General features: G+C 69.9%; 35 protein-coding genes. 11 read left to right on the forward strand and 24 right to left on the reverse strand.

Going from position 1 to position 43,089, the window contains the following annotated elements; translation table 11 throughout:
* The 9 genes from QMO76_RS34160 to QMO76_RS34200 all read right to left on the reverse strand — a co-directional run.
* Nucleotides 1-197, reverse strand: a 197-nt coding sequence (locus QMO76_RS34160; RefSeq protein ID WP_306365509.1) for an acetyl-coenzyme A synthetase N-terminal domain-containing protein, incomplete at its 3' end; no start/stop codon positions are given.
* A 29-nt stretch (nt 198-226) separates the two neighbouring features.
* Nucleotides 227-1,855: a cation acetate symporter gene (locus QMO76_RS34165; protein WP_306365510.1), complete on the reverse strand. Its 1,629-nt coding sequence runs from the start codon at nt 1,853-1,855 to the stop codon at nt 227-229.
* The gene (locus QMO76_RS34170; RefSeq protein WP_306365511.1) at nt 1,852-2,211 is read right to left on the reverse strand and encodes a DUF485 domain-containing protein; all 360 of its coding nucleotides are present in this window, start codon (nt 2,209-2,211) and stop codon (nt 1,852-1,854) included. Before QMO76_RS34170 ends, QMO76_RS34165 begins: the two co-directional genes overlap by 4 nt.
* A 173-nt stretch (nt 2,212-2,384) precedes the next feature.
* Entirely contained in the window at nt 2,385-4,145 is a 1,761-nt protein-coding gene (locus QMO76_RS34175; protein ID WP_306365512.1) for a cation acetate symporter, read from the reverse strand.
* Between the two features lie 2 nt (nt 4,146-4,147).
* Complete coding sequence (locus QMO76_RS34180; RefSeq protein ID WP_306365513.1) at nt 4,148-4,510, reverse strand: hypothetical protein; 363 nt, start codon at nt 4,508-4,510, stop codon at nt 4,148-4,150.
* Nucleotides 4,507-5,280 (reverse strand): LytTR family DNA-binding domain-containing protein, encoded by a 774-nt coding sequence (locus QMO76_RS34185; protein WP_306365514.1) that lies wholly within the window; start codon nt 5,278-5,280, stop codon nt 4,507-4,509. Before QMO76_RS34185 ends, QMO76_RS34180 begins: the two co-directional genes overlap by 4 nt.
* A 98-nt stretch (nt 5,281-5,378) precedes the next feature.
* Entirely contained in the window at nt 5,379-6,923 is a 1,545-nt protein-coding gene (locus QMO76_RS34190; protein ID WP_306365515.1) for an NAD(P)/FAD-dependent oxidoreductase, read from the reverse strand.
* A gap of 64 nt (nt 6,924-6,987) precedes the next feature.
* Entirely contained in the window at nt 6,988-8,184 is a 1,197-nt protein-coding gene (locus QMO76_RS34195; RefSeq protein WP_306365516.1) for a sensor histidine kinase, read from the reverse strand.
* Nucleotides 8,185-8,227: 43 nt separating this feature from the next.
* Nucleotides 8,228-11,494: a DUF4132 domain-containing protein gene (locus tag QMO76_RS34200; protein ID WP_306365517.1), complete on the reverse strand. Its 3,267-nt coding sequence runs from the start codon at nt 11,492-11,494 to the stop codon at nt 8,228-8,230.
* 321 nt (nt 11,495-11,815) lie between these two features.
* Between QMO76_RS34200 and QMO76_RS34205 the strand changes: the two genes are divergently transcribed.
* Both QMO76_RS34205 and QMO76_RS34210 read left to right on the forward strand, forming a co-directional pair.
* Nucleotides 11,816-12,250, forward strand: a complete 435-nt coding sequence (locus QMO76_RS34205; RefSeq protein ID WP_306365518.1) for a GH-E family nuclease — start codon at nt 11,816-11,818, stop codon at nt 12,248-12,250.
* Nucleotides 12,251-12,325: 75 nt separating this feature from the next.
* Complete coding sequence (locus QMO76_RS34210; protein WP_306365519.1) at nt 12,326-12,712, forward strand: hypothetical protein; 387 nt, start codon at nt 12,326-12,328, stop codon at nt 12,710-12,712.
* Between the two features lie 150 nt (nt 12,713-12,862).
* On the opposite strand, the gene QMO76_RS34215 is transcribed toward QMO76_RS34210, so the two are convergent.
* Complete coding sequence (locus QMO76_RS34215; protein WP_306365520.1) at nt 12,863-13,873, reverse strand: PHP domain-containing protein; 1,011 nt, start codon at nt 13,871-13,873, stop codon at nt 12,863-12,865.
* 22 nt (nt 13,874-13,895) lie between these two features.
* Entirely contained in the window at nt 13,896-14,567 is a 672-nt protein-coding gene (locus tag QMO76_RS34220; RefSeq protein WP_306365521.1) for a GntR family transcriptional regulator, read from the reverse strand.
* Nucleotides 14,568-14,623: 56 nt separating this feature from the next.
* Here QMO76_RS34220 and QMO76_RS34225 point away from each other — a divergent pair, with 56 nt between their 5' ends.
* Together QMO76_RS34225 and QMO76_RS34230 are read left to right on the forward strand one after the other, a co-directional pair.
* Complete coding sequence (locus QMO76_RS34225) at nt 14,624-15,142, forward strand: polyketide cyclase (RefSeq protein WP_306365522.1); 519 nt, start codon at nt 14,624-14,626, stop codon at nt 15,140-15,142.
* Between the two features lie 369 nt (nt 15,143-15,511).
* Complete coding sequence (locus QMO76_RS34230) at nt 15,512-15,958, forward strand: hypothetical protein (protein ID WP_306365523.1); 447 nt, start codon at nt 15,512-15,514, stop codon at nt 15,956-15,958.
* A gap of 20 nt (nt 15,959-15,978) precedes the next feature.
* Here the strand turns inward: QMO76_RS34230 and QMO76_RS34235 are convergent, their stop codons facing one another.
* The 5 genes from QMO76_RS34235 to QMO76_RS34255 form a co-directional block, all read right to left on the reverse strand.
* Nucleotides 15,979-19,359: a DUF4132 domain-containing protein gene (locus QMO76_RS34235; protein WP_306365524.1), complete on the reverse strand. Its 3,381-nt coding sequence runs from the start codon at nt 19,357-19,359 to the stop codon at nt 15,979-15,981.
* 148 nt (nt 19,360-19,507) lie between these two features.
* Nucleotides 19,508-20,725, reverse strand: coding sequence for an adenosylmethionine decarboxylase (gene speD / locus QMO76_RS34240; protein ID WP_306365525.1), 1,218 nt, complete (start codon nt 20,723-20,725; stop codon nt 19,508-19,510).
* Between the two features lie 8 nt (nt 20,726-20,733).
* Nucleotides 20,734-21,834 (reverse strand): type III PLP-dependent enzyme, encoded by a 1,101-nt coding sequence (locus QMO76_RS34245; RefSeq protein WP_306365541.1) that lies wholly within the window; start codon nt 21,832-21,834, stop codon nt 20,734-20,736.
* A 220-nt stretch (nt 21,835-22,054) separates the two neighbouring features.
* Nucleotides 22,055-24,562 (reverse strand): RNA helicase, encoded by a 2,508-nt coding sequence (locus QMO76_RS34250; RefSeq protein ID WP_306365526.1) that lies wholly within the window; start codon nt 24,560-24,562, stop codon nt 22,055-22,057.
* 71 nt (nt 24,563-24,633) lie between these two features.
* Nucleotides 24,634-25,575, reverse strand: coding sequence for a PAC2 family protein (locus QMO76_RS34255; protein WP_306365527.1), 942 nt, complete (start codon nt 25,573-25,575; stop codon nt 24,634-24,636).
* A 311-nt stretch (nt 25,576-25,886) separates the two neighbouring features.
* Here QMO76_RS34255 and QMO76_RS34260 point away from each other — a divergent pair, with 311 nt between their 5' ends.
* Nucleotides 25,887-26,594, forward strand: coding sequence for a DUF5642 family protein (locus QMO76_RS34260; RefSeq protein WP_306365528.1), 708 nt, complete (start codon nt 25,887-25,889; stop codon nt 26,592-26,594).
* 4 nt (nt 26,595-26,598) lie between these two features.
* Here the strand turns inward: QMO76_RS34260 and QMO76_RS34265 are convergent, their stop codons facing one another.
* Both QMO76_RS34265 and QMO76_RS34270 read right to left on the reverse strand, forming a co-directional pair.
* Nucleotides 26,599-27,105, reverse strand: a complete 507-nt coding sequence (locus tag QMO76_RS34265) for a hypothetical protein (protein ID WP_306365529.1) — start codon at nt 27,103-27,105, stop codon at nt 26,599-26,601.
* A 14-nt stretch (nt 27,106-27,119) separates the two neighbouring features.
* Nucleotides 27,120-27,539: a hypothetical protein gene (locus QMO76_RS34270; protein WP_306365530.1), complete on the reverse strand. Its 420-nt coding sequence runs from the start codon at nt 27,537-27,539 to the stop codon at nt 27,120-27,122.
* A gap of 301 nt (nt 27,540-27,840) precedes the next feature.
* Between QMO76_RS34270 and QMO76_RS34275 the strand changes: the two genes are divergently transcribed.
* Nucleotides 27,841-29,280: a DUF4192 domain-containing protein gene (locus QMO76_RS34275; protein WP_306365531.1), complete on the forward strand. Its 1,440-nt coding sequence runs from the start codon at nt 27,841-27,843 to the stop codon at nt 29,278-29,280.
* A 77-nt stretch (nt 29,281-29,357) separates the two neighbouring features.
* Here the strand turns inward: QMO76_RS34275 and galE are convergent, their stop codons facing one another.
* Both galE and QMO76_RS34285 read right to left on the reverse strand, forming a co-directional pair.
* Nucleotides 29,358-30,341 (reverse strand): UDP-glucose 4-epimerase GalE, encoded by a 984-nt coding sequence (gene galE / locus QMO76_RS34280; protein WP_306365532.1) that lies wholly within the window; start codon nt 30,339-30,341, stop codon nt 29,358-29,360.
* Between the two features lie 3 nt (nt 30,342-30,344).
* Nucleotides 30,345-31,031, reverse strand: coding sequence for a metal-dependent transcriptional regulator (locus tag QMO76_RS34285; RefSeq protein WP_306365533.1), 687 nt, complete (start codon nt 31,029-31,031; stop codon nt 30,345-30,347).
* A 176-nt stretch (nt 31,032-31,207) separates the two neighbouring features.
* Here QMO76_RS34285 and QMO76_RS34290 point away from each other — a divergent pair, with 176 nt between their 5' ends.
* The 4 genes from QMO76_RS34290 (at nt 31,208) to ppc (ending at nt 38,447) form a co-directional block, all read left to right on the forward strand.
* Nucleotides 31,208-32,443 (forward strand): acetoin utilization protein AcuC, encoded by a 1,236-nt coding sequence (locus tag QMO76_RS34290; protein WP_306365534.1) that lies wholly within the window; start codon nt 31,208-31,210, stop codon nt 32,441-32,443.
* On the forward strand, nt 32,436-35,237 hold the full coding sequence (locus tag QMO76_RS34295; protein WP_372342136.1) for a GNAT family N-acetyltransferase: 2,802 nt from the start codon (nt 32,436-32,438) through the stop codon (nt 35,235-35,237). Before QMO76_RS34290 ends, QMO76_RS34295 begins: the two co-directional genes overlap by 8 nt.
* 32 nt (nt 35,238-35,269) lie before the next feature.
* On the forward strand, nt 35,270-35,611 hold the full coding sequence (locus QMO76_RS34300; protein WP_306365535.1) for a DUF4333 domain-containing protein: 342 nt from the start codon (nt 35,270-35,272) through the stop codon (nt 35,609-35,611).
* 73 nt (nt 35,612-35,684) lie between these two features.
* On the forward strand, nt 35,685-38,447 hold the full coding sequence (gene ppc, locus QMO76_RS34305; protein ID WP_306365536.1) for a phosphoenolpyruvate carboxylase: 2,763 nt from the start codon (nt 35,685-35,687) through the stop codon (nt 38,445-38,447).
* Nucleotides 38,448-38,655: 208 nt separating this feature from the next.
* Here the strand turns inward: ppc and QMO76_RS34310 are convergent, their stop codons facing one another.
* The 4 genes from QMO76_RS34310 to QMO76_RS34325 all read right to left on the reverse strand — a co-directional run bounded on the left by QMO76_RS34310 (nt 38,656) and on the right by QMO76_RS34325 (nt 42,691).
* Complete coding sequence (locus tag QMO76_RS34310) at nt 38,656-39,624, reverse strand: sigma-70 family RNA polymerase sigma factor (protein ID WP_306365537.1); 969 nt, start codon at nt 39,622-39,624, stop codon at nt 38,656-38,658.
* A gap of 379 nt (nt 39,625-40,003) precedes the next feature.
* Nucleotides 40,004-41,524 (reverse strand): methyltransferase, encoded by a 1,521-nt coding sequence (locus QMO76_RS34315; RefSeq protein ID WP_306365538.1) that lies wholly within the window; start codon nt 41,522-41,524, stop codon nt 40,004-40,006.
* Between the two features lie 53 nt (nt 41,525-41,577).
* Nucleotides 41,578-42,309 (reverse strand): VOC family protein, encoded by a 732-nt coding sequence (locus QMO76_RS34320; protein WP_306365539.1) that lies wholly within the window; start codon nt 42,307-42,309, stop codon nt 41,578-41,580.
* Between the two features lie 31 nt (nt 42,310-42,340).
* On the reverse strand, nt 42,341-42,691 hold the full coding sequence (locus tag QMO76_RS34325) for a DUF3099 domain-containing protein (RefSeq protein ID WP_306365543.1): 351 nt from the start codon (nt 42,689-42,691) through the stop codon (nt 42,341-42,343).
* 159 nt (nt 42,692-42,850) lie between these two features.
* Between QMO76_RS34325 and QMO76_RS34330 the strand changes: the two genes are divergently transcribed.
* Nucleotides 42,851-43,089 (forward strand): DUF3039 domain-containing protein (locus QMO76_RS34330; RefSeq protein WP_372342137.1); only part of this gene is annotated, 239 nt, incomplete at its 3' end.

Raw genomic sequence — 43,089 nt, forward strand, 5'->3', positions numbered from 1 at the left:
TCATCCCAATCCAGTACGCGGCCGAACGGTTGATCCCAGTGCAGGCGCCGCGCCTGCTCGGCCCAGAAGCCGAGCCGGTCGGCCGCGGCCCGCTGGTAGAGCGAGGCGTCGGCATTGGCCGCGCCGGCGAACTCCGCGCTGGGCGGGTAGACCTCGGAATGGGTGACACTGCTGGACAATTCGATACTCCTTGACATGACGAGCGAGCGAGCCCGGGGACGGGCGATCAGTGCACGACGGCCTTCTCGGCGCCGACACCGGTGAGCGAGCGCACCTCCATCTCGGCGGCCTTGACCGGATCCTCCTTGTCGCGGCCCGCGAAGGTGCCGACGATGCCGAGTGCGAAGGCCAGCGGAATGGACACGATGCCCGGGTTGGACAGCGGGAACCAGTCGAAGTTCATCGACGGCAGCATGGCCGACTTGGAACCGGAGACGGCGGGGGAGAACACGATCAGCACGATGGTGGAGATCAGGCCGCCGTACATGCTCCACAGCGCGCCGGTGGTGTTGAAGCGCTTCCAGAACAGCGAGTACACGATGGTCGGCAGGTTCGCCGAGGCCGCCACCGCGAAGGCCAGCGCCACCAGGAAGGCGATGTTCTGACCGTTGGCGAGGATGCCGAGGCCGATGGCGAGCAGGCCGATGATCACGGCCGTGATCCGCGATACCCGAACCTGTTTCTTCTCGTCGACATTGCCGCGCTTGATGACACCGGCGTAGATGTCGTGGGCGAAGGACGCCGACGCGGTGATCGTCAGGCCCGCGACCACCGCGAGAATGGTGGCGAAGGCGACCGCGGAGATGATGCCCAGCAGCAGCACGCCGCCGAGTTCGAAGGCGAGCAGCGGAGCCGCCGAGTTCTGGCCGCCGGCCGCGCCGAGGATCTTGTCCGGGCCGACGATCGCCGCCGCGCCGTAGCCGAGCACCAGGGTGAACAGGTAGAACGCGCCGATCAGGGCGATGGCCCACACCACCGAGCGCCGCGCCTCCTTGGCGGTCGGCACCGTGTAGAAGCGCATGAGCACATGCGGCAGGCCGGCGGTGCCCAGCACCAGGGCCAGACCCAGCGACAGGAAGTTCAGCTTGGACAGCTCACTGCCGCCGTACTGCGCGCCGGGGGCGAGCACATCGCGCGCCGCCACACCCGCATTGGTGGATTCGGAGACGGTGCGCTGCGCGGAACCCAGGATGTCGGAGAGGTTGAATCCGAACTTCGCGAACACCAGCACGGTCATGAACGCCGCGCCGCTGATCAGCAGCATCGCCTTGATGATCTGCACCCAGGTGGTGCCCTTCATGCCGCCGACCAGCACGTACACGATCATGAGAATGCCGACCACGGCGATCACCACGGCCTGGCCCGCTTCGGAGGTGATATCCAGCAGCAGTGCGACCAGGCCACCCGCCCCGGCCATCTGCGCCAGCAGGTAGAACAGCGACACGGTCAGGGTGGACAGCGCCGCCGCGGTGCGCACCGGCCCCTGCGCGAGCCGGAAGCTCAGCACGTCGGCCATGGTGAATTTGCCGGTGTTCCTGAGCATTTCGGCCACCAGCAGCAGGGCGACCAGCCAGGCCACCAGGAAGCCGATGGAGTAGAGGAAGCCGTCGTAGCCGTAGACGGCGATGGCGCCCGCGATACCGAGGAAGCTGGCCGCCGACAGGTAGTCACCGGCGATGGCGATGCCGTTCTGCGGGCCGGAGAAGCCGCGGCCGCCGGTGAAGTAGTCGGCTGCGGTGGCATTGTTGCGGCTGGCGCGGATCACCACGATCATGGTCACGGCCACGAACAGGCCGAAGATCGCGATATTGGCGGCCGGATTGCCGACCGTCGTGGCGGCGAGATAGCTGGTCACGCCGGGCCTCCCTCGAGTTCGTTGCGGATGGCGGCGGCGCGCGGGTCGAGTTCGCGGTTGGCGAAGCGCACGTACAGGCCGGTGATCAGGAAGGTCGACACGAACTGGCCGAGGCCGAGCAACAGGCCGAGATTGACATTGCCGAAGACCTCGGTGGCCATGAAGTCGTGCGCGTAGGCGCCCAGCAGCACGTACACCAGGTACCAGGTGAGGAACAGCGCCGTCATGGGAAAAACGTAGCGCCGCAGTCGAGTTCGCAACTCCTGGAATTCGGGGCTGGCCTGGGCGGCGACGAAGTCCTCGGCGGTGGGCACCCGGCCGGGCCGCGTGCCGTCGTCGAGATCGGTACTGCTCATGGAGGGAGTCCTAGCGTGTGATGTGGCTTACTTCGCAGAACCGTAACGAGCGGCCGAGAGCTGGAACACGGTGTGGTGTGGGTCACTCGGTGAACCCGCGCGATCGTGCGGTGAGCGGTCGCTGTGTCGCGACGAGCGGTCGGCGTTGCGGGGCGCGCAGCGGCGCGAAACGATCAGGCCGAGTGCAGGCCGCGCTCGCGGTCCGCGCCCATGCCGAGGCGTTCGGGGGCGTGCATGCGGACGAAGATGCGGGCCACCTCGCGGGCCGACTGGCCGCGAGTCAGCTTGCTGCCCAGCATCATCGTGAGGAAGGCGAGCGGAACGCTCACGGCGGCCGGATATCCCAGGATGGCGGCGGGCCAGCCGTTCGCCGCCGTATCGCCGATGCCGCCCAGCACCGAGACCGCGGTCGCGCCGCCCGCGGTGAGGCCGCCGACAACCAGCCCGGCCGCCGCGCCCGTGGCCGTGAGGCCGCGCCACCAGATGCCCAGCACCAGCAGCGGGCACAGCGTCGACGCCGCCAGCGAGAAGGCCAGCCCCACCGTGCGGGAGACATCGAGGGTCGCGACACCGAACGACAGGCCCAGCGGCACCGCGCCGCCGATCAGCGCGGCCACCCGGAAGTCCCGGATGCGCCCGCGCAGCACGTCGGTGCTCAGCACGCCCGCGATACTCACCAGCAGCCCGGACGACGTCGACAGGAAGGCCGCCACCGCACCGGCGGCGGCCAAGGCGGCCAACAGCTTTCCGGGCAGTCCGGACAGCACCGCGCCGGGCAGCAGCAGCACCGCCGCGTCGGAGGTGCCGGTGAGCAGCAGCTGCGGGACGTACAGCCGCGCCAGTGCGCCGAGCAGCACCGGGAACAGATAGAACACGCCGACGAGGGCGATGACGGCGAGCGCGGTGGCGCGGGCGGCGCGACCGTCGGGATTGGTGTAGAAGCGCACCAGCACATGCGGTAATCCCATGGCGCCCAGGAACAATGCGATGATCAGCGAGTACACCGCGTACAGCGGATGCGGGCCGCCGAAGCCGCCACCCGCCCGCACCCAGTCCGCGCCGTCGGCGGGTGCGCCGACCACGACCGGCACGGCATCGCCGGACTCGAGTACGACCGTGGTGCCCGCGCCGAGGGTGTGCTCACCCGGGGTGAGGGTGACGAGGCCGTGTACGGCGCGTCCGTCCAGGGTGCCGTGGATCGAGGTCACCTGCGGTGCGTCGGTGGCCATGCGCACGGTGACCGCGGTGGTGACGTCCACGGTGGTGCGCTGGCTGACCGCGGGTGGTGCGGGCGTGCCGAATTCGCGGTCGTCGCCGAGGAAGTGCACCAGCAGGACCAGCGTGGGGATGGCCAGCGCGGTGAGTTTGAGCCAGTACTGGAACGCCTGGACGAAGGTGATCGAGCGCATCCCGCCCGCGGTCACATTCGCGATCACGATCACGCCGACCGCGGCCGCGCCCACCCAGCCCGGGACACCGAGCAGAATGCGCAAAGTCAGTCCCGCGCCCTGGAATTGGGGGATCAGGTAGAGCGCGCACACCAGCACCACGACCAGCGCCGCCAGTCGCCGCAGGCGCAGCGAGCCGAGCCGGAACTCGGCGAAGTCGGGCACCGTGTAGGAGCCGGAGCGGCGCAGCGGCGCGGCCACGAACAGCAGCAGGCCCAGATATCCGGCGGTGAATCCCACCGGATACCACAGGGCGTCGGCCCCGAACTTGGCGATCAGTCCCGCGACGCCGAGAAAGGATGCGGCGGAGAGGTATTCGCCGGAGATGGCGGCGGCGTTGAGCCGCGATCCCACTCCGCGCGAGGCGACCAGGAAGTCGGAGGTGGTGCGGGCCAGCCGGACGCCGAGCGCACCGATGGCCACCGTGGCGGCCGCCACCAGCACCAGCGCGGCGAGGGTGAGTCCGGAGGCCGGGACGGCGTCCACCCTCAGTCCTCGGCCAATTCGGCGAAGTCCTGGTCGTTGCGGTCGGCCAGCCGCAGGTAGACCCGTCCGGCCACGTACAGCAGCGGCGTGGACAGCACACCGAGCAGCAGCCACGGCAGCCGGATGCCCAGCACCACGGTGGAACCCACGCCGAGCGTGAACAGCACCGGCAGTGCGCCCAGCACCGCCACCACGACCAGGCCCGTCCGCACCGCGAGCCCGAACTGCGCCCGAATCAGCCCGTCGATCATGGCCGCGCCGATCTCGGTCTGCTCGGCCACCTCCACCCGCGTCCGCACCATGCGTGCCCCGCGCCGCTGCGCCAGCACCACCCGCTGCCGCACCGGCCGCAGTGGGCCGGTCATCGGGCGGGCCTTCGCGGGCGGATGAGCCGTTGCTTGAGATCACGCACCTGGCGGCGGCTCACCGGCAGCTCGGCGGCGGGGGCGGAACCCTCCGCGCGCAGGCACACCACGGTGCCCGTGCCGACCGTGCGCAGGCCGGTCACCATGCGCAGCGCGATCAGATACGACCGGTGAATCCGTACGAAACCGGCTTCGCGCCAGCGTGCCTCGAGTTCCGAGAGCGGGATGCGGATCAGGTGCGACCCGCTGGCGGTGTGCAGCCGCGCATAGTCGCCCTCGGCCTCCACCCAGCTCACGGTGGACCGCTCCACCAGCCGGGTGACCCCGCCGAGCTCGACCGGCAACACCTCGTCCGGATCGGTCTGTGGAGGCCGATCCGCCCGCGTCGCCGCGATGCGCCGCACCGCCTCACCGAGTCGTGCCTCGCGCAGCGGCTTGAGCAGGTAGTCCGTCGCCCCGATATCGAATGCGGCCACCGCGCGGTCGTCGTGCGCCGTCACGAACACCACCGCGGGCGGGTCGGCGAAGGCCGACAGGATGCCCGCCAGCTCCATCCCGTCCAGTCCGGGCATATTGATGTCGAGGAAGACCGCGTCCACCGGGTTCGCGCGCAGCAGCCGCAGCGCCGTGGTGGCATCGCCCGCCCGATGGATCTCGCCCACATCCGGCTGGGCGCGCAGCAGGTAGACCAGCTCATCCAGGGCCGGTTGCTCATCGTCGACGGCCAGCACGCGTAGCGCGCCCGGTCCGCTGTCGCTGGTCGAGGTCACAATCGGGTCATCGTAGGCCACCGGTCGGGCATCACGGGCGAACCCCGCGAATCCGGCACCACGGGTGGAGTCGGCCGTGCCGGACCGCCCGACGGCGGTCAGTCCGTCGCGGCGCGCGCCGTGGACCCGCCGTACCGGTAGTCGTCGAGTGGGAAACGGCGGTTGCCGCGCCGGGCCTCGAAGAATCCGGACGGCCGCACGTAGGTGCTGTCGCCCTGGGAGTTCCGGTAGTAGGTGGGCACGTGTCCGTTGAGATCGGCCAGGTAGTAGCGCAGCGCGGCGCCACGGCGGTGGATGGCGTGGTGATAGGCGTCGGCGACGTCCTTGCGCACCTCGCACCAGATCGCGCCGCGGCGGCGGGTCTCGGCGATCGCGCGGACCGCGTGGTCGGCGGTCATCTCCACGAAGGCGTGCCAGCCCGAACCGGTCCACGAGTACGGGCCGACGAGTGTCCAGCGGTTGGGCAGGCCGGGCACCGAGACGCTCTGATACGCCTGCAAGCCCTCCTCGCGGTAGAACTTCGCGAGGTCGAAGCCGTTGCGGCCCACTACGGTTCCCGGTCGGTAGGTCTCCGGGTCGGAGAACACCTCGTACCCGGTCGCCAGCACCAGCGCGTCGAGCCGGTGCGGGGTGCCGTCGGCCGTGCGGACCCCGGTCGCGGTGATCTCGTCGATCGGGTCGGTCACCAGGGCGACATTGTCGCGGTTGTAGGTCCGCAGATAGTCGTTCGAGAGGGTCGGCCGCTTGGCCAGTACACCGAAGTTCGGGGTCAGGCGTGCCCGGGTGGCTGCCTCCGGAACCACGCGCGCCAGATAGCGCCGATACAGGGCCTGGCAGCCCGCGTCGAAGCGGTCCATGGCGGGTCGGGCGATGCGGTTCGGCGCGCCCACCACGGTGCGCAGCACCAGATCGACCGCCACCAGGGCGGTGCCGTGCAGCAGGGGTTGCACGCCGGGAATCGCCAGTATCCGCTGTGCCGGAGCCGGAATCCCGATATCGGGTTTGGGGAGCGACCAGACCGGTGTGCGCTGGAAGACCGTCAGCCGCGCGACCTCGGGCGCGATGGACGGGATGATCTGCACCGCGCTCGCGCCGGTGCCGATGACGCCGACTCGTTTGCCGCACAGGTCGTAGTCGTGATCCCAATCGCTGGGGCGCAGCACCTTTCCCCGGAACGACCGTGCGCCCGGAATGCCCACGTCCGCACGGGGGCGGACGAACGCGCCGACGGCACTGATCACGAAGCGGGCCGTCACGGTGGAGCCGTCGGCGAGCCGCAGGGCCCAGTGCCCGGCCTCGTCATCCCATTGCTCGCACCGCACCTCGGCGCCGAAGCGCACCCGCTCGTGGACGCCGAAGCGGTGCGCGACCTCCACGTGATAGCGCTTGACCTCCTCGCCGCGCGGGAAGACCCGGCTCCAGGTCGCCTTGCGGGCGAACGAGTACTGGTAGGCCAGTGCCGGAATATCCACGCCCAGACCGGGATAGTGGTTCTCGTGCCAGCTGCCGCCGACCTCGTCCGCGCGTTCGAGCACCACGAAATCGTGGATTCCGGCGCGGCGCAGTTTCACTCCCGCCGCGATACCGCCGGGGCCCGCGCCGATGACCGCGACCTCGTACTGTGGCTCTGTTGTGTCGTCCATGCCCGTCTCATCTCGTGGTGTCCTCAAGGTAAACTGTCTGAGACGATGAGGCAAGATTCTTCGATCAGGCGCGGATGCCCGCGCGGAACTTCGGCACCCTCATGCTGACCTTGGTGCCCGCACCCGGCGCGGTCTCCACGACCAGGCCGTAGTCATTGCCGAAGGCGGCACGCAGGCGGTCGTCCACATTGGCCAGGCCGACATGAGCCGCCTCGGAACCACCGGTGCGGGAACCGGATTCGATGGCGTCCAGCGCGCCGGAGCGCAGCAGCTCCGGATCCATGCCGACGCCGTCGTCCTCCACGCTGATCACGCAGTCGGTGCCCTCGTCGAGGGCGACGATGCTGACCGTGCCGCCGCCGGGGCGCGGCGCCAGGCCGTGCCGCACGGCGTTCTCGACCAGGGGTTGCAGGGCCAGGAAGGGCAGCACCACGCCCAGCACCTCCGGGGCGATCCGGAGGCGCACCTGGAGTGCGTCGCCGAAGCGGGCGCGTTCGAGAGCCAGATAGCGGTCGATATTGCTCAATTCGTCGGAGAGCACCGTGAATTCGCCCGCCGCGCGGAAGGAATAGCGGGTGAAGTCGGCGAATTCGAGAATGAGTTCGCGGGCGCGGGCGGGATCGGTGCGCACGAACGACGCGATGGTGTTGAGCGCGTTGTAGATGAAGTGCGGGCTGATCTGGGCGCGCAGGGCACGGACCTCGGCGCGGTCGAGGCGGGCGCGGGAGGCGTCGAGTTCGGCCAGCTCCAGCTGCCCGCACACATAGCGGGCCACCTCGGCGAGCGCCCCGAGCATGCCCGGCTCGGGCTGTACGGTGGTGACCACGCCGAGCACCCCGACCGGTCCGGTGCTGTCGATGAGCAGTGGTTGCGCGATGAGGATGCGGCGCGGATAGGCGCCGCTCTCGGGGCCGGCGTCGAGTACCCGGCGTTCCCCGTCCACCGCGCGCCTGGCCGCCTCGGTGAAGCGGTCGGCGAGGTCGGCGTGCCCGCCGTCCCAGGCCAGCAGCGCTCCCGCCGGATCGGCGATACCGAGCCCGTCGGCGGCGGTGAGGGTGCGCAGGTACGGCGCTGCCTCGGCGGCCGACTCCTCGGTGAGGCCCCGTCGCAGCGCGTTCGCGGCGAGGGAGGCGGTGTGCAGCGTGCTGTGCACCGCGCGTTCGGCGGAGGTGGTCACGGTGCGGCGGGTACGCGGCCAGGCCGCGATGGCCGTGGCGATCAAGATTCCCGCGACCAGCACCGCCACCGCCGTCGCCGTCACCGGACGCGCCTCGGGTCACCCATGCGGGGATTATGACCGTTCGCTACTCGCGCCCATGTCGCAGCCAGGCGATATCGCGCAGGATCTCCGACACCGTGACGGGGTCCAAGTCGGCGAAGGTGATGCCGCCGGAGGTCGAACGGGTCGGATGCAGCCGCGCCTCGAAGGACTGTTCCGGCGACCCGTTCAGATCCCAGGTCGGCAGGCCCGGGTCGCAGCTCAGGTAGAGGACACGGCCGTGCGGCAGCGGCTTCTCGAAGTTGTCGATGTAGCCGCCGCCCCCGGTCTCCGGGGACAGCCAGCCGCGTGACGCCAGCCCCAGCAAGCGCGGTCCCTGGACCCTCACACCCGCGTCGCCGAGCGCGTCCCGGTCGCGCAGTTCGTCGGGGAGGGCGAAGGTCTCCCGCTCGATCTGGGGGAACGGTTGCAGGAGTTCGTAATCGGCGAAGATGTCCCGCCAGGCCGCCACCTCGTCCGGGAAACCGAGCGGATGGGCGACGCCGAGGACCGCATCGTCGGCGAGGGTGAACAGGTCGTCGGAGCTGTCGGCGAAGCCGCGATCCTCCGCGATGCGGAAGGTGGACGCCGGCGTGTCACCGTCGTAGACCCCCCACACCAGGCGGCGGGTCACATGCCAGCGCAGCGGATGGTCGATGAACAGGGTGCGCAGCTCCGCGACGGTGAAGCGCCGCCCCGTCACCATGGCCCGCTCCAGCCGCCGGATCTGATCGGCTGCGACCGCTCGGGCGTTCTTCTTGAGGGCGCGAAAATCCTTGTGCGCCTGTGCGGCTCGTTCGACGTCGTCGCGCGCCCCGGGCTTCGGAAGCGATCTGAGCGGGGTGCCGTCCGCGGTGGCGACGGTCGGACGCAGTTGATCGTCGAATCCGACCACGAACCGTCGCGGCCCGAAGTCGAGGACCGCGGTGCCGTCCGCGCGCAGCCCCAGATCCGGCACCAGGCGATCGGCCAGCTGATCGGCGGTGAGTCCGAGCCGCTCCGCCACCGCCTCGATACGCTCCTTCGCGCCCTCGCGCACGCGAGTGGTCTTCACCTTCTCGCTGATCTGCCGCAGTGCCAGCAGTGCGGCATCGGAACCGATGGCGACGAAGGCGTCCAGCGCCGACACCGAGCGCAGGTCGGAACGGTGGGTGCGGACATGGTCGAGCAGCGCCGCCACCGTCTCGTCATCGCCGAAGGAGCCGAGGGCGTCGTACACCCAGCTGTGCCGGGTGGGTGCGCCCGCACGCTGCCACTGCGAGAACAGCTCCCACGCCAGTTCGGCCAGCGATGCCGGATCGCAGTCCCGCGACACCTGCGCCACACCGGCATACGGCTCGAACGGGTCGGCCAGCATGAGCATGACGAGCAGATTGTCCACCGCGGCGGCCGGGAGGGGCGCGCCGTCGGCGGTCAGCACCCGGGGGAGTGCGGCCGTATTGACCCACGCCGGAACGGTCGGGAGTCGGGCGGGCAGCAGGGTGAGCGGGTCGGCCGCCAACAGCGCCGTCACGGCCGCCGCCGCCTTGTCGCCGTATTCCGCTGCGGCGGAGTGGATGTCGCCGTCGTGGCCGTGTGCCGCCAGCAGGCGCAGCACCCGGGTGGCGAGGCGGCGGTCCTTCGCGGCCGACCCGACGGCGCGGGGGATCAGCACGTGTGCGACGTGGCGGGCATGGCGGCGGAGATAACGCAGCGCCCCGGGGCGCAGGGTGCGGCGGTCCAGCCGGGCGATCGCGAGGTCGATCAGTTCCGTGCCCGCGTACGGAACGATCGCGTCCTCCATATCGCGGGGGTACTCGCGCGCCGCGGCGACGACCATCGGATAGGCGGCCGTTTCGAATTCCGCGATGGCGGCCTTGACCTGTGGTGACGGGCCGTAGAGCCAGCGCAGCCGGGAGGTGGCGAGGATCGGCAGGGCGCGCTCGGGGCCCGCGAGCACCAGCGCGCCCAGCACCTGTTCGGTGAGCGAGCCGTCGGTGCGGCGCTCCAGGGTCTTGTCGAGATCGGCGTAGTCGTCGGGTCGTACCAGGCTCCGCCATTCCTCGCGCTCGCCCGGCAGCCATGCGCAGTAGGGGTCGGTGGGCGCCGCGAGCCCGGGAACCGTGCCGGCCCTGCCGCCCTTGCCGCGTTGTCGATGCTGCCACGGCGGATTCCGAAGTATCCGAGGGATGTCGGCCACGTCGGTGGCCGGGCGGGATGTCATCCGGTCCATTTCGATGGCGATGAGTTCCGCTGTGGCGGTGGGCAGTTCGGCCCGCAGTCGCCGCGCCAGCTCGGGGTGGCCGTGAATGTGCTCGCGCAGGATGTCGCCGTGCGTGCCGGGGTCGAGCAGGCGCAGCGCCCGCATCGGGAAGCGGGCGGCGGCTTCCCGTACCGCGGTCAACGCGGGCGGACGGAACGTGCGGGCGGCCAAGGCCGCGAACGCGGCATCCGTGGGAATCACGCCGAGCGCGTCCGCGATCGGCGTGCGCAGCGCCTGCGTCGTATCCGGATGGTCGAACCAGTGCGTCAGCATCGCCACCGCGTCGAACCCCACCCCGTCGACCACGGTGATCGCCATGCCGGGCGTATCGAAGGCCAATCCCTCGGTGTCGTACCAGTAGCCGGTGAACAGCGAGTTCAACCGCCGCAACTGCGCCACCGAACCGGCCGCGTCGACGAGCAGTCGTGCGTCCCCCTTGGACTCGGCCGCCACCGCATCCTCGATATCCGCCGCCACCCACTCCCGCCGCGACGGCAACAACACCGACGTGACCACCCGTGCCCACCGCGACGTCCCCCGATAACGCTCCAGCACGGCGAGCGCCGGTGCCAGCTCCGCCGTCGAGCACCCCGCGAGGCGGTTGCGCAAGGCCCCCAACACCGCCCGCATCTCCCGCGCCTCACCCCGCGAGTCCCAATGCGAAGGCCGTACCCACAACGGCTCGGTCACCGCCCGCAGCAACACCTCGGCTGCGAACCCCCATCCCCGCACTGTCCCCCAATAATCAAGCAGCGCAGCCGCATCCGCCAGTGCCCGCCGCCGCTCCCCGGGGGTCAGGTAGTACGGCGTCGCCGCCCGGGTGCCCAGCAGCGCCGCCGCCAGCTCCACCCCCAGTTCCCCCACGCTCTCCGGAACCTCATCCGCCGCCACCCCGGCCCGTTCCTCGAGCCGCTCCACCGCCGACCCGATGTACCGCAGACAATCCCCCGCCCGCTCCGCTGCGGCCTCCACGTCGACCGAACAAGCCGGTGCCGTCAGCACCCCGTCCCGCCGGAACAGCAACTGCTTCAACTGTTTCGCCGTCGGCTCGAACCCCGACTCGTCAGCCACCCGCCCTTCTCCATCGGCCGATTCCTGCATGCGTACGGTCATCGATACCCCCGCGTAGTACCCGGTGCGTCGTGACGACTCTAGCCACCGCCGGTGACACGCCCGAGCGAGCGCCCTCCCCCTGCTGGGCAGCAGGCTGTGCCCGCACGGGCGGTATCGGATGCGGCCCGCGCTCATCGGGAAGTGGGCCCCCGGGGGCGAACACCGCCGGCCATGATGCCGTATTTCGGTCGGATTGCCTTGCGGCGCAAGTATGATGGATCGACGGTGGGATCGCGGGCGCCCCACCCTTCACGGACGTGCTTCGGAAGGAGCGAACCGATGAGGGCGAGTTATCAGCAGGAGATCGCGTTGCCCGAGGACATCGAGTTCGATGTCACATGGACCCCCGATGCGGCGGTCGACCAGGCCGTTGTCGACGCGTACGTCAATGCGCTGGGCAAACCGACGTGGTACACCGATCCCGTTCAGCTACGGGCCGCGCGCGATACTCGAATCTGGATGCTGTCCCACCACGAGTTCCGCGCCGTCGCCGATCCCTGGAACCCCCAGCGTCAGCTCCGCATCTTCCTGTGTGCGAGCTGTCGTAACGGCGTGTCCGAAAGCGGGGTGGAATTGGGGCACATTCGGCGGTGGCGTGACCATCTGAAGTACGCGGCGGTCGTCACCGCCGCCGAGGCCAGAGCGGCCTACAACGATCTCGCCAATCTGCGCCTCGAATGCCGCTCCTGCAACGCCAGCCACGATTGGGAGTAAGGACCACGGGCCCGGTGCGGGAGCTCACCCCCGGCACGGGTGTTTCGGGTGTGCCGGCCGGGGCACCCGGGCTGCATGAACGGAAATCAGGACCCGGCCGACGAGATGGGCCCCGGCGACACGCTGAGTTCGACGGAGAGCCTGGACCCTGATAACGTGCGCAACCAGGGTGACGACACCGTCGTCGCGCCACCGGAGGAGTGGCGCGCGGCGGACGGATACGGCATGACCGAACGGGAACAGCGACTCGGCGAACCGCACGCCGACCGGCTGGCCGCGGAGGAACCGGACACCAGCGCGCAGCGGGATGCGGGCTCGGGACCGCCCACCGAGGAGTTCTCCCCGCTCGACACGACCTACGAGAACGCCGAGGAGGCCGACCCGCGCCCCACTCGGCAGCACCGCGGACAGATCGACGACACCCCGGAGGACGGGGAATCCTACTTCCCGATCGTGGAGTAGCCGGCGGCCCGATCGTCGTCTCATCGAACGGGCGCGCCCCAGCCGCCCCGACCTCACCCGCCTCGACCCCGGACACGTTCGACTCCTGACCGGCGCGTTCGGGCCGGTCGGGGCGGATCGCGGTTGTCGGGTAGCCCATCTGCCGGATGCTCAGCGGCGGGATGCCGTCCACGCCAGCAGTTCGTCCACCGGCCAGGTATTGACGATGCGCTCGACGGGGATGTCGTTGTCCAGCGCGCGTTGGGCTCCGTAACCGAGGAAGTCGAGTTGGCCGGGGGCGTGCGCGTCGGTGTCGATGGAGAAGTGGCAGCCCAGATCGCGAGCCAGGCGGAGCAGCCGGGTCGGCGGGTCGCGGCGCTCGGGGCGGGAATTGATCTCGACGGCGGTGCCGTGGTCGCGGCAGGCGGTGAAGACGGTCTCGGCGTCGAAGGCGGATTCGGGACGGCGGCCGCGGCCGCCCTCCACCAGGCGGCCGGTGCAGTGGCCGAGCACGTCGACGCGAGGGTTGGCCACGGCGCGGATCATACGTCTGGTCATGGCGGCCGATTCCATCCGGAGTTTGGAGTGGACGCTGGCCACGACGACATCGAGGCGATCGAGCAGCTCCGGGTCCTGATCGAGGGAGCCGTCGTCGAGGATGTCGACCTCGATGCCGGTCAGGATGCGCATCGGGGCGAACCGGTCGCGCAGTTCGTCGATGACGTCGAGTTGTTCGCGAAGCCGCTGCGCCGACAGCCCGTTGGCCACCGTCAGACGAGGGGAGTGGTCGGTGAGGGCACAGTACTCGTGGCCGAGGGCGCGGGCGGTGTCCATCATCTCCGCGATGGGCGCCGAACCGTCGGACCAGTTCGAATGCAGGTGCAGATCGCCACGCAGGGCCGCGCGCACTTCGCCGCCACCCAGATCTTGTGCCGCCGAGCGCAATTCGATCAAGGTGTCGGGTTCGCGACCGGACCATGCCTGGGCGATGACCGCGGCCGTCTTCGGCCCGATGCCGGGCAGCGACTGCCAGGCGTTCGCGCGGCCCAGCACCTCGCGCTGGGCGTCGTCCAGCCGCGCGACGATATCGGCGGCCTTGCGGTAGGCCATGACTCGCCGGGTGTCCTCGCGGGCGCGGTCCTTCCAGTACGCGATCTGGCGTAGGGCGGCGACGGGGTCCATGCCTCCAGTGTGCCCGGGGACGTCACGGCTGGTCGGTCAGTCCGGCCGCGGTGAGCGTGAGGTGTCGGACGAGTACCGCGGCCGCGGCGTCCGCGTCGCGGGACAGCGCCGCCTCCTCCAGCCGCCGGTGTTCCTCGGCCCCGTCCCGATCGGGGTTGCGGTGCGCCGACCAGCGGCGGGCCAACTCGCTGACGGTCCACAGGCGATCGAAGGTCTCCATCAGCACGGGGTTGCCGCACGCTTCCAGCAGGGTGCGGTGGAACCGGCGGTGCGCCTCGGACCAGGCTTCGGTGTAGTACGCGCCCTCGGCCGGAGCGAAGGCGGGTGTGCGTGCCAGCCGGTGGTGGGCGGCGCGCACCCGGGCCTCCCAGTCGACGTCGCCGCGCGCGATGGACAGGCGCAGCAGCACCGGTTCGATGGTGCGGCGCGCCTCCGCGATCTCCTGCCAGCGGCGGTCGGAGAACTCCGGGACGGCGAAGCCCCGGTTGGGCAGCCGGTCGGCCAAACCCTCGCCGACCAGGCGGACCAGCGCCTCCCGGACGACGGCCAGGCTCACACCCTGGTCCCGGGCGAGATCCTGTGGTTTGAGGGCGGCGCCGGGAGCGTGGTCGCCGCGCATGATCGCCGTCCGCAGGTGGGCGTGGACCTGCTCGGACAGCATCTGCTTACCCGTGGCGAGCGGAGTGGAAGGCACGGAAGCATCATAGACAGACGGCAAGATAATCGATTATTTGTGTTATCGTCGATTCTATGGCCGAACACGAGAACGCCCCTGTCGAAACGCCCGCCACGGAAGGAACCAATGAACGGATCGAGGTCTCGAGGCTCATTCCCGCACCCGCCGCCGACATCTTCTCGGTGCTGACCGATCCGAAGGGGCACGTCGATATCGACGCATCGGGAATGCTGCTCGACGCTGAGGGGGAGACGGTCGCGCGTCCGGGTGACCGGTTCGTCGTCCATATGGACCGGGAGGCGCTGGGCGATCTTCCCCTGGGGCGGTACGACGTCGAAGTCGTGATCACCGAACTGATTCCGGATACCGAGATCGCGTGGACCGTCGAGGCTCGCATCAGGCCGCATGCCCGCCATATCTACGGCTACCGGCTGGAGACCGTCGTGGGCGGAACCCTCGTCACCTCGTATTACGACTGGTCGGAGGTCGACGCGGAATGGCGGCGGCGCGTCGACTTCCCGGTGGTCCCCGCTGCGGCGCTCAAAGCCACGCTCGGAATTCTCGAACGCACCGTCCGGCGGCGCACCGCCTGAATCGAACTGTTCGGTCCGCGCGCTGTCCCAGTCGCGCCACGGCTCCGGCAGCCTGTCGGGCCGGTAGCGGGAATCGCAGGTACAGGGTGATCGGCTCGCGCGGCAGAGCCGAAAGACCCTTGTTGAGATGGCCTTCACACCGACCGAATCGGCCCGGCGCGTCGTGGCACGGCCGCGCGGACGGCGCTAACCTCGGTTTCGGGACAATCGCGACGCTCTTCGTCTGAGACGGCGGGCGGGGCGTTGCTCGTCTCACCCGCGTCAGCGCTGACTCGCGTGTGAAAGGTACTGGAAAACAACGACTTTGGAGTTCTACCGGCTATGGTTTCGCACACCGCACCCGCAATGAGACCGCACCGGAGGGCCGAGATGGTCCCCGTCGGCACGAGCGCATGGCATGACGGATCGCTGTGGTGGGATGCGAAATCCGTGCTGGTGACGCGTCCGGTCGCACCGGGAAGTATCGCCACCGCACCACATCTGGTGCTCCCCGCCGAACAGGGGCGACTGGCATTCGTCCTCTCCTCCTACGGGGAGGAAGCCCAGCAACTCGCCTACGACGGCCGCGTGGTCATCCAGGTCGGCGACTGGCGCGGCCGCCCCGCCCTGGGATCCCGCCAGCATTACGGGACCGCGCACATCGTCAACGATCCGCGGGTAACCGAACGGGTGCACGAGGGGATGCGCATCAAGTACGGTGCGCGAACCGCGCTGGCGCGCATGGCGCACCGATTCGCGCACGGGGCGGTGCCCTACGGTGACCTCGTCGCCATTGTCGAGTTGCATCCGCAGGGTCCGCTGATGATCCCGCGCTGACACCCCGGCCGCGTGGTCGCTCAGGCGGTGAGCAGGTGCAATTCGCGCAGAAGTTCCGAGGCGGCAACCGGTTCCAAGTCGGCGAACCGGGGGTTCTTGCCGTCACGGGGCCAGGTTCCGTACGCGTCGGCGTGCATGAGACGCACGGTGACGGTCTGCTCACCCCATTCCAGCGCGTCCCCGGCGATGATTCCCGGATCGAGATCGATGACCACGAGAAGATTGTCGCCGACATCGCGGAACATATCGCAGGAGACGCCACCGTCCATGGGCTCACCGCGTTCCCAGCCGAACCGGCTGAGGCCCAGTACCCTTCCGGTGGGCACTGTGGCGTGGTGCCAGCCGGGGAGTTCGCAGGACGCCGCCTGCTCCGGGCCGAGGACATGCACCTCGCGCTGTAACTGCGGGAACGGTTGCAGGATCTCGTAGTCGGCGAACAGCTCACCCCAGGCGGCGAGTTCCTCGCCCAGGTGCACCGGGTGTGCGATGCCGACCAGGATATCGTCCGCCAGCGTGACCGGGTTGTCGTCGGCGTCGGCGTAGCTGCGATCCTCGGCGAGGCGGAACGAGCCGGTCACCGCTCCCTCGGTATCGAAGGTGGCCCATACCAGGCGGCGGGTCGGGTGCGAGAGCAGCGGATGTTCCACGAACAGTCGCCGGTGTTCGGCGGCCGTCCAGCGGCGACCGCGCACCATGGCCTGCTCGAAACGCCGAAGCTGTTCCGCCGCGGCGAATTTCACATCCCTCTTCAAGGCTGTGAAGGATTTGTAGGAGGCGGTCGCCAATTCCTCGTCGTCCTTGGCTCCCGGTTTGGGCAGTGACTTGCGTGGCTTGCTGGGCTGCCAGCCGTCATCGCCGCGCACCGCGTCGGATACCGTGGGTTTCAGCTGCTCGTCGAAGCCGACGACGAAACCCCTGGTGCCGTAGTCGAGCACGAGTGTGCCATCGGCGCCGAGACCGAAGTCGGGAACCAGGCGGTCGGCCAATTGCTCGGGCGTCAGCCCGAGGCCGTCGGCGATATCGGAGATCTTCCGCCATGCTTCGGACCTGAGCCGGTTGAACTTCACCTTCTCCGCGATGCCGTGCAGCTGCATGAGCGCTACGTCGGTGCCGATGGCGGTGAGCACATTCAGGGCGCTGACCGCGCGGGCGTTGGCCGACTGCCCAGGCCAGGCGCGGATGAGCGGTCCGATCCGCCGCGCGGTCTCGTCGTTGCCGAGCAGCCCGAGTGCGTGCAGCACCCACCCGTCCTTGGCCGGATAGTCGGCCAGCTGCCAGAGCTCGAACAGCGACCACGCGAATTCGGCCAACGAGTCCGAGTCGGCGAATTCGATCACCTGGGCGAGGCCCGCGTAGTCGCCGTTCGGTCCGCACAGGGCGAGCATGGTGCAGATGTCCCGGACCGCCGACGTCGGCAGGACGGCCGCGCTGTCGCGCTGTCCCACGGCCGGAAGCAGTTCGGGGACAAGCCACTTCGGTGGTGTGGGAATCCGGGTCGGGAGCTGGTGCAGCGGGTCGGCGGCCAGCGCCGCGGCGACGGCGGTGCGCGCGCGTTCGCCGAGAGCCGCGGCGCTCGCGTCGATCGTCTCGCGGTGCCCGCGCTCGGCGAGCACCCGCAGCGTGGCCTCGGCGAGTGTGCGGTCTTTCCCGGGCTTGGCCAGCGCCGCCCCGATGACGATCGGCAGCGCCGAGCTCACGTGGCGGTCGAACCAGTCGAGCGCGGTCTGCCGCGTCGTCTTGCCCGCTGTCCAGCGCATCATCAGCTGGGCCGCCGCTGTGCCGGTGACCGGCGCCAGTACGTGCGCGAGACTTGTCGGATTCGCCCGCGCCGCTCGCAGTACGTACGGCAGGGCATCGTCACCGCACCGAGCCAGCAGCCGTCGCAGCGGAGCCTCCGCATTCCACAACCGGCCGGGGCTCAGCCGCGCCAGATGCGGCCGCACCAACTCCTCCGGTGCCAGGGAGAGAATTCTCGGCACTCGGTAGTCCATCGGATCCTGCGTTCGCACGGCGTTCGCGACCAGTTTCGGCCACCCGTGCTTGCCGGCTTCCCACAGCCACACCTCGGTGCCCGCCCATTCCTCCCGTTCGCCCGGCCGCCAGTCCAGGCCGTCCGGTACGGGTGCGACCACATCGGCGAGTACCACCGTCTGCACCTTCTTGCGGGCGCGCTGCCACGGCGGATTCCGCAGCACCTCGGGCAATTCCTCGGGGGACACGACGGTCCGATGCGTCGGCGGCAGCAGTGCGGAGCCGTCGGGCAGTGCCGCGACCAGCTCCGGATGGGTGATGGCCACGGTGCGCAACGCGTGCCGCACAACGGGCCGTCCCATGGCCGGATGCAGCAACCGCACGGCGCGATGGGGAAACCGCTGCGCCGCCGCGGCCAGCGCCTGTGGTACCTGCCGCTCATCGGCTCGAGCGAGCAGAGCGGTGAACGCCGCGTCGGACGGCAGCCAGGACAGGAGGTCGGTCAGTCGGCTCATCGCCTCGGACGAGAGTTGGTACTCGCGCACCATCCGGCCCACCGGCTCCGCGCCCTCCGGTCCCAGCCGGGTGAGCGCCGTCAGCAGTAGATCGGACTCCCGGGAGTAGAGGAAGGGATAATGGCTGAGCCGTTCGATGAGGGTCTCCAGTTCCGCACGCGTATCGACCGAAGCGATCAGCAGCGCGTACGGACTGGTGTAGCGGTGGTCCGGGACGACACCGGCGATATCGGCGGTGACCCAATCTCGTTCGGTGGGTGCGAGAAACGAGGTCGCGACGCGGAAAGCGGAAGCACCGCGCGAGCGCAACTCGCCGAGCAGCGCGACCACCGACCGATACTCCGGCTCCGTCGCCACCGCAAGATGTGCGCGCACACGAACCAAGCCAGCGGTGAACTCGGGGTTCCCCGGGTCGTCAGAGGGCAGACTGCGGACCGTGTGTCTGTGTTGCGTGGAACTTCGGTCGAATACGGCCTCGACGGTGAGTCCGGAGCGTAGGACGGCCGCCGTCGCGGCGAAACCGACCCCGCGGCCGCGAACCCAGGCGTCGACCGTCGCTTCGGCGCGGCTCCGGCCTTCGTCGGGACGGGAGACGCGGGCGGCCGATTCCACGATGGCGCTGATCACCGCCGCGCCGAGCGGGCTGGCGGCGGCGGGATCGCAGAGGGCCGCGTACCCTGCCTCACTCAGTTCGCCGGCCCCGGCGGCGGCACTGGCGCGCAGGGCGGACATGATCGAATCGCGCTGGGTAGCAGCAGTATTCGTCGTATCGATGGCGGTCGAATCGAGAATTGTCACGGGCGTTGCCGGGCCGAGACCGCGGGAGGGCAGGGCCCGCGCCCACCAGTGCGCGGGCACCTCCCATCGATCCTCGTCCGCGATGGCGGTAGTGCGTGTGGTCGTGCTGTCGAGCATGGTCCCCCACATCTTGGAGCTGACGGTCGGCAGCGACTGTAGCGGTGCCGACCGACACCTCGATCGGAGAACGCGGTGGTGACAGGGAGCGGGAACGACGGCGCCCGCACGGTGAACCGTGCGGGCGCCGTTGATGATTCGGGCTGGTTCAGCCGACGCTGACGCCGACGCGCAGGGCGTGCGGCTCGATGGCGCCGCGGACGATCGCCCGCTCGTCGATGGTCTCCGCCTTGTACGGCAGCTGCGACAGGGTGGTCGTCATCTTGGCGACCGGGTCGGCGATCGCCTTCGGGGTGCCGAAGATGAAGGTCCACTCGTGTTCGTCGCTGACGTAGGGCACGACGGTGTCGAACAGGTTGTGGAAGCGAGTCCAGGAACGCTTCAGGGTTTCGTTGCGCCACATGGTCTGACAGCCCGCTTGCGCGGCCAGCACGCCGCCCTCGGCCAGCAGCGCCTTGCAGCGCAGCAGGAACTCGTCCTCGTAGAGGCGGTTGTGCTGGGCGTCCTCGACCCGCTCGTCCGGCAGGTCGATGACGATCATGTCGTAGCGTACGCCCGCGGTCTCGGCCCGGGCCAGGAAATCCCAGCCGTCGGCGTAGTGCATCTTGATCGGGCCGGTCTGCGCGACCGCCTCGGCCAGATCCGCCCGCGTGTAGCCGTAGGGCAGATGCTCGGCGCACAGCTCCACCTCGAGCTGGTCGATATCGACGTGGTCGACCAGCGAGGCGCCGGCCGCCACCGACATCTGCGAGGCCACGCCCTCACCGGAACCGATGATGAGCACCTTGTCCAGCTTCTCGGCCAGCGCGTACCCCGGGACCAACATGGCCTCGTGGTAGGTGAGCTGCGAGTACTCGGTGGACTGGCGGTCGTCGTCGGAGAACAGGCTGACGCCCTGCTCGGTCTTGGCGATCACCATGTGCTGGAACGGGGTGTTCGTGTCCACGATCACCTCGGACATGTCCCACACCCGGGTCAGGCCCTCGCCGACCGGCTCGTGGATGCGGCGCGAGGTGTGCCCGCGCTGGATGACCTCCATATTGACCGATCCGGGCGACAGCTCCTCCTTCAGCAGCTCGACCGCCTTGGTGGCACCGGAACCGATACTGCCGCAGGTGAATACGTCGACGAAGATGTCCCCGGACTCCGGATACGTGTGGATGGAGGCGTGCGACTCCGACAGCAGGGCCAGAATGGTGACCCCCTGCGGCTCGAACTGCTTGTGCACCACATCGCAAATGGTCACCCCCGCGGCGACCAACGATTTTCGGAGCGCACTCTCGAGTCGTTCGAGGTCGTCGCACAGCTGCGGGTCGACACCACCGAACTCGGCCAGCACATGCCAGCCGGTGAATTCTGCCGTCATAAGCGAACTCACTCTCGCTCAGCGCCGATGACATGAACAGTCAAAGGCGGAAAACCGTTGAAGGACACCGACGAATAGCTCGCCGTATAAGCGCCGGTATCGAGGATCCGAACGGGATCACCGGCTCGCAACGTGGTCGGAAGGAGGACACGCGTGCGTTGATAGAGTACATCGTCGCCATCGCAGGTCGGTCCGGCGACCACCGCCTCGTCTCTCGGGTCATCGTCCCGATCGGTTTCGAAACGGTAGGCGATGTACTCGTTCTCGGTCTCGGCCATACCGTTGTAGCGGCCGATATCGAGGTATATCCAGCGCCGCCCGTCGGGCGCCTGGCGAACATTCACCACCTCGGCGTGAATCACACCGGTATTGCCCACCAGGGCGCGACCGGGCTCCACCACCAGTTCGGTGTGTTCCGGGAAATGGGCCGCGAACGCCTCGGCGATCACCGCGCCCAGCTCGGACAGCTCCGGCGCGGCGTCGGCATACGAAATCGGCAGTCCACCACCGATATTCACCGACGGTACCGGAATGTCCTTGACGGCCAACGCTTCCGCGATGGCGCCCGCTTGCTCGATGCCGATGCGCCAGGCGATCGGATCGGTCTGCTGCGAGCCCACGTGGAAGTACGGGCCGGCCACCCGCAGGCCCAGATCGCGCGCCCGCACCAGCAGCCGCTTCGCCTCACCGGGATCGCAGCCGAATTTGGTGCCGAACGGCGTCTGCGACTGCGGCGCCGAGGACAGGAACCGGCACTCCACCTCCGCGCCGGGGGCGTGCTCGGCGATGCGAACCAGATCGTCCTCGGTGTCGAAGGCGTAGCGGCGCACCCCGGCCGCGTGGGCGGCGGCGATATGCGCGGCTTTCTTGATGGGATTCCCGTAGCACATGACGGCCGGATCGACACCCTGCGCGATGCAGAGTTCGATCTCACCGATACTGGCGACGTCGAACTCGGCGCCCTCGTCGTTCAGCAGCCGGATGATCTCCGGCACGGGACTCGCCTTGACGGCGAAGCGAATTCGTGCCGCGGGCAGTGCGGCTCGCAGTGCGTGGTAGTTCGCGCGGACCCGGTGCAGGTCGATGACCAGACGGGGGGATTCGAGCAGGTTTCGGTCGGTCAATCTAAGGGAACTCTTTTCGATCGGGCGCTGTGGCGGGATGTGGGCAACAGTGCGCGACGATACACGCGGTTGGCCTCAGAAAACGAACCGGATACCGGGTCGTCTTCGTCACCGTACCGCCGGACGGAGGGGCCGGCGGGTCCCGGCGTCTTACGGGAGTATGAAGAAATAGCCAGCGCGAAGCGCCGGGAAGGTAGCGCGGCGGTCAGCCCGCCGCGATCGTGACTTCGTCGAATACCACTTCACCGGCGGCATCCGATTCCGCCAGATCCACCACGGTCTCGACCGCCCACCCGTGGTCACCGGCCGGATCGTCCAGCACCTGACGCACATGCCAGAACCCCGGCCGCTGCTCGATCTGGAACAGCTTCGGGCCGCGCGCGTTCGGCCCGATGCCGATCTCGCCGTACTCGCCGTAGTAGGGCGCGAGTTCGCGCTCCCAGTCCAGGCCGTCGCCCAGCTCGTCGAGGGCGTCCCAGCGGCGCAGCGCCGCCAGCTCCACCCGCCGGAACATGGCATTGCGCACCAGCACCCGGAAGGAGCGCTCGTTGGCGGAGATCGGCCGGGGTGTCTCCGCGCCGAACGCCACTTCCTCGGTATCGCTCTCCGCCCCCGGATTGGTGAGTTGCTCCCACTCGTCGAGCAGGCTGGAGTCGACCTGGCGCACCAGCTCGCCCAGCCATTCGGTGATGTCGTCGAGTTCCTCGGTGCGGGCCTGTTCGGGCACCGTGCGGCGCAGCGCCCGGTAGGCGTCGGCGAGATAGCGCAGCACCACGCCCTCGGAGCGGGCCAGCTCGTAGGTGGACACCAGTTCGGCGAACGTCATGGAGCGTTCGATCATCTCCCGCACCACCGACTTCGGCGACGGCTCGAACTCCGACACCCACGGGTGGCCGCCCTTGTAGGTCTCGAAGGCGGGTTCGATCAGGTCGGCGAGCGGTTTGGGCCAGGTCACCTCCTCCAGGAGTTCCATGCGCTCCTCGTATTCGATGCCGTCGGCCTTCATCTCCGCCACCGCCGCACCGCGCGCCTTGTGCTGCTGGGCCATGAGCAGCTGGCGCGGGTCCTCCAGGGTCGCCTCGATGAGCGAGATGACATCGAGGGTGTAGGTGGGGGAGTCGGAGTCCAGCAGCTCCAGCGCGGCCAGCGCGAACGGTGACAGCGGCTGATCGAGGGCGAAATCACGCTGCAGATCCACGGTGAGGCGGGCGCGGCGGCCGAATTCGTCGGGTTCGTCGAGTTGCTGCACCACACCCGCGTCCCGCAGCGCGCGGTAGAGGCGGATGGCGCGCAGAATGTGCCGCCGCTGCGCCGGGCGCGGCTCGTGGTTCTCCTCCAGCAGATGCCGCATGGCGTCGAAGCAGTTGCCCTTGCGGGCGATCACGTTCAGCAGCATGGCATTGGTGACGCTGAAACGCGACACCATCGGTTCCGGGGTGGCCCCGACCAGGCGGTCGAAGGTGTCCTCCGACCAGGACACGAAACCCTCCGGCGGTTTGCGTTTCTGGACCTTCTTCAGCTTCTTGGGATCGTCACCGGCCTTGGCGACGAGGCGGGCGTTCTCCACCTCGTGCTCGGGTGCCTGTACCACCACGGTGCCCATGGTGTCGTAGCCGGCGCGGCCGGCGCGGCCCGCGATCTGATGGAACTCGCGGGCGTTGAGGCGGCGGGTGCGCACACCGTCGTACTTGGTGAGACCGGTCAGCAGCACGGTGCGAATGGGCACATTGATGCCGACGCCCAGCGTATCGGTACCGCAGACCACCTTCAGCAGCCCGTCCTGGGCCAGCTTCTCCACCAGCCGGCGGTACTTGGGCAGCATGCCCGCGTGATGGACGCCGATGCCGTGGCGGATGAAGCGGGACAGTGATTTGCCGAAGCCGGTGGCGAACCGGAAATCGCCGAGGGCCGCGGCGATGGCCTCCTTCTCCGCCTTGCTGGCGAAGTTCACGCTCATCAGGGCCTGCGCCCGCTCGATCGCCGCCGCCTGGGTGAAATGCACCACGTACACCGGGGCGAGGCTGGTGGTCACCAGATCCTCGAGGGTTTCGGTGATCGGGGTGCGCACGTAGGAAAAGCTCAGCGGCACCGGGCGTTCCGAGCCGGAGACGACGGCGGTGTCGCGGCCGGTGCGGCGCTTCAGATCCCGGGCGAAGAAGTCGACCTCGCCCAGGGTGGCCGACATCAGCAGGAACTGGACCCCGGGCAGCTCGATCAGCGGCACCTGCCACGCCCACCCGCGATCCGGGTCGGAGTAGTAGTGGAATTCGTCCATGACGACCTGGCCCACCGGAGCGTCCGCGCCTTCCCGCAGCGCCAGGTTGGCCAGGATCTCCGCCGTCGCGCAGATGATCGGCGCATCCGGATTCACCGCCGCGTCCCCGGTCACCATGCCGACCCGGTCCGCCCCGAACACCTCGCACAGCGCGAAGAACTTCTCGCTGACCAATGCCTTGATCGGGGCGGTGTAATAGCTGCGCTGACCGCGGTTGAGCGCGGCGAAGTGCGCGCCGAGCGCGACCATCGACTTCCCGGAGCCGGTGGGGGTGGCCAGAATGACGTTCGAGCCGGTGAACAGCTCGAGCAGCGCCTCCTCCTGCGCCGGATACAGCGTCAGACCCTGCTCGAGGGTCCAGTCGACGAAGGTCTCATACAGCCACTCGGTATCGACGTCGGATACGGCACGGTCGGGGACGAGTTCGGATAGCTGCACGCCCACCTACGTTACTGCGTTCGATTGCCTCCGCTTCGCTCCGGCGGGTAGTTGTCCGGCATCCCCGCGAGTCAGGGCCGCCCGTGCTCGTCGTCGCCGAAACCGGACTGTTCGGCGAGGAAGCGTTCGAATTCCGCACCCAGCTCCTCGCCGGTGGGCAGGTCGCTCTCGCTGGCCAGCAGGCTGGACTGGCGTTCCTGGGCGGTGACGAAGCTGTCGTACTGGCGTTCCAGGGCCGCCACCACGGTTTCGACCTCGGAATTGCCCGCGATGTGCTCATTGACCTGCTCACGCACCCGGGCCGCCTGCTCGGTGAGCGCCGCCAGGGGCAGCTCCAGTCCGGCGTTCTCGGCGACGTTCTCCAGCAGCGTCTGCGCGGCCTCCGGATAGGCGGTCTGGGTCAGATAGTGCGGCACGTGCACCGAGAAGCCGACCGATTCGTGGCCGTGCTGGGCCATGCGGTACTCCAGCAGCGACGAGGCGCTGCCCGGCACCTGCAACTCGCCCGGCCAGCGCTGATGATCGCCGATGAGGTCGCGGTCGCTGGCGTGCGCGGTCATCCCGAGTGGGCGGGTGTGCGGGATCGCCATGGGGATCGCGCTCAGGCCGATGGTGCGGCGCACGCCCAGCTGCTCGGCCAGCAGCCGCACCGCGGTCACGAACTTCTCCCACCGCAGATCCGGCTCCAGACCGGCCAGCAGCAGGAACGGTGTGCCCTGAGTGTCCTTGAGCGCCCACAGGTTCAGCTCCGGCTCGGTGTAGTCGGAGAAGTGGTCGGTCTTGAACATCATGAGCGGTCGGCGCGAGCGGTAGTCGAGCAGTTCGTCCATATCGAACGAGGCGACCAACTCCGTCTCCAGGCTCTCCCGCAGATGCGTGGTGGCCAGGCGGACGGCGTGACCGGCGTCGGTGAAACCCTCCAGCCCGTGCACCAGCACCGGACCCGCGCCGTCAGCGGAGGACAACTGCGGCGCGGGGAACTCCAACTCGTACATGCTCGACTCGTAGTCCATCGCTTCATCCCTTCTGCATGGTCTCCAGCTGTCCGGTCCGGCGGAACTCGGCGGCGCGTGCCGCGGTTCATTCGCCTGACGGGCGATACTGGGACCATCACCATTGTCCCTCATGCCCTCGCGTGCCCGCGCCCCGTGGGTGCGAGCCCGCATCTGCTGTGCAACACGCCCGACGGTGGAACGCATTCCCATACCGCTCGCGGTCACACCTGTTTCCGGCGTGGCATCACGGATGAACAGCGGAAATTCGGCATAGTGGACGGGTGATCGTGCCGGATTCGCCGTGCCCGCGGCAGCCTCCAGTGTCCGTGGTGCGCCGCCGCACGTCGACCGGGCGCCGTCTGTCCACGCTGCTGGGTGTCCTGCTGGGTGTCGTGGCCCTGGGCTGTGCGCTCGCCGCCTGCGGGACCACCATCTCCGGGCACCCGCGGTCCTCGTCCGGGCCGAACTCGACGGCCGCGGTCTCGGAACTGGCACGGCTGCTGCCGAATCCGTCGCAGTTTCCCGCGCCGTACGCGGCGGTGGAGTTGCCGCCGGACACCGCCGAGCAGGCCGCGCACGACCTCGACGGAATTCTGCCGGGCGCGCGGGTCGATCCGGAGGACTGCGTGCCGGTGCCGCCGGTGTCCGAACCCGCGGTGTCGGTCGGCACCGACGACGCCACCCGCGCCACCCTCACCGTGGAACTGGTGCGCACCGACCACACCCTGGGTACCCTGCGGCAGCAGCTCGAACGCTGCGGCACCGTGCGCGCGACGCAGAGCGGCACGTCGGCCACCGTCACCACCGAACTGCTGCCGCCGCCACCGCTGGACGCCGACGAGACGGTGGCGCTGCGGCGCACCGTCCGATCGGAGGCGGGCGATCCCGGGACCACCCGCATCATGCGCACCCTGCTCGGCCAGGTCGGCGATGTGCGAATCAATGTGACCTATATGACCTTCGGCGACGACAGTCTCGACGGCGAGGCCCTCGACTCGCTGTTCACCACCGCGGTGAGCAAGGTGCGCAGGGGCTGACGGGTCAGCAGGCCGAACCGCTGGCCGAGCCGCTGCCCGCGGAACCCGAACCCGCGGAACCGCTTCCGGCCGAGCCGCTATCGACGGATCCGGAGGCCGAGCCGGTGCCAGCCGACCCGGAGGCCGAGCCGGTGGGGAGCCAGCCGCACCCGGAGGCGTGCTGGGTGACGGTGTAGACGATGGTCGAGGTGTTCCGGGCCTGCCGCGCGCCCACCGTGTAGGTGCCCGAGGCTTCCGGCCGCCACTGCAGCGTGGCGGTGATCAGGCCGGAGTTGGTGCGCTGCGGTGTGGCGGTGCCGATGGCCGTGTTGTTGACGAGGAAGTCCACCGCCTCGAACTGGGTCACGGTCACCTGGATGAGGCAGCCCGCCGCGACCGAGCACGGGCGCTCGTCCACACCGGTGATGCTGATGTCCTCGATATCCGCCGCCGCGGAGCCCGCCAGGGCGAACGGTGCGGTCAGGGCGAGCAGCGCGGTGGTCGCGCCGAGCCCGGTACGTGTTCTCGTCATGTGATCCCTCTTCTTCAGCCCGCCGAACCGGAGGGGAGCAAGCCGCCGAAGGACCCGGTGCCGCCCGGGGCCTTGATGTCGTAGGTGATGACACCCGAGGAGACGCCCTGCTGGGCCACGATGTGGTAGCTGCCGGGTTCGCTGGGATTCCAGACGACTTCGGCGGAGCCGCGGTGCGGATCCCATTGATCCTGCACCGGCCAGGCGTACCCGACGACGGTGCCGTTGACGGTGACGGCGACCTCGTCGAGCCGGTTCTCGCCGACGGTTCGGACGCGGATGATGCAGCCACCGGAGGTCCCGCAGGTCTCACCGGATACGCGGGCGTCGACGCGGATGTTCTCGGTGTCCGCCGCCGCCGTCGGTGCCAGCAGCGCCGGTACGGCGGCGCTCGCCACGGCGACCGCGAGGCCGCCGAAAGTACTTCTCTTCATTGCTGATGCGTTCTTCCTTCCGACACCGAGCCGATGGTGTCGAGGCGGACTGTAACAGCGCGACGGCGGCGGGTCGGGCAAAATGAAACGCTACGCATTCAGATTTTTCGCGATCCTGGGCCGCCGATCGCCCGCCACCCGGAGGCCGGGATCGAACGGTAGCAGTGGGCACCGACGAAAAGTGGTCGGCGCGAGCCGATTCGCGCCCTTTCCACACAGCCGGGAGCGGTTGTTCACAGACCTGTCGAAAGCCCAGGTCGGCATTCCGGCGCGACCGGTACGGCCGCGCATCGTGGAGGACATGACGAATTCCACCGAACCCCTGCCCACACCGCCACCGGGGGACGCCCCGCGCTACCGCTACTGCGAACCCGCGCGCATACCTCGCCACCGCGGCCGCCGCGCCTGCGCGGGCGGCAACACCTTCCCACCTGACGACTTCGGTACGGAACGCTGGCTGCCACCACCGGATCCACTGGAGGACGACGACCCGCCGCCGGTCGAGGGCGGCGAGACATCCGGGCGCGGCGTGGATGCCACCGTGGCGTCGTCGTCGGAGCCAACAGCATCGGAGACGACAGCATCGGAGACGACGGCGGCGGCCGCGAGCGCCGCGTCGGCGCGAAGTGCCGCGTCGTTCGGGAATGCCGATGTGCCGCAGCAGCATCTGCGCGAACCGGGGGAGTTCATCGCGGCGGTGCCCGCCATGCTCGGATTCGTGCCCGCACGGTCGCTGGTGCTGGCGGTGCTGCGGGCGGAGGCGGGGCGGGCGGATACCGCGGCGGTGGATGTGGTGGTGCGGGTGGACACCGATGTGGCGGGACGGGCGGCGGCGCGGGCCGTGCTGGATCAACTCGCCGATATCTGCGTGCGGCAGCGGGCCGTCGCGGCGCTGGCCCTGATCGTGGACGACCGCGCCACCGTGCCGGATGCGCGCCACCGGGGAGTGCGCGCACGGCGGCATCGGGAGCTGAACGATCTGCTCGCCGCTCGGCTCGCGGCTGCCGGCGTCGCGCTGACCGGCACGTGGGCCATTGCCGGATTCGAAGCCGGTCGGCCGTGGTGGAGCGTTCCGGAGCCGGCGGACACCGGTGCGCAACGGGCCCCGGCCGATTCGCCGGTGACCTTCCGGCAGGTGCTCGACGGCCGCCCGCTGCGGGGATCACGCGCCGAACTGGCCGCCGTGGTGGCCGTCGACACCGATGCCCGTGCCGCGGTCGAGGCGGTGCTGGAGTCGGTGGTCGCCGCGGCGCAGGCTCGGCTCGCCGCCGCCGCGCGGCGGGGCGAATCGGAGGTCTACACGCGCACCGCGCTGCGCAAGGTGCTGTGGCAGATCGCGAATATCGAATCCGGCGCGCGACTGCATCCGGCCGAGCTCGCGGAACTCGCGGTGGCCCTGCGCAATCCGGTGGTGCGGGACGTCATGTTCGCGCTCGCCCCCGGTGACCACGCCGCTGCCGCCGAAACACTGTGGATCCACCTCGCCCGCGCTCTGCCCGACCCGGACCGGGCCGAGGCGGCCGCACTGCTCGGTTACTGCGCCTATGTGCGCGGCGACGGTCCGCTGGCCGGGGTCGCGCTGGAAGCGGCCCTGGCCTCCGACCCGGACCACACCATGGCCCGCCTGCTGGAGACGGCGCTGCGAAACGGCCTGCGCCCGACCCAGCTGCGCCGCATCGCCGAGACCGGTCGCGAGGCCGCCGCGATCCTCGGTGTCGACCTCGGCCCGGAGCTGTCGTGACCGCCCCGGTGAACGGCCGCCGCAGCCCCGCCCGCGGCGGACGGGGCTGGGACGGAAGGAGTCGGCGAACAGGCAGGCTAGCGGCGCGCGCTGTGCGCGCGGTCGCCGAGGGACCGGATGTAGGACCAGGCGTCGGCCACGATCTCATCCAGCTCGGTGTGTTGCGGACGCCAGCCGAGTTCGGTGACCGCGCGTTCGCTGGAGGCGATCAGCACCGCCGGGTCACCGGCGCGCCGGGGGGCGTCGATCGCGCGGATGGGCAGGCCGGTGACGCGCTCGCAGGCCGAAATCACTTCGCGCACCGAGAAACCGGTGCCGCTGCCGAGATTGAAGATGCGGTGCACACCGGATTGCGACCGGGCCAGCGCCAGCAGATGCGCCTGGGCGAGATCGCGGATGTGGATGTAGTCGCGCACCGCGGTGCCGTCGGCGGTGGGGTAGTCGGTGCCGAAGACCGAGATGGATTCGCGGTGGCCCAGCGCCGTCTGCAGGACGAGGGGGATGAGATGGGTTTCCACGACGCGGTTCTCGCCCAGACCCGCGTACGCGCCCGCCACGTTGAAGTACCGCAGGCTGGTCGCCGCCAGCCCGTGCGCCGCCGCGTAGGAGGTGATGGCGTAGTCGATGGACAGCTTCGACGCACCGTAGGGGTTGGTCGGGCGGGTCGGCGCATCCTCCACGATCGGCACCTGCTCCGGCTCGCCGTACACGGCGGCGGTGGAGGAGAACACCAGGCGCGGGGTTCCGGCGGCGCGCATGGCCTCCAGCAGGGCGAGGGTCTTCACCACATTGCCGTGCCAGTACTTCTCCGGTTGCTGCACCGATTCGCCGACCAGCGACTGCGCCGCGAAATGCAGCACTCCGTCGAAATTCTCGGCGGCGACCAGCTCCACGCCGACCGTGGCGATATCGCCCTCCACGAACTTGGCGCCGGTGGGCACCCCGTCGGCATTGCCGGTCGAGACGTCATCCACCACGACCACCTCGTGGCCGTCCTCGAGCAGGACCTGCGCGCAGACGCCGCCGACATAGCCCGCGCCGCCCGTGACCAGAAGTTTCACGCCTCAGACCAACTTCACCTGGACGGCGTGGGCCATATCGTCGGAGAGCTCGAAACCGGCGTGGCCGGGCACCAGGATGACCACCGCGCCCGGCTTGGTCTCGACATTCACGCGGGCGTCGGGCACCACGCCCGCCTCCCGCAGCTGGTTGATGATCTCCGGATCGGTCTGGATGTGCTCGGAGAGCCGTCGCACCACCACCGCCGCGGACTGCCCGGCGGGCAGGTCCGAGAGCCGGACCAGCTTCTCCTCGGCATTCGAGGAGGCGGTGACGCCCAGCTCGTCCAGACCCGGAATCGGGTTGCCGTACGGCGAGGTGGTTGGGTGGTTGAGCACCTCGACCAGGCGGCGCTCCACCTCCTCGCTCATCACGTGCTCCCAGCGGCACGCCTCGGCGTGCACGTTCTGCCAGTCCAGGCCGATGATGTCGACCAGCAGCCGCTCGGCCAGCCGGTGCTTGCGCATCACCGCGACCGCCATGGCCCGGCCCTTCTCCGTCAATTCGAGATGGCGATCACCCGCGACGGTCAGCAGTCCGTCGCGCTCCATACGCGCCACCGTCTGACTGACCGTGGGCCCGCTCTGTTCGAGGCGCTCGGCGATACGCGCACGCAAGGGCGTGACGCCCTCCTCCTCGAGGTCGTAGATGGTACGGAGGTACATCTCCGTGGTGTCGACCAGATCCTTCACCTGTTTAACCCCTTCGTCGTGCACGAATTCTACCCATGCGCGGCGGCTGCACCGGGCGACAGCTTATTTCGCGAACGCACTGTCAACACCCAGGGCGCGCTGCGTGTTCCCTGCGGGTTCGGTGATGCGCGGTGTCCAGAGCCTACGAAGCGCCGTGACGCATTAGCGTGGCAGGTATGCCTGGCCCACCGCGCAGCGACGGCACCGTCGTCTGGACCGACCGTTTCCTGGACTACATGTGGACGCCGGAGCATCCGATGCGTCCGGCGCGGCTGCGGTTCACCATGGCGCTGGCCGAGAGCCTCGGGCTGTTCGACGGGGTGGAGGCGCTCGCACCGGCGGCGGCCACCGAGGGCGATCTGCTGCGCGTGCACACCCACGACTACATCGAGGCGGTCAAGCACGCTCGACAACCGGACGGGCAGCCGCTGGCCCCGCCCCACGGGCTCGGTTCCCCCGACAACCCGGTGTTCCCGCATATGCACGAGGCGGCCTCGGTCATCGTCGGCGGGACGCTGGCCGCGGCCCGGGAGATCGCCGCCGGCCGCACCCGCCGCGCGGTGAGCATCGGCGGCGGCATGCACCACGCCATGCCGGATTCGGCGGCCGGGTTCTGCGTGTACAACGATGTGGCGGTGGCGATTTCGTGGCTGCTGGACAACGGTTTCGACCGCATCGCCTACGTGGACGTCGACGTCCACCACGGCGACGGGGTGCAGCGGGCCTTCTACGACGACCCGCGCGTGCTGACCGTGTCCATCCATCAGCACCCGGCGACACTGTGGCCGAATACCGGCTGGGCCGAGGAAACCGGCGCGGGCAAGGCGGAGGGCACCGCGGTGAACCTGGCGATCATGCCCGGCACGCGGGACGCGCTGTGGCTGCGGGGCTTCCACGCGGTGGTGCCCGGTGCGCTGGCCGCCTTCCGGCCGCAGATCGTGGTGAGCCAATGCGGGGTCGACACCCACCGCGAGGACCCGCTCGCCGACCTGGAGCTGTCGGTGGACGGGCAGCGGGCGGCCTTCCTGGCCATGCGCGAACTGGCCGACCGCTACGCCGAGGGCCGGTGGCTGGCCATCGGCGGGGGCGGCTACGGGCTGATCCGGGTGGTGCCGCGCGCCTGGACGCACCTGCTGGCCGCCGCCCTGGACCGCGATATCGACCCGGCCACCCCGGTCCCCGCCGAGTGGGCCGCGGCCGCCGCCGCGTACGCGCCGAATATCGCGCCGCCCGCCACCATGGGCGACGGCGCCGACATCGGCTTCGAACGCTGGGACGGCCCCGGCGGCGGCCGGGAGACCGGTGACGAACGCGTCGACCGGGCCCGTCGCGCCCTCGACACATCCGTATTGGCAACACGCCGAGCGACTTTCGGACTGCTCGGCCTGGATCCGGAGGATCCCCGTGACTGACCCCACCGATCCGGCGACACCGCCACCGCCGGGCGATCGCGCCGCGAGCGGCAGACCCGCCGACGGCGACGCGTCGTCGGCACCGGCCGAACGGCCGCCCGCCGCCGCGCCGCCGTTCCCCGACAGCCCGGGGACTCCCGCCACACCGCCGCCACCGCCGGAGCACTGGTTCGCCGACGTGCTCGCCTCCGACGGCGGCGTGGTGCGGCTGCGCCCCATCACCCCCGAGGACGCGGAGCCCATGCAGCGGTTCCACGCGGGGCTGTCGGATCGCACGCGCTATCTGCGGTACTTCGGGCCGTACCCGCGGATGACGCCGAAGGATCTGTACCGCACCACCCACGTGGACTACCACGACCGGGTCGGGCTGGTGATCGAGCTGGGCGAGGAGATCATCGCGGTGGGCCGATACGAGTATCTGGCCGGGCGCGGCGCGCCGCGGGCCGCCGAGGTGGCCTTCGTGGTCGCCGACGGGCATCAGGGGCGCGGACTCGGGTCGATCCTGCTCGAGCATCTGGCGGGCGCGGCGGCCGAACACGACATCGACATCTTCGTGGCCGAGGTGCTGGCCGAGAACAACGCCATGGTGCAGGTGTTCCGGGACGCCGGGTACCAGGTGCAGCGCAACCGGGACGGATCGGTCCTGCACCTGGAATTCGCCATCGACCCCACCGAGGCGCTGCTGTCGGTGCGCGACTCCCGGGAACGGGCCTCCGAGGCGCGCAGTGTGGGCAATCTGCTGTCGCCCAGGTCCGTCGCCGTCATCGGCGCGACACCCTCCACCGGGCGGGTGGGCGGCGCGGTGCTGGCCAATCTGCTGTCGAGCGCCTTCCAAGGACCGGTCTTCCCGGTCAATCGCCAACGCGCCGCCGTGCGCGGGGTGCGGGCGTACGCGACCGTCCGCGATATCCCCGACGAGGTCGACCTGGCCGTGATCGCGGTACCCGCCGCCGAGATCGATTCCGTGCTCGACGACTGCATGGCCAAGGGCGTCAAGGGGCTGGTGGTGCTGACCGCCGGATTCTCCGAGACCGGCCCGCGCGGCTACGCCGCCGAACGCAGCCTGGTCGACGCGGCCCGCGCGCACGGTATGCGGGTGGTCGGCCCGAGCGCCCTCGGCATCGCCAATACCGATCCGGCCATCGCGCTCAACGCCACCCTCGCCCCCGTCCTGCCCGGCCGCGGGCGGATCGGGTTCTTCTGCCAGTCCGGTCCACTCGGCGGGGCCATTCTGGCGGAGGCCGCGGCCCGGCAGCTGGGCCTGTCCACCTTCGTCTCGGCCGGCAACCGCGCCGACGTCTCCGGCAACGATCTGCTCCAGTACTGGGACAGCGACCCGGATACCGATGTGGTGCTGCTGTATCTGGAAACCTTCGGCAATCCGCGCAAGTTCTCCCGCATCGCCCGTCGGGTGGCCCGCGGCAAACCCGTGGTCGCGGTGAACAGCGGCCGCAATGTGGCGCAGGCCGAGGGGGAGCGGGATCTGGACCGGTCGCTGGTGCGCAACCTGTTCGCGCAGGCGGGCATCATCCAGGTCGACTCCATCGCCGAACTGTTCGACTGCGCCATGCTGCTCGGCTATCAGCCGCTGCCCGCGGGGAAGCGGCTCGCGGTGATCGGCAACAGCGCCGCCCTCGCCTGGCTGGCCGTCGACGCCGCCCGCGGCGAGGGCCTCGAGGTCGGCGAACCCACGGATCTGGGACCGCAGGCGAGCCCGGCCGACTATCTCACCGCCGTGGCCGCCGCCGTCGGCGACGGCGAGGTGGACGCGGTCATCGTCGTCTACTCACCGCCGGTCGCCACCGGCGTCGCCGCCTACGCCGAGGCCATCCGATCCGGTGCGCAAGCCGATCCGGCCACACCGGTGCTCACCACCTTCGTCGCCGATCAGGGCATGCCCAATCTGCTCGCCACCCGAGGGCCGGGCGGTTCGGTGGAACGCGGCTCCATCCCGTCCTACGCCGATCCGGAGCGGGCGGCGCGGGCGCTGGCCCGGGTGCGGCGCTACGCCGACTGGGTGGCCCGGCCGGTGTCCCCGGTGGCGCGGCCCGATGGCCTCGACACCACCCGCGCCCGCGACCTGGTGGCCGGGTGGATGGCGGCGGACGACGGCCGCTGGCTCACCGATCTGGAAGCCGTGGACCTGCTGGCCTGCTACGGCATCCGCATCGTCGAATTCCGGGAGGTGCTCGACGCCGATGCCGCCGCGGCCGCCGCCGAGGAGCTCGGCTACCCGGTGGCGGCCAAGGCGACCGGCGAACTGTGGCGCAACCGGCCCGACCTCACCGGAGTGCGGCTGGACCTGTGGCGGCCCGACGCGGTGCGGCGCGGCTACACCGACCTCGCGGAGGTCTCCGGCAATCCGGTGGTGCACATCCAGCGCATGGCCACCAAGGGCGTCGGCTGCACCTTCCGCGTGCAGGACGACCCGTCCTTCGGGTCGGTGATCAGCTTCGGCCTGTCCGGCACCATCATCGACCTGCTCGGTGACCGCGTGTACCGGGCGCTGCCGCTCACCGAGGCCGAGTCCGCGGAGCTCATCGACGCCCCGCGAGCCGCCCCGCTGCTGTCGGGCACCGTGGGCGGGCGCACCATCGACAAGCCGGTCGACCGCGCCGCCCTCGCCGCGATCGCCCAGCGCATCTCGGCGCTCTGCGACGACCTGCCGGAGGTGCGGGAGCTGCTGTGCGAACCGGTCCTCGCCTCCCCGGAGGGCGCGGCGGTGCTCTACGGCCGGGTCCGCATCGGTCCGGAGCCGAGCCGATTCGATATCGGTCCCCGCCGTTTGGCGTAAACGACAGGGGGGTCGGCGGCGATACTTCCGACATGCCCGTTTTGCTCTCGGCCCGCCGTCGATCCGCCCGCGCGCTGTCCGCCTCCGCGCTCGTCCTCGGCTTCGCTCTCGCCGCTTCCGCGTGTTCGGTCTCGATCGGCGGCAGCCCCGTCGTAGAGGAGGCCGAACTCGAGAATTCGATCAAGCATACGCTCACCGACCAGGTGGGCGTCGCCCCCGACGCCATCGACTGCCCCGGCGACCTGCGCGGGAAGGAGGGCACCACCATGCGTTGCACGCTGACCGCGGGTGCCGACACGCTCGGGTTGACGGTGACCGTGACCGGCACCGACGGCGATACTGTCAACTACGACGTGCAGGTCGACGAGTCGTGAGAGCGTACGTCGGGCGATAGCCGAAGGGATGCCCGGTCCGCCTCCCGCGGCGAGAACGGGCAGAATTCATTCCATGCGGGAAGATCGGATCGAAACTGCCACCGCGCCGCTGCGCGACGACATCCGGTTCCTCGGCGGGATCCTCGGCGACACCATCCACGACCACGAGGGGTCGGATGTCTTCGACCTCATCGAGCGGGTGCGGGTGGAGGCGTTCCGGGTCCGGCGTTCGGAGGTGGAGCGCCGCGCCGTCGCCGACATGGTCCGCGATGTGGACATTCACACCGCCATACCGCTCATACGCGCCTTCAGCCATTTCCTGCTGCTGGCCAACCTCGCCGAGGACCTACAGCGCGACCGCCGCCGCGCCGTGCACATGGCGGCCGGGGAACCGCCGCAGGACTCCAGCCTCGCCGCCACCTACCGCAAGCTCGACGCCGCCCGGCCCGACGCCGATATGGCCGCCGAACTGCTGCACGACGCGCTGGTCTCGCCGGTCATCACCGCGCACCCCACCGAGACCCGGCGCCGCACCGTGTTCGATGTGCAGTCGCGCATCACCGAACTCATGCGGCGGCGGCAGCGCTACGCCGAGTCCGAACCCGAGTACGCCGCCCTCGAGGCCGATATCCGCCGCCAGGTGCTGCTGCTCTGGCGTACCGCGCTGATCCGCCTGGCGCGCTTGCGGATTCAGGACGAGATCGAGGTCGGCCTGCGCTACTATGACCTCACCCTCTTCGATGTGATCCCGCGCATCAACGCCGAACTGCGGCAGGCACTGCGGGCGCGCTGGCCCGAACAGGAGCTGCTGACCCGGCCCATCCTGCGGCCGGGCTCCTGGATCGGCGGCGACCGGGACGGCAATCCGAACGTCACCGCCGAGGTGGTGCATCGGGCCACGCATCGCGCGGGAGCGGTGGCCTTCGGCAACTACCTCACCGCACTGGTGGATCTGGAGAAGCAGCTCTCGCAATCGGCGCGGCTGGTGCCGGTCACCCCGGCCCTGGCCGCGCTCGCCGACGAGGGCTACGACGATTCGCCGCAGCGCGCCGACGAACCCTACCGGCGCGCCCTGCGCGGCATCCGCGCCCGGCTCAGCGCCACCGCGCAGCGGTCGCTCGGCGAAATCCCCACCGACGGTATCGATGTCGGCGCGCGCCCGTACAGCGGGCCGCGTGAGTTCCTCGACGAGCTGTGCGTGGTGGACGCCTCCATGCGCGCCTCCGGCGACGGGCTGCTCGCCGACGACCGCCTCGCCGCGCTGCGAAACGCGGTGGAGACCTTCGGATTCCACCTCCAGGGCCTGGACATGCGGCAGAACTCGGAAGTGCACGAGCAGGTGGTGGCCGAGTTGTTCGCCTGGGCCGGAGTGCATTCCGACTACGCCGCGCTCGACGAGGCACAGCGGGTGGAGCTGCTGGCCGCCGAACTCACCACCCGCCGTCCGCTGGTCGGCTCGAACGCCCGGCTCAGTGAGCTGGCCGCCAAGGAACTCGGCGTGGTGCGGGCGGCTCGTACGGCCCTCGACGACCTTGGCGCGGATACCGTGCCCAACTACATCATCTCCATGTGCACCTCGGTCAGCGACATGCTGGAGGCGGCGCTGCTGCTGAAGGAGGCGGGCATTCTCGACCCGGGCGACGCGCAGACGCCGCCGTCGAGCCCGGTGGGGGTGGTGCCGCTGTTCGAAACCATCGACGATCTGCGCCACGGTGCGGACATCCTGGTGGCCGCACTCGAGGTGCCCGCCTATCAGCGGCTGGTCGCGGCGCGCGGGATGCGGCAGGAGATCATGCTCGGCTACTCCGACTCCAACAAGGACGGTGGGTACCTCGCCGCCAACTGGGCGCTGTACCGGGCCGAACTGGACCTGGTGGAGGCGGCGCGCAAGACCGGAATCCGCTTGCGGCTCTTCCACGGTCGCGGCGGCACGGTCGGTCGCGGCGGCGGCCGCAGCTACGACGCGATCCTGGCCCAGCCCGCCGGAGCCGTGCGCGGTTCGCTGCGGCTCACCGAGCAGGGCGAGGTCATCTCCACCAAGTACGCCGATCGCGGCACCGCCTACCGCAATCTGGAGGCGCTGGTGGCGGGCACCCTCGAATCCACGCTGCTGGATGTGGAGGGGCTCGGCGCGGACGCCGAACCGGCCTACGAGCTGCTCGATGAGCTGGCCGAACTCGCACGCCTGGCCTACGCCCGGCTGGTGCACGAGACGCCGGGGTTCGTGGAGTACTTCCGGGCCTCCACGCCGATCGCGGAGGTCGCCGACCTCAATCTGGGCAGCCGCCCCGCCTCCCGCAAGCCCACCAATTCGGTGTCGGATCTGCGGGCCATTCCGTGGGTGATGGCCTGGAGTCAGTCGCGGGTGATGCTGCCCGGCTGGTACGGCACCGGCTCGGCGTTCGAGCAGTGGATCGGCGACGACCCGGAGCGGCTGGCCACCCTGTCGGACCTGTACCGGCGCTGGCCGTTCTTCCAGACGGTGCTGTCGAATCTGGCGCAGGTGATGGCCAAGGCCGATATGGACATCGCCGCCACCTATGCCGAACTCGTGCCCGATGAAGCGTTGCGCGACACCGTATTCGGGATGATCCGGGACGAGTACGCCCGCACCGTGCGGGTGTACGCCGCGATCACCGGCAGCGACGAGTTGCTCGCCGACAATCCGGCGCTGGCCGAATCCATCCGCAACCGCTTCCCCTACCTGGAGCCGCTGAACCAGATGCAGGTGGAACTGCTGCGCCGCCGCCGTGCCGGGGATGATTCCGAACTCGTGGAGCGCGGCATCCTGCTCACCATGAACGGCTTGGCGACCGCCCTGCGCAACTCCGGGTAGCTCGCCGATCCCACCCGGCAAGACATTCTGGACCTGCAGTCGGGTGGCGAGCAGCCGACCGCCGGACCCCTGATCGCGTCGGGTGTCCGACCACCGTGACCACAAGAGCCGGTCGGTCCACGCTGTCCCCGAGGGGTTGGTGGGCAGCGGGAACCGACCGGCGGTGGTGTCGGACCGGCGCCTCGAAGACGGCCCGACGATCTGGGGTCTAGCTCGCGTAGGCGCGCAGGCGGTCGGCGCGCTCGCCCTTGCGGAGCTTCGACATGACCTCACGCTCTATCTGGCGAACCCGCTCGCGGGACAGGCCGAACAGCTTGCCGATCTGGTCCAAGGTGCGCGGCTGGCCGTCGTCGAGGCCGTAGCGCAGGCGGATGACCTGCTGTTCGCGCTCGTCCAGGGTGGCCAGCACGGTGCGCACGTCGCGGTGCAGCAGACCCGCGATGACGGCGCTCTCGGCGGAGGTGGCCTCGGAGTCCTCGATGAAGTCGCCCAGCGGGGCTTCCTCGTCATTGCCGACCGGCATGTCCAGGCTCACCGGATCGCGGCTGTGGTCCAGCAGATCGGCGATCTTCTCGACCGGAATGCCCGACTCTCGCGCCAGTTCGGCGTCGGTGGCCTCGCGTCCCAGCTGCTGATGCAGTTCGCGCTTGATCCGGGCCAGCTTGTTCACCTGCTCGACCAGGTGCACGGGCAGCCGGATGGTGCGGCTCTGATCGGCCATACCGCGGGTGATGGCCTGCCGAATCCACCAGGTGGCGTAGGTGGAGAACTTGAAGCCCTTGGTGTAGTCGAACTTCTCCATGGCTCGGATCAGGCCGAGATTGCCCTCCTGGATGAGGTCCAGCAGCGGCATACCGCGACCGGTGTAGCGCTTGGCAAGCGACACCACGAGACGCAGGTTGGCTTCGAGCAGATGCTGGCGCGCGGCCTGACCTTCGCGAACCAGTATCGCGAGATCCCTCTTCTTCGTGGCCGACAGCCGTTTGCCGGTCTCCAGCAAATGCTGAGCGTAGAGGCCCGCCTCGATGCGCTTGGCCAGCTCGACCTCGTCGGCCGCCGTCAGCAGCGCCGTCTTGCCGATCCCGTTCAGGTACACGCGTACCAGGTCGGCGGCGGGGCTCTGGGCGTCGAGGTCCTGTTCGCTGGTGCGCACGTCAGTGGTGGCGGGGCTTGTCATGACTTGCCTCCTGTCGGTGGTGTCTCACTCCGATCAACGGACCCGACATTCGGAAAGTTCCCCGCCGTGAGCCTGATAAACCGCATCTGAGCTGCGGTTTCATCACGCTTCGGCTGAGAAGTTCCTGAGAAGGGTCCGCCCGGGGAACGCGGCCCCCGACGGGTCCGCGCCGTTTTCCGGGTGGTTGCCGTAACCGGATCCCAACTTCCGCATACGCCCCCGGATAGGCGCTTTCCGCGATGAATAACCTCCCCGACGGACGTGGTGTGGCGTGGGTCTCGAGGGAGCAGCTCAACCGATAGGTGAAACGGCGGGTGGTCACCGCGCATTCCCCGGGAATGCCCGCGACCACCCGCCGTGAGGTGTGCTTTTCGCCGAACTACCGAACCGGTCGGATCAGGCCGTGCCGGACCAGGTCCAGCACCACCCGCAGGGCGGCGGTCCGGAACTCCGGGGTTGCCGCGTCGCCGGACTCACCGAAGGCGAGCAGCTCGACCAGATCGGCCAGCGGCAGACCGTCCGGCCGCATCCCGGCCAGCAGGGCGGCGATGGCGTCGTCGATCTCGTGCTGCCAGCGCGGGCCGTCCCCGCGATGCAGCCGCGCCACCCGCTGCTCCCAGCCGTGCGCACCCGGCAGTGCGACCCGCTCCAGCGCAGTCGCGGCATCCACCTCGAACCGTGACGACCACGCCACCTCGGGGTCGGTGGCCACCGCGCGCAGCCACGCCGAGCGCTCGAAGTACCGGGCGGCCTCCGGACCCAGCGGATCGTCGAAACCGTGGGTGAGGTCCTCGGCCAGCAGTTCGGTCGGGCCGTCGATGGCGCGCAGATAGACGAAGCCGAAACCGATGCCCTCCACCTCGGCCGCCGCGAAGGCGTCCAGCCAGGCTTCGGCGCGGGCCTGCGCGGCCGGATCGCGCGGATCCAGTCCGGCGTCGCGCAGCCAGGTGCCGACATAGAGGGCGGGATCGGCCACATCGCGCTGCACGATCCAGGCATCCACCCCGTGATCGGGCAGCCAGCGCGCGACCCGGCCGCGCCAGTCCTCGCCCTCGACATGGACCCAGGAGGCCAGCATGGCGGCGGTGCCGCCCGGATTCAACAGGGCGGGGGCACCCGAGACGACGAGTTGACTGGCCCCGTCCAGCGCCAGCCCGGAATCACGGTAGGTGTGCTCGACCCGGGCCGGGCCGACCACGAATGGGGGATTGGCGACCACCTGGTCGAAGCGGCGGCCCGCCACGGGGTCGAACCAGGAACCCTCGAGCAGTTCGACGGTCAGGTCGTTGAGGGCGGCATTGGCGTCGGCCAGCCACAGGGCGCGCTGGTTCACGTCGGTGCCGGTGACGGTGCGGCCGTAACCGGCGGCGTGAACGGCCTGCACGCCGCATCCGGTGCCCAGATCGAGGACGGTGCCGACCGGTTCGGTCGGGGTGGCGCGCAGCAGCGACAGTGACGCCTGCCCGACGCCGAGCACATGGTCGGTGTCCAGGGCCCGCCGCCGCATGGAGTCGTCCAGATCGGACAGGATCCAGCGGGTGCCGTGACCCAGGTCCAGGGGCCGCAGGTCCAGGGCCGCCCAGACCTCGCCGCCCTCGCGGTCGAGTAGTCCGGCGGCGACCGCGGCATCGATATCGACCGGCTGCAGCGCCGCGGCGGCCTCCCGCTCGGGTACCGGATCGCCGAGCAGCAGCAGCCGGATGAGCACACCGAGCTCCCCGGCGGCGCGGGCTGCCCGGCGCACCGGTACCGGTTCGGAGCGGCCGAGAGCGGAGTGCGCCGCGTCGCCGAGCACGTCCAGCAGCGTGTCGGCGTCGTAGCCGACGCGGGTGAGGGCGACGCGCAGGTCCGGGGCCAGTGCGGCGAGCAGGGACGACGTTGTCGTCGGATTCGTCGGCATGACCGAAACTCTGCCACCGCGACCATCGCGCATCGCGCGGCGGCCCCGGAACGTCACTCCCGGGGCTTGCGTCCGGTGATGCAGTAGGGCTGGCCGCTCGGATCGGCCATGACGATCCATTCCTTGCCGGTGCCGAGGCGCCGGGCGCCGAGCGATTCGTGCCAGGCCGCGGTGGCTTCGGTGTCGGTGCTGGCCAGATCCACGTGCGCCGAGGTGGGGCGGTCGTCGTCGAGTCGTTGCAGGAGGAACTGCACGAGCGGGCCTTCCGGCGGGCGCAGGCGGTCGAATTCCGGCCGGGTGGCCGGGGTGTGGGTCCAGCCGGTGAGATCGACCCAGAACCGGCTCTCGGCCTCGTAGTCCGCGGCCCCGATATCCAGGCACACCTGGTCGAGCCGAGAGCGGCTGCCGTCCGGAGCGGTGACCACCGGTGTGTCGCCGGTACCCGCGGAACGGTCGAAAGGTGTGAGGCAGAACGTCATTCCGTGCGGGGATTTCAGCACGGTGTAGTCGGGATGTTCCAGAACCAGCGTCGCGCCCAATTCGCGGGCACGTTTCACGGCGGCGGGAACGTCATCGACATCGAGGTCCATGTGCACCCGCGGATGGCTTTCCACCGCCTGCATCTTCACGCTGGGTGTCCCGGATTCCGGGAGCAGCGTGACGAATTCCCCGTTGTCACCGCGCTTGTCCGACAGCCGGGTTCCGGTGACGGTGGTCCAGAAGCCGGCCGCGGTATCGAAGTCGGCGGCGGGACGGTCCAGGAACACCCAGAGCCATCGAACCATCGTGCGTTCTCCTGTCATCGGCGGGCGGCCGTCAGCTGTCGATGGCGCGGTGGTGGCCCGATTCCAGGGCGATCTGGCGGCGGCGCTCGTCCCAGCGACTCGGCTCGTCCTTGCGGCGGGGCGGGCGGTCGTTGGCGACGAGCACCGCGATCCACGGCAGTGGAATGGACACGCCGATGATCAGCAGCGAGATCACCCAGTTCTCCCACATGCTGTAGGCCACCGCCGCCAGGATCAGGCAGGGAATCCGGAAGCCCATGAGGATCGTGTACCGGCGTACCCGGTTCCGGTGCTGCTGCTCCAGCGATGTCTGCGCCTCGGTGATGAGCACCGGCTTCTCCGGCTCACCCTTGAAGAAGCCCTGCGAAGGCCGGGGCGGCATGGGTATGGAACCGGCCGGCCGGAACTCGAACTCGGGGCGAACCTCGTCGCCGTCGTGCTCGGCATCAGGGGTCTCGCCGTCACGCTGCATACCCCCGAGTCTTCCACCCCCGCCACGCGAATGCACACGGCGGTGGTCCCGCACCGGGTTCCTGGCAGAATGGAGGCCGTGAGCGCAGACACCCTGGTACGCCCCGATGAGACCACCGACGAGTCCACCGACAGCGATATCCCCAAGTACTTCCACTACGTGAAGAAGGACAAGATCGCCGAGAGCGCGGTCATGGGCACCCACGTCGTGGCCCTCTGCGGCGAGGTCTTCCCGGTCACCCGTTCCGCCAAGCCCGGCTCCCCGGTCTGCCCGGAGTGCAAGCGCATCTACGAGATGATGAAGAAGGA

Origin of the sequence: Nocardia sp. CC227C, assembly GCF_030767025.1 — a bacterium.
Classification (GTDB): Bacteria; Actinomycetota; Actinomycetes; order Mycobacteriales; family Mycobacteriaceae; genus Nocardia.

What these genes read in the sequence shown, in the direction of transcription:
- QMO76_RS34170 (WP_306365511.1), bottom strand. Translation starts at nt 2,211, where the DNA reads ATGAGCAGTACCGATCTCGACGACGGCACGCGGCCCGGCCGGGTGCCC.
- QMO76_RS34180 (WP_306365513.1), bottom strand. Translation starts at nt 4,510, where the DNA reads ATGACCGGCCCACTGCGGCCGGTGCGGCAGCGGGTGGTGCTGGCGCAG.
- QMO76_RS34190 (WP_306365515.1), bottom strand. Translation starts at nt 6,923, where the DNA reads ATGGACGACACAACAGAGCCACAGTACGAGGTCGCGGTCATCGGCGCG.
- QMO76_RS34205 (WP_306365518.1), top strand. Translation starts at nt 11,816, where the DNA reads ATGAGGGCGAGTTATCAGCAGGAGATCGCGTTGCCCGAGGACATCGAG.
- QMO76_RS34210 (WP_306365519.1), top strand. Translation starts at nt 12,326, where the DNA reads ATGAACGGAAATCAGGACCCGGCCGACGAGATGGGCCCCGGCGACACG.
- QMO76_RS34215 (WP_306365520.1), bottom strand. Translation starts at nt 13,873, where the DNA reads ATGGACCCCGTCGCCGCCCTACGCCAGATCGCGTACTGGAAGGACCGC.
- QMO76_RS34225 (WP_306365522.1), top strand. Translation starts at nt 14,624, where the DNA reads ATGGCCGAACACGAGAACGCCCCTGTCGAAACGCCCGCCACGGAAGGA.
- QMO76_RS34230 (WP_306365523.1), top strand. Translation starts at nt 15,512, where the DNA reads ATGGTCCCCGTCGGCACGAGCGCATGGCATGACGGATCGCTGTGGTGG.
- QMO76_RS34235 (WP_306365524.1), bottom strand. Translation starts at nt 19,359, where the DNA reads ATGCTCGACAGCACGACCACACGCACTACCGCCATCGCGGACGAGGAT.
- speD (WP_306365525.1), bottom strand. Translation starts at nt 20,725, where the DNA reads ATGACGGCAGAATTCACCGGCTGGCATGTGCTGGCCGAGTTCGGTGGT.
- QMO76_RS34255 (WP_306365527.1), bottom strand. Translation starts at nt 25,575, where the DNA reads ATGGACTACGAGTCGAGCATGTACGAGTTGGAGTTCCCCGCGCCGCAG.
- QMO76_RS34265 (WP_306365529.1), bottom strand. Translation starts at nt 27,105, where the DNA reads ATGACGAGAACACGTACCGGGCTCGGCGCGACCACCGCGCTGCTCGCC.
- QMO76_RS34270 (WP_306365530.1), bottom strand. Translation starts at nt 27,539, where the DNA reads ATGAAGAGAAGTACTTTCGGCGGCCTCGCGGTCGCCGTGGCGAGCGCC.
- QMO76_RS34275 (WP_306365531.1), top strand. Translation starts at nt 27,841, where the DNA reads ATGACGAATTCCACCGAACCCCTGCCCACACCGCCACCGGGGGACGCC.
- QMO76_RS34290 (WP_306365534.1), top strand. Translation starts at nt 31,208, where the DNA reads ATGCCTGGCCCACCGCGCAGCGACGGCACCGTCGTCTGGACCGACCGT.
- QMO76_RS34300 (WP_306365535.1), top strand. Translation starts at nt 35,270, where the DNA reads ATGCCCGTTTTGCTCTCGGCCCGCCGTCGATCCGCCCGCGCGCTGTCC.
- ppc (WP_306365536.1), top strand. Translation starts at nt 35,685, where the DNA reads ATGCGGGAAGATCGGATCGAAACTGCCACCGCGCCGCTGCGCGACGAC.
- QMO76_RS34310 (WP_306365537.1), bottom strand. Translation starts at nt 39,624, where the DNA reads ATGACAAGCCCCGCCACCACTGACGTGCGCACCAGCGAACAGGACCTC.
- QMO76_RS34315 (WP_306365538.1), bottom strand. Translation starts at nt 41,524, where the DNA reads ATGCCGACGAATCCGACGACAACGTCGTCCCTGCTCGCCGCACTGGCC.
- QMO76_RS34320 (WP_306365539.1), bottom strand. Translation starts at nt 42,309, where the DNA reads ATGGTTCGATGGCTCTGGGTGTTCCTGGACCGTCCCGCCGCCGACTTC.
- QMO76_RS34325 (WP_306365543.1), bottom strand. Translation starts at nt 42,691, where the DNA reads ATGCCGCCCCGGCCTTCGCAGGGCTTCTTCAAGGGTGAGCCGGAGAAG.